57 protein-coding genes, 2 tRNA genes and 1 pseudogene (1 of these 60 running past the window's edge) are annotated in these 53,648 nt (G+C 59.7%); 33 read left to right on the top strand and 27 right to left on the bottom strand.

Going from position 1 to position 53,648, the window contains the following annotated elements; translation table 11 throughout:
- Positions 1 to 589, top strand: partial view of a class I SAM-dependent methyltransferase gene (locus KGB29_RS16935; protein ID WP_154946607.1) — the 3' portion only. Its footprint begins 626 nt before the window's first position; the window shows 589 of its 1,215 coding nt (coding positions 627-1,215); the start codon falls outside the window, past its left edge; the stop codon is at positions 587 to 589.
- Here KGB29_RS16935 and KGB29_RS16930 read toward each other — a convergent pair.
- Positions 580 to 1,557 (bottom strand): DMT family transporter, encoded by a 978-nt coding sequence (locus KGB29_RS16930; protein WP_102672086.1) that lies wholly within the window; start codon positions 1,555 to 1,557, stop codon positions 580 to 582. The genes KGB29_RS16935 and KGB29_RS16930 overlap by 10 nt on opposite strands.
- Positions 1,558 to 1,828: 271 nt before the next feature.
- Between KGB29_RS16930 and KGB29_RS16925 the strand changes: the two genes are divergently transcribed.
- The 3 genes from KGB29_RS16925 to KGB29_RS16915 all read left to right on the top strand — a co-directional run bounded on the left by KGB29_RS16925 (position 1,829) and on the right by KGB29_RS16915 (position 3,247).
- Complete coding sequence (locus KGB29_RS16925) at positions 1,829 to 2,410, top strand: DJ-1/PfpI family protein (RefSeq protein WP_008051822.1); 582 nt, start codon at positions 1,829 to 1,831, stop codon at positions 2,408 to 2,410.
- Positions 2,411 to 2,424: 14 nt separating this feature from the next.
- Positions 2,425 to 2,730, top strand: a complete 306-nt coding sequence (locus KGB29_RS16920; protein WP_150814253.1) for a ribbon-helix-helix domain-containing protein — start codon at positions 2,425 to 2,427, stop codon at positions 2,728 to 2,730.
- 172 nt (positions 2,731 to 2,902) lie between these two features.
- A complete protein-coding gene (locus tag KGB29_RS16915; RefSeq protein ID WP_150814255.1) occupies positions 2,903 to 3,247 on the top strand; it encodes a YegP family protein in 345 nt (114 codons plus the stop codon).
- Positions 3,248 to 3,379: 132 nt separating this feature from the next.
- Here KGB29_RS16915 and KGB29_RS16910 read toward each other — a convergent pair whose 3' ends face one another.
- Complete coding sequence (locus KGB29_RS16910) at positions 3,380 to 4,267, bottom strand: dihydrodipicolinate synthase family protein (protein WP_154946606.1); 888 nt, start codon at positions 4,265 to 4,267, stop codon at positions 3,380 to 3,382.
- A gap of 26 nt (positions 4,268 to 4,293) precedes the next feature.
- The gene (locus KGB29_RS16905) at positions 4,294 to 5,076 is read right to left on the bottom strand and encodes an aldolase (RefSeq protein WP_154861779.1); all 783 of its coding nucleotides are present in this window, start codon (positions 5,074 to 5,076) and stop codon (positions 4,294 to 4,296) included.
- Between the two features lie 159 nt (positions 5,077 to 5,235).
- Here KGB29_RS16905 and KGB29_RS16900 point away from each other — a divergent pair, with 159 nt between their 5' ends.
- Positions 5,236 to 5,778: a helix-turn-helix domain-containing protein gene (locus KGB29_RS16900; protein ID WP_057716658.1), complete on the top strand. Its 543-nt coding sequence runs from the start codon at positions 5,236 to 5,238 to the stop codon at positions 5,776 to 5,778.
- A 117-nt stretch (positions 5,779 to 5,895) separates the two neighbouring features.
- On the opposite strand, the gene KGB29_RS16895 is transcribed toward KGB29_RS16900, so the two are convergent.
- Positions 5,896 to 6,915, bottom strand: coding sequence for a DUF4917 family protein (locus KGB29_RS16895; RefSeq protein ID WP_223473771.1), 1,020 nt, complete (start codon positions 6,913 to 6,915; stop codon positions 5,896 to 5,898).
- Positions 6,916 to 7,046: 131 nt separating this feature from the next.
- On the opposite strand from KGB29_RS16895, the gene KGB29_RS16890 reads away from it, so the two are divergent.
- The 4 genes from KGB29_RS16890 (at position 7,047) to KGB29_RS16875 (ending at position 11,802) form a co-directional block, all read left to right on the top strand.
- Positions 7,047 to 7,955, top strand: a complete 909-nt coding sequence (locus tag KGB29_RS16890) for a LysR family transcriptional regulator (protein WP_154946604.1) — start codon at positions 7,047 to 7,049, stop codon at positions 7,953 to 7,955.
- A gap of 225 nt (positions 7,956 to 8,180) precedes the next feature.
- Positions 8,181 to 9,374 (top strand): CaiB/BaiF CoA transferase family protein, encoded by a 1,194-nt coding sequence (locus KGB29_RS16885; RefSeq protein WP_154861774.1) that lies wholly within the window; start codon positions 8,181 to 8,183, stop codon positions 9,372 to 9,374.
- A complete protein-coding gene (locus KGB29_RS16880) occupies positions 9,371 to 10,297 on the top strand; it encodes a hydroxymethylglutaryl-CoA lyase (RefSeq protein ID WP_154861772.1) in 927 nt (308 codons plus the stop codon). Before KGB29_RS16885 ends, KGB29_RS16880 begins: the two co-directional genes overlap by 4 nt.
- A gap of 173 nt (positions 10,298 to 10,470) precedes the next feature.
- The gene (locus KGB29_RS16875; RefSeq protein ID WP_154861768.1) at positions 10,471 to 11,802 is read left to right on the top strand and encodes an MFS transporter; all 1,332 of its coding nucleotides are present in this window, start codon (positions 10,471 to 10,473) and stop codon (positions 11,800 to 11,802) included.
- A gap of 118 nt (positions 11,803 to 11,920) precedes the next feature.
- On the opposite strand, the gene KGB29_RS16870 is transcribed toward KGB29_RS16875, so the two are convergent.
- A complete protein-coding gene (locus tag KGB29_RS16870; RefSeq protein ID WP_150814264.1) occupies positions 11,921 to 12,409 on the bottom strand; it encodes a DMT family transporter in 489 nt (162 codons plus the stop codon).
- Positions 12,410 to 12,486: 77 nt separating this feature from the next.
- Between KGB29_RS16870 and KGB29_RS16865 the strand changes: the two genes are divergently transcribed.
- A complete protein-coding gene (locus tag KGB29_RS16865; RefSeq protein ID WP_154861766.1) occupies positions 12,487 to 13,395 on the top strand; it encodes a LysR family transcriptional regulator in 909 nt (302 codons plus the stop codon).
- A 19-nt stretch (positions 13,396 to 13,414) separates the two neighbouring features.
- Here KGB29_RS16865 and KGB29_RS16860 read toward each other — a convergent pair whose 3' ends face one another.
- Together KGB29_RS16860 and KGB29_RS16855 are read right to left on the bottom strand one after the other, a co-directional pair.
- Positions 13,415 to 13,699 carry a type II toxin-antitoxin system RelE/ParE family toxin gene (locus tag KGB29_RS16860; RefSeq protein WP_090453616.1) on the bottom strand — a complete coding sequence of 95 codons (285 nt, stop codon included), beginning with the start codon at positions 13,697 to 13,699 and terminating at the stop codon, positions 13,415 to 13,417.
- Positions 13,689 to 13,928: a CopG family ribbon-helix-helix protein gene (locus KGB29_RS16855; protein WP_154947606.1), complete on the bottom strand. Its 240-nt coding sequence runs from the start codon at positions 13,926 to 13,928 to the stop codon at positions 13,689 to 13,691. Before KGB29_RS16855 ends, KGB29_RS16860 begins: the two co-directional genes overlap by 11 nt.
- A 153-nt stretch (positions 13,929 to 14,081) precedes the next feature.
- On the opposite strand from KGB29_RS16855, the gene KGB29_RS16850 reads away from it, so the two are divergent.
- The 5 genes from KGB29_RS16850 (at position 14,082) to tam (ending at position 17,983) form a co-directional block, all read left to right on the top strand.
- Positions 14,082 to 14,720 (top strand): LysE family translocator, encoded by a 639-nt coding sequence (locus KGB29_RS16850; protein WP_150814266.1) that lies wholly within the window; start codon positions 14,082 to 14,084, stop codon positions 14,718 to 14,720.
- A gap of 79 nt (positions 14,721 to 14,799) precedes the next feature.
- Entirely contained in the window at positions 14,800 to 16,146 is a 1,347-nt protein-coding gene (locus KGB29_RS16845) for a bifunctional diguanylate cyclase/phosphodiesterase (protein ID WP_154947605.1), read from the top strand.
- Positions 16,147 to 16,264: 118 nt separating this feature from the next.
- The gene (locus KGB29_RS16840) at positions 16,265 to 16,423 is read left to right on the top strand and encodes a KGG domain-containing protein (protein WP_007976786.1); all 159 of its coding nucleotides are present in this window, start codon (positions 16,265 to 16,267) and stop codon (positions 16,421 to 16,423) included.
- A gap of 72 nt (positions 16,424 to 16,495) precedes the next feature.
- Positions 16,496 to 16,999, top strand: a complete 504-nt coding sequence (locus KGB29_RS16835; protein WP_154861758.1) for a DUF4142 domain-containing protein — start codon at positions 16,496 to 16,498, stop codon at positions 16,997 to 16,999.
- A gap of 213 nt (positions 17,000 to 17,212) precedes the next feature.
- Complete coding sequence (gene tam, locus KGB29_RS16830; RefSeq protein ID WP_154947604.1) at positions 17,213 to 17,983, top strand: trans-aconitate 2-methyltransferase; 771 nt, start codon at positions 17,213 to 17,215, stop codon at positions 17,981 to 17,983.
- A 370-nt stretch (positions 17,984 to 18,353) separates the two neighbouring features.
- Here tam and KGB29_RS16825 read toward each other — a convergent pair.
- From KGB29_RS16825 to KGB29_RS16790, 8 genes and pseudogenes are all read right to left on the bottom strand, one after another.
- Positions 18,354 to 18,608 (bottom strand): annotated as a pseudogene (locus KGB29_RS16825) (type II toxin-antitoxin system HicB family antitoxin); the annotation flags it as partial.
- A gap of 77 nt (positions 18,609 to 18,685) precedes the next feature.
- Entirely contained in the window at positions 18,686 to 18,955 is a 270-nt protein-coding gene (locus KGB29_RS16820) for a short-chain dehydrogenase (protein WP_095966257.1), read from the bottom strand.
- A 557-nt stretch (positions 18,956 to 19,512) separates the two neighbouring features.
- Positions 19,513 to 21,033, bottom strand: coding sequence for a Fic family protein (locus tag KGB29_RS16815; protein ID WP_154947603.1), 1,521 nt, complete (start codon positions 21,031 to 21,033; stop codon positions 19,513 to 19,515).
- Positions 21,034 to 21,354: 321 nt separating this feature from the next.
- Positions 21,355 to 21,428, bottom strand: a tRNA-Gly gene (locus KGB29_RS16810).
- 181 nt (positions 21,429 to 21,609) lie between these two features.
- Positions 21,610 to 22,494 carry an alpha/beta fold hydrolase gene (locus tag KGB29_RS16805; RefSeq protein ID WP_057716040.1) on the bottom strand — a complete coding sequence of 295 codons (885 nt, stop codon included), beginning with the start codon at positions 22,492 to 22,494 and terminating at the stop codon, positions 21,610 to 21,612.
- 313 nt (positions 22,495 to 22,807) lie between these two features.
- Positions 22,808 to 23,500, bottom strand: a complete 693-nt coding sequence (locus KGB29_RS16800; protein WP_154947602.1) for a pseudouridine synthase — start codon at positions 23,498 to 23,500, stop codon at positions 22,808 to 22,810.
- Positions 23,501 to 23,534: 34 nt separating this feature from the next.
- A complete protein-coding gene (locus KGB29_RS16795; protein WP_154947601.1) occupies positions 23,535 to 23,753 on the bottom strand; it encodes a cysteine-rich CWC family protein in 219 nt (72 codons plus the stop codon).
- A complete protein-coding gene (locus KGB29_RS16790) occupies positions 23,740 to 25,233 on the bottom strand; it encodes a sensor domain-containing diguanylate cyclase (protein ID WP_154947600.1) in 1,494 nt (497 codons plus the stop codon). The genes KGB29_RS16795 and KGB29_RS16790 overlap by 14 nt, the downstream gene beginning before the upstream one ends.
- Before the next feature lie 287 nt (positions 25,234 to 25,520).
- On the opposite strand from KGB29_RS16790, the gene KGB29_RS16785 reads away from it, so the two are divergent.
- Together KGB29_RS16785 and KGB29_RS16780 are read left to right on the top strand one after the other, a co-directional pair.
- Positions 25,521 to 25,769 (top strand): hypothetical protein, encoded by a 249-nt coding sequence (locus tag KGB29_RS16785; RefSeq protein WP_150727543.1) that lies wholly within the window; start codon positions 25,521 to 25,523, stop codon positions 25,767 to 25,769.
- Between the two features lie 167 nt (positions 25,770 to 25,936).
- Complete coding sequence (locus tag KGB29_RS16780; RefSeq protein WP_079246795.1) at positions 25,937 to 26,389, top strand: hypothetical protein; 453 nt, start codon at positions 25,937 to 25,939, stop codon at positions 26,387 to 26,389.
- A gap of 159 nt (positions 26,390 to 26,548) precedes the next feature.
- Here the strand turns inward: KGB29_RS16780 and KGB29_RS16775 are convergent, their stop codons facing one another.
- Positions 26,549 to 27,661, bottom strand: coding sequence for an enoyl-CoA hydratase/isomerase family protein (locus KGB29_RS16775; protein ID WP_154947598.1), 1,113 nt, complete (start codon positions 27,659 to 27,661; stop codon positions 26,549 to 26,551).
- A gap of 132 nt (positions 27,662 to 27,793) precedes the next feature.
- On the opposite strand from KGB29_RS16775, the gene ung reads away from it, so the two are divergent.
- Positions 27,794 to 28,486 (top strand): uracil-DNA glycosylase, encoded by a 693-nt coding sequence (gene ung, locus KGB29_RS16770; RefSeq protein ID WP_154947597.1) that lies wholly within the window; start codon positions 27,794 to 27,796, stop codon positions 28,484 to 28,486.
- A gap of 88 nt (positions 28,487 to 28,574) precedes the next feature.
- On the opposite strand, the gene KGB29_RS16765 is transcribed toward ung, so the two are convergent.
- Genes KGB29_RS16765 through KGB29_RS16745 form a run of 5 tightly spaced genes read right to left on the bottom strand, consistent with a single transcriptional unit; the run spans position 28,575 to position 33,947 of the window.
- Positions 28,575 to 29,615 carry an AbrB family transcriptional regulator gene (locus KGB29_RS16765; protein WP_150814279.1) on the bottom strand — a complete coding sequence of 347 codons (1,041 nt, stop codon included), beginning with the start codon at positions 29,613 to 29,615 and terminating at the stop codon, positions 28,575 to 28,577.
- Positions 29,608 to 31,122, bottom strand: a complete 1,515-nt coding sequence (locus tag KGB29_RS16760; RefSeq protein ID WP_150814280.1) for a tripartite tricarboxylate transporter permease — start codon at positions 31,120 to 31,122, stop codon at positions 29,608 to 29,610. The genes KGB29_RS16765 and KGB29_RS16760 overlap by 8 nt, the downstream gene beginning before the upstream one ends.
- 1 nt (position 31,123) lies before the next feature.
- On the bottom strand, positions 31,124 to 31,582 hold the full coding sequence (locus KGB29_RS16755) for a tripartite tricarboxylate transporter TctB family protein (protein ID WP_057716032.1): 459 nt from the start codon (positions 31,580 to 31,582) through the stop codon (positions 31,124 to 31,126).
- 58 nt (positions 31,583 to 31,640) lie between these two features.
- Positions 31,641 to 32,618 (bottom strand): Bug family tripartite tricarboxylate transporter substrate binding protein, encoded by a 978-nt coding sequence (locus tag KGB29_RS16750; RefSeq protein WP_154947596.1) that lies wholly within the window; start codon positions 32,616 to 32,618, stop codon positions 31,641 to 31,643.
- A 39-nt stretch (positions 32,619 to 32,657) separates the two neighbouring features.
- Positions 32,658 to 33,947 (bottom strand): OprD family porin, encoded by a 1,290-nt coding sequence (locus KGB29_RS16745; RefSeq protein WP_154947595.1) that lies wholly within the window; start codon positions 33,945 to 33,947, stop codon positions 32,658 to 32,660.
- Between the two features lie 237 nt (positions 33,948 to 34,184).
- Between KGB29_RS16745 and KGB29_RS16740 the strand changes: the two genes are divergently transcribed.
- Together KGB29_RS16740 and KGB29_RS16735 are read left to right on the top strand one after the other, a co-directional pair.
- Positions 34,185 to 34,856, top strand: coding sequence for a response regulator (locus tag KGB29_RS16740; protein ID WP_007979804.1), 672 nt, complete (start codon positions 34,185 to 34,187; stop codon positions 34,854 to 34,856).
- On the top strand, positions 34,849 to 36,237 hold the full coding sequence (locus KGB29_RS16735) for a sensor histidine kinase (protein WP_150814282.1): 1,389 nt from the start codon (positions 34,849 to 34,851) through the stop codon (positions 36,235 to 36,237). Before KGB29_RS16740 ends, KGB29_RS16735 begins: the two co-directional genes overlap by 8 nt.
- 114 nt (positions 36,238 to 36,351) lie before the next feature.
- Here the strand turns inward: KGB29_RS16735 and KGB29_RS16730 are convergent, their stop codons facing one another.
- Both KGB29_RS16730 and KGB29_RS16725 read right to left on the bottom strand, forming a co-directional pair.
- Positions 36,352 to 37,173, bottom strand: a complete 822-nt coding sequence (locus tag KGB29_RS16730) for an HDOD domain-containing protein (protein WP_057716028.1) — start codon at positions 37,171 to 37,173, stop codon at positions 36,352 to 36,354.
- A 34-nt stretch (positions 37,174 to 37,207) separates the two neighbouring features.
- Positions 37,208 to 38,149 (bottom strand): YgfZ/GcvT domain-containing protein, encoded by a 942-nt coding sequence (locus KGB29_RS16725; RefSeq protein WP_150814283.1) that lies wholly within the window; start codon positions 38,147 to 38,149, stop codon positions 37,208 to 37,210.
- A gap of 149 nt (positions 38,150 to 38,298) precedes the next feature.
- Between KGB29_RS16725 and KGB29_RS16720 the strand changes: the two genes are divergently transcribed.
- Complete coding sequence (locus KGB29_RS16720; RefSeq protein ID WP_057716026.1) at positions 38,299 to 38,553, top strand: succinate dehydrogenase assembly factor 2; 255 nt, start codon at positions 38,299 to 38,301, stop codon at positions 38,551 to 38,553.
- Positions 38,537 to 38,989, top strand: coding sequence for a protein YgfX (locus KGB29_RS16715; protein WP_154947593.1), 453 nt, complete (start codon positions 38,537 to 38,539; stop codon positions 38,987 to 38,989). The genes KGB29_RS16720 and KGB29_RS16715 overlap by 17 nt, the downstream gene beginning before the upstream one ends.
- Here KGB29_RS16715 and nadB read toward each other — a convergent pair.
- Complete coding sequence (gene nadB, locus KGB29_RS16710; RefSeq protein ID WP_057716024.1) at positions 38,958 to 40,574, bottom strand: L-aspartate oxidase; 1,617 nt, start codon at positions 40,572 to 40,574, stop codon at positions 38,958 to 38,960. The two genes, KGB29_RS16715 and nadB, sit on opposite strands and share 32 nt — an antisense overlap.
- Positions 40,575 to 41,126: 552 nt before the next feature.
- Here nadB and rpoE point away from each other — a divergent pair.
- From rpoE to KGB29_RS16690, 4 genes are all read left to right on the top strand, one after another.
- The gene (gene rpoE, locus KGB29_RS16705; RefSeq protein ID WP_003172477.1) at positions 41,127 to 41,708 is read left to right on the top strand and encodes an RNA polymerase sigma factor RpoE; all 582 of its coding nucleotides are present in this window, start codon (positions 41,127 to 41,129) and stop codon (positions 41,706 to 41,708) included.
- A 31-nt stretch (positions 41,709 to 41,739) separates the two neighbouring features.
- Positions 41,740 to 42,327 carry a sigma-E factor negative regulatory protein gene (locus KGB29_RS16700; protein WP_057716023.1) on the top strand — a complete coding sequence of 196 codons (588 nt, stop codon included), beginning with the start codon at positions 41,740 to 41,742 and terminating at the stop codon, positions 42,325 to 42,327.
- A gap of 8 nt (positions 42,328 to 42,335) precedes the next feature.
- Positions 42,336 to 43,295, top strand: a complete 960-nt coding sequence (locus KGB29_RS16695; RefSeq protein WP_057716022.1) for a MucB/RseB C-terminal domain-containing protein — start codon at positions 42,336 to 42,338, stop codon at positions 43,293 to 43,295.
- Between the two features lie 178 nt (positions 43,296 to 43,473).
- Positions 43,474 to 44,898 carry a DegQ family serine endoprotease gene (locus tag KGB29_RS16690; RefSeq protein ID WP_090453675.1) on the top strand — a complete coding sequence of 475 codons (1,425 nt, stop codon included), beginning with the start codon at positions 43,474 to 43,476 and terminating at the stop codon, positions 44,896 to 44,898.
- Between the two features lie 76 nt (positions 44,899 to 44,974).
- Here KGB29_RS16690 and KGB29_RS16685 read toward each other — a convergent pair whose 3' ends face one another.
- Complete coding sequence (locus KGB29_RS16685; protein WP_150814285.1) at positions 44,975 to 46,408, bottom strand: M48 family metalloprotease; 1,434 nt, start codon at positions 46,406 to 46,408, stop codon at positions 44,975 to 44,977.
- Positions 46,409 to 46,506: 98 nt separating this feature from the next.
- On the opposite strand from KGB29_RS16685, the gene KGB29_RS16680 reads away from it, so the two are divergent.
- Both KGB29_RS16680 and KGB29_RS16675 read left to right on the top strand, forming a co-directional pair.
- On the top strand, positions 46,507 to 46,746 hold the full coding sequence (locus KGB29_RS16680) for a sulfurtransferase TusA family protein (RefSeq protein ID WP_007979782.1): 240 nt from the start codon (positions 46,507 to 46,509) through the stop codon (positions 46,744 to 46,746).
- A gap of 31 nt (positions 46,747 to 46,777) precedes the next feature.
- On the top strand, positions 46,778 to 47,848 hold the full coding sequence (locus KGB29_RS16675; protein WP_057716019.1) for an AI-2E family transporter: 1,071 nt from the start codon (positions 46,778 to 46,780) through the stop codon (positions 47,846 to 47,848).
- Between the two features lie 143 nt (positions 47,849 to 47,991).
- Here the strand turns inward: KGB29_RS16675 and KGB29_RS16670 are convergent, their stop codons facing one another.
- Entirely contained in the window at positions 47,992 to 48,465 is a 474-nt protein-coding gene (locus KGB29_RS16670; RefSeq protein ID WP_154861745.1) for a peroxiredoxin, read from the bottom strand.
- 10 nt (positions 48,466 to 48,475) lie between these two features.
- Complete coding sequence (locus tag KGB29_RS16665; RefSeq protein WP_007979776.1) at positions 48,476 to 49,036, bottom strand: glycine cleavage system protein R; 561 nt, start codon at positions 49,034 to 49,036, stop codon at positions 48,476 to 48,478.
- A gap of 327 nt (positions 49,037 to 49,363) precedes the next feature.
- On the opposite strand from KGB29_RS16665, the gene dapA reads away from it, so the two are divergent.
- The 5 genes from dapA to KGB29_RS16640 all read left to right on the top strand — a co-directional run bounded on the left by dapA (position 49,364) and on the right by KGB29_RS16640 (position 53,053).
- Positions 49,364 to 50,242: a 4-hydroxy-tetrahydrodipicolinate synthase gene (gene dapA, locus KGB29_RS16660; protein WP_057716017.1), complete on the top strand. Its 879-nt coding sequence runs from the start codon at positions 49,364 to 49,366 to the stop codon at positions 50,240 to 50,242.
- Between the two features lie 17 nt (positions 50,243 to 50,259).
- Positions 50,260 to 51,375: an outer membrane protein assembly factor BamC gene (bamC, locus tag KGB29_RS16655; protein ID WP_057716016.1), complete on the top strand. Its 1,116-nt coding sequence runs from the start codon at positions 50,260 to 50,262 to the stop codon at positions 51,373 to 51,375.
- Positions 51,376 to 51,379: 4 nt separating this feature from the next.
- On the top strand, positions 51,380 to 52,138 hold the full coding sequence (locus tag KGB29_RS16650) for an MBL fold metallo-hydrolase (RefSeq protein WP_057716015.1): 759 nt from the start codon (positions 51,380 to 51,382) through the stop codon (positions 52,136 to 52,138).
- A 28-nt stretch (positions 52,139 to 52,166) separates the two neighbouring features.
- The gene (gene purC, locus KGB29_RS16645; protein WP_154947592.1) at positions 52,167 to 52,880 is read left to right on the top strand and encodes a phosphoribosylaminoimidazolesuccinocarboxamide synthase; all 714 of its coding nucleotides are present in this window, start codon (positions 52,167 to 52,169) and stop codon (positions 52,878 to 52,880) included.
- Positions 52,881 to 52,963: 83 nt separating this feature from the next.
- A tRNA-Ser gene (locus KGB29_RS16640) sits at positions 52,964 to 53,053 on the top strand.
- Positions 53,054 to 53,648: the final 595 nt, after the last annotated feature.

Below are 53,648 nucleotides of genomic sequence, written 5' to 3'. Positions count from 1 at the left end.
CATCCACGATTACCTGCGCAACACCTTGAAGGCCGAAGGCGAGGTGACCGGCGTCGAGCTGCGTGAAGACATGGTCACCCTGTGCAACACCGCCGCCGCCAGGCTTGAACACCCCGGCCTGGTGTTCAAGTGCGGTGACGTGCGCAGCGTGGCGCCGAGCGAGCTGGACGTGATGATCGCCCTGCATGCCTGCGATATCGCCACCGACTATGCGATCCACACCGGCATCCGTTCCGGCGCGGCGATCATCATGTGCTCGCCGTGCTGCCACAAACAGATCCGCCTGCAAATCCAGAGCCCGGCGCTGCTCAAGCCGATGCTGCAATACGGCTTGCACCTGGGCCAGCAGGCCGAGATGGTCACCGACAGTTTGCGCGCGTTGTTCCTTGAGGCCTGCGGCTATGAGACCAAGGTGTTCGAGTTCATCTCTCTGGACCACACCAACAAGAACAAGATGATCCTGGCGGTCAAACGCGCAGAACCAGTGGACCCGGCTCAGTTGCTGGCGAAGATTCAGGAGCTGAAGGATTTCTATCACATCAGCGAGCATTGCCTGGAAACCCTGCTGCGCTCCGACGGTTACCTCTGATCCTGTGGGAGCGAGCTTGCTCGCGATGGCGGATTTACAGTCGATAGAGATGTTGAATGTGATGTCCCCATCGCGAGCAAGCTCGCTCCCACAGGATTGGGTTTGATCGCTGTCTTGCGCCCGAGCATCACCGTCACGATCACCCCGCCGGCAAACAGCCAGGTAATCGGCTCCACATGTTCACCGAAGAACAGCGCCGAGAAGGCGATGGTGAAGAAGATCTGCAGCAACTGGATCTGGCTGACCCGGGCAATGCCACCCATGGCCAGTCCGGCGTACCAGGCAAAGAAACCGATGAACTGCGAAAACAGCGAGACATATCCGAAGGCCCACCAGGTCTTGGCGGAAATCTCGCCCTGATGTTGCAGTGCCAGATACACCACCGGGCCGATCAGCAGCGGCGTCGACAGCACCAGCGCCCAGCAGATCACCTGCCAGCCGCCCATCTCCCTGGCCAGCCGGCCTCCCTCGGCGTAACCCAATCCGCCCACTGCAATGGCGCCGAGCATCAGCAAGTCACCGGCCTGAATGCTGCCGGCACCGCTGATCAGTGCATAACCGAGCACTAGCGCACTGCCCAATGCGGCGCAGGCCCAGAAGGCTTTCGAAGGCCGCTCATGGGACAACCACGCGGCGTACAGCGCCACGCACAGCGGCTGCAAACCGTTGACCAGCGCACCGTGGGACGCCGGCAAGGTTTGCATGGCCCAGGCCGACAATACCGGGAAACCGAGGATCACCCCGGCCATCACCAGCGTCAGGCCTTTGACCTGCTTCCAGGTCGGCCATTTTTCCCGGTGCCACAGCAACAGCAACGCCGCCGGAACCGCTGCAAACAGTGCCCGGCCCAGGCCATTGAGCAGCGGGTGGAGTTCCTGCACGACGATCCGCGTGAAGGGCAGGGTGAGGCTGAAGATCACAACGCCGAGCAGGCCCAGGGCCATGCCGGTGTTTTCGCGCGAAGACATGATGGCAACCAGAATATGGTGTGATGGGGTAAGGCTCCATATAGCCATAAACCTTGGGTTTTCCGCTGTTACAGCTAGGCACAGACTTATCCGTACAGTTTGCGGGCCTCTTCGCGAGCAAGCCCGCTCCCACAGGGGAAACGCATTCCAATGTGGGAGCGGGCTTGCTCGCGAAGAACGATAACGCCGTAGTAGCAGGTTATTACCCACCCCCACGGATAAGGACTACCTTGAATACTCCTGCACGCCCACTTCCAGAGGAGTCCTCCCCATGGCTGCGAAAAAAATTCTGATGCTGGTCGGTGATTACGTCGAAGACTATGAAGTGATGGTGCCGTTCCAGGCGTTGCTGATGGTCGGCCACACGGTGCACGCCGTTTGCCCGGACAAGGCTGCCGGCCAGACCGTGCGCACGGCGATCCATGACTTTGAAGGCGACCAGACCTACAGTGAAAAACCCGGTCACCTGTTTGCCCTGAACTTCGATTTCGCCAAGGTCAACGCCGCCGATTATGACGCGGTGCTGATTCCGGGCGGCCGTGCGCCGGAGTACCTGCGCCTGAACGAAAAAGTCCTGGAACTGGTGCGTGCGTTCGACAAGGCTGGCAAGCCGATCGCTGCCGTGTGCCATGGCGCGCAGTTGCTGGCGGCAGCAGGTGTTCTCGAAGGTCGTGAATGCAGCGCTTACCCGGCCTGCGCTCCGGAAGTGCGGCTGGCGGGCGGTACGTATATCGATATTCCGGTGACGGACGGCCATGTCCAGGGCAATCTGGCCACGGCTCCGGCCTGGCCTGCGCATCCGAACTGGCTGGCCGGTTTCCTGGGGTTGCTGGGTACTAAAATCACGCTGTAAAGAGGGGCATGCCCATGTGCGAGCTGTACGTCAAAGCCGACCCGATACTCTACGAATCGCGCTCCCGCTCGCTGCGCATCTGCGGGGTGGTCACCACCTTGCGGCTGGAGAATCAGTTCTGGGACATCCTCAGCGAAATCGCCGAGGTCGACGGCATGACCACCAACCAGTTGATCGCCAAGCTGTATGAAGAGGTGATGGACTATCGCGGCGAAGTGGTCAATTTCGCTTCGTTCCTGCGGGTGAGTTGTACGCGGTATCTGAGTCAGCGTCGGACTCAGGTGCCGGAGTTGTCGGTGGTGCGGGCTGCGGTGAAATAGCCGACATTGCGTCGACCGCTTCGCGAGCAAGCCCGCTCCCACAATGGTTGGGTGTACACAAATCTACTGTGGGAGCGGGCTTGCTCGCGAAGGGGCCAGAGCAGGCGACAGAAACCCGAGGCTGGTCTTTACTGTGAAGCGCGCAACCTTTCAATCGCCAAGGAGAAAGAGCATGTCCGGATGGTATGAAGTGAGCAAAAGCAGCAATGGTCAGTTCAGGTTTGTCCTCAAGGCGGCCAACGCCGAGACCATTCTGACCAGCGAGCTGTACACCACCCACGCCGCCGCCGACAAAGGCATTGCCTCGGTCCAGGCCAACAGCCCGCTGGATGAGCGTTACGAGAAGAAAATCACCAAGGATGGCCACCCGTATTTCAACCTGAAGGCGGGCAACCACGAGATCATCGGCAGCAGCGAGGCCTATTCCTCCGATGCCGCCATGGAGAAAGGCATCGCCAGCGTGAAGGCCAACGGTTCGTCCAAGGTGGTCAAGGACAAGACGTTGCCGGTGCTTTGAGATCAACACTCATCCCCTGTGGGAGCGGGCTTGCTCGCGAAGAGGCCGTCACATTCAACCTGTCTATTGAATGTTCCACCGTCTTCGCGAGCAAGCCCGCTCCCACATTGTGGTTTTGTGTATGGCAGGAAGTCAGCGCAAGGCGTTCAGCAGCCCTTGCAACTGACCACAACCTGCCTCACTCAACGCAAACACCGGCAGCCGCGGATCCCCCACCTCCAGGCCCGTCGCCCGCAAACCCGCCTTGATCGTTGCCGGCAAGCCACCCTTGAGGATGAAGTCCAGCAGCGGCAACTGGCGATAGAACAGTTCGCGTGCCTTGCGCAAATCGTTGGCCAGCACTGCTTCGTACAAATCCAGGTTGAGCTGCGGGATCAGGTTCGGCGCAGCGGTGCACCAGCCTTTTGCGCCGGCGGCGAAGGCCTCCAGGGCCAACGGATTGCAGCCGTTGTAGAACGGCACCTGGCCTTCGCCGAGACGTTGCAGTTGATGCATGCGCTGGATGTCGCCGGTGCTCTCCTTGACCATGGTCACGTTTTCCACGGCGTTGACGATGCGCAGGATCAGGTCCACCGACATGTCGGTGCCGCTGGTGGCCGGGTTGTTGTAGAGCATGATCGGCACGCCGATGCTGTCGCCGATGGCGCGGTAATGGGCGAGGATTTCCGCTTCGCTGAGTTTCCAGTAGGACGTGGGCAGCACCATCACCACATCGGCGCCTTGAGCTTCGGCGAAACGCGCGCGACGCACCGCTTTAGCGGTGGTCAGGTCGGACACGCTGACGACGGTCGGCACGCGCCTGGCCACGTGCCTGATGCTGAACTCGCTGACCTGATCCCACTCTGCATCGCTCAAGTAGGCACCTTCACCGGTGCTGCCCAGCGGTGCGATGGCGTGTACGCCACCCTCGATCAGTCGGTCGATGGAGCGCCCGAGGGCATCCAGGTCAACGCCCTCGCCGTGGGGGGTGAAAGGGGTGATGGTGTAGCCGATGATGCCGTGAATGTTTGCGGTGGACATGGTGTCTCTCCGTTCGATCGATGGGTTCAGTTCAGGCAATCGGCGTGTTGGCGCAGGATCTGCCGGGCGTAGTAGTTGAAAGCGGCGGCATGCCGCTTGGGCCGGGCAATCCAGTCGTGGGCTTCACGGCCCAGTTCGGGAATGATCGGCTTGATGGTCCCGGCGCTCATCGCCAGCAGTTGCAGTTTTGCGGCGCGTTCGATCAGTTGCGCGATGACACAGGCTTCCTCGATGGTATCGCCGGTGGACAATTGGCCATGGTGCGAAAGCAGGATCGCCCGTTTGTCGCCCAGTGCCCCGGCAATCAGCTCGCCTTCCTCGTTGCCCACCGGCACGCCCGGCCAGCCTTCGAGAAACGCGCAGTCGTCATAGAGCGGGCAGAGGTCCATGTGGGAAATCTGCAACGGCACTTCCAGCATCGACAAGGCTGCAACGTGGGTCGGATGGGTGTGAATGATGCAGTTCACATCCGCTCGGGCGCGGTACACCCAACTGTGAAAACGATTGGCCGGGTTGGGCATGCCGTGGCCTTCGAGCACCTCCAGGTCCTCGTTGACCAGCAGCAGGTTGCTCGCAGTGATTTCGTCGAAACCCAGGCCCAGTTGTTGAGTGTAGTAAGTGCCGGGTTGCGGACCACGGGCGGTGATTTGTCCGGCAAGGCCGGAATCGTGACCATGCTCGAACAGGATGCGGCAGGTCAGGGCCAGCTTTTGCCGGGCGGTCCACGTATTATCCGCCAGGGTATTTTGCATTTGGTTCAGCGCGTGCTTGACCAGTTGCTCTTTGGGCAGTGCTAATGTCTTGGCCATATCGGTGTCCTTTGGGTGATTCAATGGACGTCGGGTTTGCCGTTCACCGGTTCCTCGCAAAGTCGTCGGTGAGTGCAAATGACACTAAAGAGGCTATATGACACATTGTGTCATTGGCAAGGACAAATCGTTGCCTCCTTGATGGATAAATCGCTCTACATGTCTATCCGTTTGAAATTACTCAGAAAAAAACTTGGCGTGACGTTGGAAACCCTGGCCGAACAATCCGGCATGACCAAGAGTTACCTGTCGAAAGTCGAGCGTGGGTTGAACACGCCGTCGATTGCTGCGGCCCTGAAACTGGCCAGGGCGCTGAATGTGAAGGTCGAGGAACTGTTCTCTGAAGACAACGTCAGCCTCGACAGCTACAGCCTGGTGCGCAGCCACGAACGGCAACCCTTGGGCGTCAGTGACAACAATTCGGGTTACGCGGTGCTGGCCCATCAGGTCAGCGAACGCAGCCTGCTGCCGTTCATCATCTACCCGCCGGCCGAGTTCACCGACAAGACCTTCAAGGAGCATTTGGGCGAGGAGTTTTTATTCGTCCACGAAGGGCGGGTGGAGGTGGACTTCATGAACGAGCGCGTGCTGCTCGATCGTGGCGATGCGTTGCATTTCAATGCGCAAAAGCCGCACCGGATTCGTTCGGTGGGCGAGGTGCAGGCGCAGTTGCTGGTGGTGGTGCACAGCACTGAAGAATGAGTTGACTGCAAAAGCTTCGCGAGCAAGCCCGCTCCCACATTTGACTGCATTTCTCCTGTAGAAACCCTGTCACCTGTGGGAGCGGGCTTGCTCGCGAAAGCGCCAGGTCGGCCAGTACTAAACTTCGACTGGAACCGATAACTTCGTGCCACCCAACGCGTGGCTCTTCGAATCAAAAAACCTCAACTCCATACCCGTCCCCTCAAACACCTTCGCGTAATGCCGCTTCTGGTGCTGGATGAACGCCTTGCTGCGCGGGTAAATCGAGATCGCCACCACCTGCGGTTTCGCCAGGCGCAAGGCATTGATGATGTGGCTGTCCTGCTCCCCCAGCGCATGGCCGAAGATGCACAGCGCCTGGCCGTGACCGAGTAATTGCTCGTAGCAGAACGACAGGTAATCCGAACTGCGAATGGTCTTGAGCTTGTCCGCACTCGGGCCTTCATTGACGAACAGCGGCACGTCGTCGAGGGTCTTGATCGTGTTGTTGATGGCGAAATTGCCCAGCAACGTGCCCTCGGTCGACATCAGCTTGCGCGCCGTACCGTCCTGGTTGCGCACCAGATGCAGACCGCCGTGCAGGTACAGCAAACGGGTTTTATCGGTGGCCGTGTCGCTCAGGTCGAAACCGGGCTCGGCGCCCTGGAACAGATCGCTGATCGCCTCAGGTTGGTGTTGCACCGCCCAGTAGTTGAGCAGGTCGTAATTGGTGGTGAACACCGTGCGGTAGCTGGCCAGCTCCTGATTGATCGTCGCCAGCGTCGAAGGCACTACCAGCCGCCACGGGATATGCACTGCGTGCACGGTGTTGATCAGCGCTTCCTTGATCGCGTAGTAGCGATTGCGCGGGGCGGCGGAGCTGACAGCCAGGGCCTTGTTGACCCGGCTGGTGGTTTTCAAGGCGCTCAGTACCTGCTCGAAACTGCGGGTCTGCATCGCATCGAACACGCTCAACTCGGACGGGCTCAGGGGTTTTTCTTCAACGGTGCGGGCGTTTTCGAACAGCGACTCGTAGCCGAAATCGTCCCACACCGCGCGACTGGCACCGTTGCCCACCAGCAAGCCACTGAACGAAGTGGTGCTGCGCAAGGCGTTCCAGTCTTCAAGTTGAGCATCGACATCCTGGAAATCGGTCATTGCGGTCTTCGTCTCACGGCAAAAGGTCTGTGGGCCGCGACTTTATCACGACCGGTGCCTGGACCACGGCACGACGTGGGCGAAGAACGCTATGCTGCGACTTCGCCTGAGCCGACTTCGCCGAGTACCCGATGCTGCAAAAAAGCCTGATCCGCCGTCTCGACCTGATCACCCTGCAACTGTTCGTCGCCGTGCACGAAGAGGGCACGTTGACCCGTGCAGCGGCGCGCGAAGCGATTGCCGTCTCGGCGGCGAGCAAGCGTTTGATGGAGCTGGAGGAGGCGTTGGGCATCAGCCTGTTCGTGCGCCAGGCCAAGGGCATGTCCCTGACGCCGGCCGGTGAAACCCTGCTGCACCATGCCCGGCAGATGTTGTTCAACGTCGAGAAAATGGGACTTGAACTGGGCGAGCACAGCCACGGTGTGCGCGGCTACGTGCGGATGCTCGCCAACCTGTCGGCGATCATTCAGTTTTTGCCTGAGGACCTGCGGGATTTTTCCGAGCGTCACCCACAGGTCAAGACCGACCTCGAAGAACGCCCCAGCGCCGGGGTGATTCAGGGTGTGCTCGACGGCGTGGCCGACCTCGGGATCTGTTCCATCGACAGTGACATCAAGGGCCTGCACAGCGTGCTGTATCGCCAGGACAAACTGGTGGTGTTGATGCCGTCGCACCATCCATTGGCGAGTCGGTCCAGCGTGGCGTTCGCCGACACGCTGGACAGTGATTACGTTGGGTTGCATGCCGCCAGTTCGATCAACATGCGTACCCACACGGCGGCGCGCCAGGCCGGCAAGGTACTGCGGGTTCGTATTCATGTGCCGGGGTTTGATGCGATGTGTCGGATGATCCAGGCCAATATGGGCATCGGCATTTTGCCGCACAAGGCTTATGAATTGTTTGGCCGGGCACTGGGTTTGCACGCGGTGCCGCTGACGGACGAATGGTCGGACCGGGCGTTGATTCTGGTGGTGCGCGATGAAGCTTTGTTGTCGCCGGTGAGCCGGATGTTGTTTGAGCATCTGCGGGGGGCAGCCTGATAACTCTTCGCTGACTAGGCCGGCCTCTTCGCGAGCAAGCCCGCTCCCACATTGGAATGCGTTCCCCTGTGGGAGCGGGCTTGCTCGCGAAGGCGGACCTGAGGCCACGATAATTTTCCAGGGCGTTCGCATTTCGCGAACGCCCGTTGCCAACTGAAGGTTGGATTCCCGAGCTACCTGTCCTCTAGCCTTGGCACATATTCCAAGAACAAGAGGTACCCCGCGATGACTGCCCCTTTGAGTGCGATCAAAGTGATCGAGATCGGCACGCTGATCGCCGCGCCGTTTGCGGCGCGCATGCTGGCCGAGTTCGGCGCCGAGGTGATCAAGATCGAAGCCATGGGCCAGGGCGATCCCCTGCGCAAATGGCGCAAGCTGCACGAAGGCACCTCGTTGTGGTGGTACCTGCAATCACGCAACAAGAAGTCCTTGGCGCTGAACCTCAAATCCCCTGAAGGCATCGAACTGGTCAAGCAACTGGCGACCAGCGCCGATGTGCTGATCGAGAACCTGCGCCCCGGCGCCTTGGAAAAACTCGGCCTCGGTTGGGACGTGTTGCATGCGCTCAACCCCAATCTGACGCTGGTGCGGATTTCCGGATACGGCCAGACCGGCCCGTATCGCGATCGTCCGGGTTTCGGTGCCATAGGCGAAGCCATGGGCGGGATCCGCTACACCACCGGCACACCCGGTTCGCCGCCGGCGCGGGTCGGCGTGAGCCTTGGCGATTCCCTGGCTTCGCTGCATGCGGTGATCGGTGCGCTGATGTCGCTGCTAAGGGTCAAGACCGGGCAGGGCGGCGGGCAAATCGTTGATGTGTCCCTGGCCGAAAGCGTGTTTAACGTCATGGAAAGCCTGGTGCCGGAATACGACATGCTTGGTCATGTGCGCGAACGCAGCGGTGGTGCCTTGCCGGGCATCGCGCCGTCCAACACCTACCTGACGGCCGACGGCGCCTACGTGGTGATCGCCGGCAACAGCGATCCGATCTACAAGCGCCTGATGCAAACCATCGGCCGCGCCGATCTGGCCGAAGCGCCGGAGTTCGCCCACAACGACGGGCGTGCAGCCAAGAGCAACCTGCTCGACGCCGCCATCACCCACTGGACCAGCAGTTTGCCCATCGATGAGGTGCTGGCCGCGCTGGAGGCCGCCGAAGTCCCGGCCGGACGCATCTACTCGGTGGCCGACATCGTCGCCGATCCGCACTATCAGGCGCGGGACATGCTGCTCAATGCCGAGTTGCCCGGTGGCGCCACGGTGAAGATGCCAGGCATCGTGCCAAAACTCTCCGAGACGCCCGGCGGCGTGAACTGGTCCGGCCCCGGGCTGGGCCAGCACACCGACGGCATCCTCGCGCAGTTGGGCCTGACTGCAACAGACATCGAACGCCTGAAAGTCGAAGGAGTGGTGCAATGATCAGCGATTATTCCGACCACCTGATCGTGCAGGAAGTGTCCCCGCGCGACGGTTTGCAAATCGAGCCGACCTGGGTTGAAACCCACGACAAGATCGCTCTGATCGATCAACTGTCGCTGGCCGGGTTCAGCCGCATCGAAGCCGGTTCGTTCGTGTCGCCCAAGGCCATTCCTGCGCTGCGCGATGGTGAACTGGTGTTCAAGGGCATTAGCCGGCAACCGGGGGTGATCTATGTCGCGCTGATCCCCAACCTCAAAGGCGCGCAACGGGCATTGGCGTGCAGTGTCGATGAGCTGAACCTGGTGATGTCCGCGAGCCAGACCCACAACCTGGCGAACATGCGCATGCGTTGTGAGGATTCATTGGCGGCGTTCGGCGAGATTGTGCAGTTCGTCGGCGACAGCCCGGTGCGACTCAACGCCAGCATCGCCACCACCTTCGGCTGCCCGTTTGAAGGCAAGATCGATGAGGACCGGGTACTGCAAATCGTCGACGCCTATCAGGAACTCGGCATCCAGGGCATCACCCTGGCCGATACCACGGGCATGGCCAACCCGCGTCAGGTCGACCGGCTGGTGCGCCGGGTGCTGCAAAGGGTCTCCCCATCAGACCTGACCCTGCATTTTCACAACACTCGCGGTCTTGGCCTGTGCAATGTGCTGGCCGCTTACGAGGCTGGTGCCCGGCGCTTCGACGCAGCCCTCGGTGGCCTCGGCGGCTGCCCGTTCGCACCGGGGGCATCGGGAAACATCTGCACCGAGGATCTGGTGAACCTGTGCGATGAAGTCGGCATTCATACCGGCATCGATCTGCCGCTGCTGTTGAAACTGTCCCGGGGACTGCCGGCGCTGCTCGGCCATGAAGTGCCCGGTCAACTGGCCAAGGCCGGGCGCAATTGTGATTTGCACCCGATACCCTCCTGACCAAACACGAAACCCTGTGGGAGCGGGCTTGCTCGCGAAGACGGAGTGTCAGTCGACATCTTTGCTGAATGTCAGACCGCTTTCGCGAGCAAGCCCGCTCCCACAAAAAAAACACCTCAACCAGACAACAAAAACAATCGGACACCCACGGGAAGTCCGCCTGGAGAAACGCAATGAGCCTTAATGCACTGGAGGCCGGCGCGAGCCCGGCCGTTAGCCACGACGAAGAAAAAGCCCTGGTCAGCAAAGTCGCCTGGCGCCTGATGCCGCTGATCATGGTCTGCTACCTGTTCGCCTTTTTCGACCGAATCAACATCAGCTTCGCCAAGTTTCAGCTGCAGGCCGACCTGAGCCTGAGCGATACCGCTTACGGCCTGGGTGCCGGGTTGTTCGTGGTCGGTTATGTGATTTTCGAAGTGCCCAGCAACATGATGCTGTACAAGGTCGGCGCCCGGCGCTGGATCGCCCGGATCATGATGTCCTGGGGCCTGGCCACGGCGGCCATGGTGTTCGTCAACAGCGAATGGCAGTTCTACGTGCTGCGCTTCGTGATCGGCGCGATGGAGGCGGGTTTCGCTCCGGGCGTGCTGTATTACCTGACCCTGTGGTTCCCGCAGCACTATCGCGGGCGCATCACCTCGATGCTGTTCCTGGCGTCGGCGTTCGCCGGCCTGGTGGGTGCGCCGTTCTCCGGCCTTGTGCTGCAACACCTTGACGGTGTGCTGCAAATGCGTGGCTGGCACTGGCTGTTCCTGCTCGGTGGCGTGCCGTGTATCGGCCTCGGTTTGCTGGTGCTGACCCTGCTCAAGGACCGCATCGAAGACGCCCATTGGCTGACGCCTTCGGAGAAGACTTTGCTGGCCAGCCGTATCGCTCAGCATGAGCCGCACAAGAGCGGTGGTTCGCTGCTCGCCGCGCTGCGGATTCCGGGCTTCCTGACTTTGGGGCTGATCTATTTCCTGATTCAGGTGGCGTCCTACGGCTTGAATTTCTGGGCGCCGCAACTGATCCGCAGCGCAGGTACCGAGAGTCCGGTGATGATCGGCTTGCTGACGGCCATCCCGTACATCTGCGGCGCCATCAGCATGGTGGTGATCGGACGGCTGTCCGATGCTACTGGCGAGCGGCGCAAGTTTGTCGCCGGTCTGGTGGCGGTCGGTGCGGTCGGGTTCTTCTGTGCGGGGATCTTCGCCAGTCACACGACCTTCCTGATTGTCGCGTTGGGCCTGCTCGGTGCCGGGATCATCGCCTCCATCCCGAGCTTCTGGACCCTGCCGCCGAAACTGCTGGCCGGTGCCGGCGCGGGCGCGGCCGGCGGGATTGCGGTGATCAACACCCTGGGCCAGTTCGGCGGCATCGTCAGCCCGGTGATGGTCGGCCGAATCAAGGACCTGACCGGCAGCACCACGCCGGCGCTGTATGTCATTGGTGTATGTGCGCTGATCGCCGTGGCGCTGTTGTTGTGGGGGTTGCCGCAGAAGTTGCGCACACTCGACAAGGCCTGATGCCATAGACCGCTTTCGCGAGCAAGCCCGCTCCCACAGGAACCGCGTACCTCCCTGTGGGAGCGGGCTTGCTCGCGAAGGCGGCCAGGAGAACACCTTCGCATCGTCGGTTATCCCATCAACCCGCCGTCACCAACCCTTTGGCCGGCGCATCAAAAAACTGGATCAACACCACCCCGGCCATCAACAACATCACTCCCACCAGCTTGGGCAGGTTGATCTGCCGCTCCACCAACCCGAACCAGCCGAAGTGATCCAGCAACAACGACCCCACCACTTGCCCCGCCAGCGCCAATGCCATGAACCCCGCGGCCCCCAGCTTGGGCAGCAGCACCAATGCCAGGGAAATGAATATCACCCCAAAAGCACCACCGGCCCACATCCAGAGCGGCGCCTTGCTGATGAATGCCAGTGATGGCAACGGCAAGCGCATCGCAACGATGATCGGCAACAGCACCACGACGCTCACCAGCAACGAGGCGAGTGTCGCCCACAGCGGATGGCCCAACCCGCGCCCGAGATTGACGTTGATCGCGCTCTGAAACGGCACCACCGCCCCGGCGATCATCGCCAGTCCAATCAGACCGGCCCAATGCAACGTACTCATGATCGATCTCCAACAGGTTTTGCTGGACTCTAGGGTATTCGTCGCGCAGATTTAAATTCCGTTTTGTTATCCAGAACATGCAGCAGATGAATAATCTTCGCCGTATCGACCTCAACTTGCTGGTGATCCTCGACGCCTTGCTCAGCGAGCAACACGTGACCCGGGCGGCCGAGCGTCTGCACTTGAGCCAGCCAGCGGTCAGCCATGCGCTGGCGCGCTTGCGTGACCTGCTCGGCGATCCGCTGCTGGTGCGCGCCGGTGCCGGTCTTGTGCCGACTCCGCGAGCGCTGGAACTCGTGGTACCGCTGGCCGCAGCCCTGGCCCAGGTGCAAGCGCTGCTGGCGCCGAACGCCTTCGATCCCGCGACCACCCAGCGCACCTTCCGTCTGGCGATGTCCGACTACGGCGCCGCCATTGTCTTGCCGGGACTGATCCGAACGTTGCGCCGCGAAGCGCCGGGCATCGACCTGCAAATCAGCCATGGAAGCCGCGAAAGCATGCTCGAAGGGGTGCTCAACGGTGACATTGATGTCGCCGCCGGTGTATTCCCGGAAATGCCCCATGAGTTGCGCAGCACGCCCCTGTTCGAAGAGCACTATGCCTGCCTGGTGGACCGCAACAGCCTGCCCGCCGATGGTGGCCTCGACCTGCCCACTTACCTGGCTCGGCCTCACGTCCTGCTGGAAATGCGCGGCAGCGGCACCCCGGAAATCGAGCGTGCATTGACTGCATTGCGCGAACGTCGTCGTGTGGCTGTCAGCCTGCCGCACTGGAGCGTGGCCCCGGAGCTCATCAGCGGCACCGACCTGATCCTCACCGTCGCGTCGCGCGGCTTGCGCGATATCGATCAGTCTTCATTGGTTGTCGTGCCACCGCCGTTTCACATTCCGTCGTTCACCTTTGTGTTGGCGTGGCATAAACGGCGGGGTGGGGATCAGGCGTTGAACTGGTTGAATCGCAGGATTGGGGAGGGGATCGAACGCTAGAGGCTTTTCCAAATGGCCTTTACCAATTGGAAGGTGGCAGGCGACGCGTATGAAAAATCCGTAGTACCTGAAGCCGACCTTGGCGAACCCGGTAGGGAATCAAATAGGGGCGATCAGGCATGACCCATTCCCGGGTACCGGGTAGGCGTCCTTCACGGCCCGTCGCTGGAAATCGGGCAAGGTGATCGACACTGGCGAGAATTGCCTGGACAAAATCTGCTGCAGCTTTTGGATTCTCGATGGCAATGTACGCGGCTTCGTCATCCAGATTCTTTAACGCCGTACGCAACCACTCAACGCGCATTCGCCGTCCACTTGTCTGCAATTGCGTTCACTTCTTCTTGTGTCGCGAAGTCACCATCATCGGCTTCTTTCAAGGCTTTCTGAATTTCCTCGATTTGCCACGCTTCACGGGCCAGGTACTCACGCAGCGCATCCACGGCCAGAAATGATTTGCTGCGGCCCGTTGCTTTGGAAAGACTCGCGAGAGTATCGGCGATTTCGTCTGGTATGCGCAGGGACATAACTGACATGGTGGTCTCGATGTAGTGGTTTGTAATACAACATACTACACCGTCATCAGTGAAGCGGGGCCAGCCCGTTCGTCTGTCGAGATGTTTCAGTCGACAGGCAATGACCTGATATAGACTGGCCACCATTCACCAAGCCGTTCAAAAGGACTCCCCATGACCCCATCGTTGCTAATGGCCGTGCTTGCCTCGGGTTTTATCTACGGCATCACCCCGGGACCGGGTGTGCTGGCGGTATTCGGTATTGGCGCGGCCCATGGGCGACGGGCCGGGGCGGGGTTTCTGTGCGGGCATTTGCTCGGTGATGTGGTCTGGTGCAGCACGGCGCTGATCGCGATTGTCGGTGCGCGGGAGATCGGCAGTACGGCGTTTGACGTGCTCGGTGTGCTCAGCGGCCTGTACCTGTTCTGGCTCGGCTGGCGTGCGGTGCGCGCCCGGCGTAGCAGCGGTGATGCGCCGCAGGGCCCGGCGCGGCAGCCGTTCTGGCACGGCATCCTGTTTGGCCTGACCAATCCCAAGGCCTATCCGGTGGCGGTGGCGACGTTCACGGCATTGCTGTCGAGTCGCGCGGAACTGCTCAACTGGTCAATGCTGCCGATACTGATCGCCCTGAGTTTCGTCGGCGGGTTGCTCGCCTACGCTATTCTCATCGGCATCGTCGGTGCACGGCGAGTGCGCACCTTGTACCAGCGTCATGAACTGGCAATCACCCGGTTGTGCGGGGTAATGTTCATCGGTTTCGCCATCAATGCGCTGGTCCATGCGTTGCCGGGGCTGATGCCGGAAAAGGCTTGAATGTAATCACAGGGATGCAAGGCTGACGGGGCAGGGATGATTGAAGAGCGCTGCATTATCGGGGCACCCACGCTGAACCATGGAAAACCGGAATTCCGCGCCGCTGGCGAGTTATATCGATCTGTTGCTGGACGCCGTCTGTGCGGTGGATAAGCAGGGCCGCTTCGTCTTTGTCAGCGCGGCATGCGAACGCATTTTTGGCTACAGCGCCGATGAGATGATCGGCGAGGCGATGATCGACATGGTGCACCCGGGCGATCGCCAGCGCACCCTCGACGCGGCCCGGGAAATCATGGGCGGTGAGCCCAAGCTCAACTTCGAAAACCGCTACCTGCGCAAGGATGGCAGTGTGGTGCACATCCTCTGGTCGGCACGCTGGTCCGAGGACGATCAACTGCGCATCGCCGTTGCTCGTGACATCACCGAGCGTAAGCAGGCCGAGTCCCGGCAGGCAGCGTTGTATGCGATTTCCGAAGCGGCCCATGCGGCAGAGGATCTGCTGGCGTTGTTCAAGCGCATCCACATGATCATCGGCGAATGGCTGCCGGCATTGAGTTTTTCCGTGGCGCTGTACGACCAGCACTGCGCACAGCTGAACTTCCCCTATCACGTCGATGACCACGAGCCACAGCCCGAACAGCCCGGAACCATGACCGGGCGCCTGTGTGTCGAGGTGATCTGCACGGGGCAGCCGATCCTGTTGACTCCGGGCCAGTGCCCACCTCTTGCCGGCTTCGAAATGCTGCAGACCGAACAGAACGCACCCTGTTGGCTGGGTGTGCCGCTGAATTCGCAAAACGGCACCATCGGCGCGCTGATCGTCAAAAGCATTCCGGGCGGCGAACGCTACACCGAGCAAGACAAGGAGCTGCTGCAATACGTCTGCGCCCAGGTCGCCACCGCCATCGAGCGCAAGCAATTGCACGCCCGCCTGCAACACATGGCCCAGTACGACCAACTGACCCAGTTACCCAACCGCGAGCTGCTGCGCGAACGGCTCAAGGCGTCACTGCAAGTGGCCCGGGAGGGCGGCGGGCGCATGGCGCTGCTGTACGTCGACCTTGACCGCTTCAAGCAAGTCAACGACACCCATGGGCACGCGGTCGGCGACATGCTGTTGCAAGCGGTGGCCAACAGGCTCAAGGGCTGCGTGCGGGAAATCGACACCGTGGCCCGCATCGGCGGCGATGAATTCGTGGTGTTGCTGCACAGCATTCACGCGGCGGACGATACCGACCTTGTGGTCGAGAAAGTCCGTCAGGTCCTGGGTCAGCCCCTGCGCCTGGACGGGCACAGCCTGAATATCCAGCCCAGCATCGGCGTCGCCCGATACCCCGATCACGGCACCGAAGAGAAGCAATTGTTCCGGCATGCCGACGAGGCGATGTACTGCGCCAAACGCGAGCATCACCTGCGACTGGTCTGAAAAACCGCGCACCGTTCGTCGTGGCATCCACGTAATTTTCTAAACCTTTTTGGGCGCGCAAATTCAGATTCTATGCGGGCTACAGCCCGCCGCGACTACCACCAAGAGGAAGAGAATCATGCCTAATTCAAGAAACTCGAACTCGGGGAACTTCGCCAATGATCGAACGAAGGCCTCTGAAGCCGGTCGCAAGGGTGGGAAAACCACCACGACGACTGTCGACAAAGAGCCTGCGAAACCCGACATGGGCCGCAAGCCCGGACAGAAATCCAAGTAATGGATGATGGTGGTTTTGATTGAGAAGCGGGGGCGAAAGCTCCCGTTTGAATTTGAAGAGGAGGGCGCGACCATGAACCGGATGGCCACCCGATTATGTAATACCAGTCTTGCCACGTTACTGGGCCTGTTTGCCAGCGGCGTCTTTGCCCAGTCGACTGCCGAGTTCATCGACGAGGCCTCGGCAAAAGGTATTGCCGATATTGAAGCAAGTCGCCTGGCGCACCAGAAAGCCGAGTCCAAAGAGGTCAAGGACTACACCATTATCGTCATCAACGACCGCACCAAGGCGAACCAGCACCTGGCGAAAATCGCCAAACAACTGGATATACCGGTCGCCCCCCGGGAAGAGATTGTCGAAAAGGCCAAAACCCTGATGCCACAAGTCCTGGATGGGGCGACCTACGACGAGGCCTATACCGCCAGTCAGGTGAAGACCACGCAGGAAGCCATCGAACAGCTGCAACAAGAGGCGCAGACCACCGACGTGCCGCAAATCAAGGCGTTCGCCGAAGAAACCCTGCCTAAATTGCAAAATCACCTGGAAATGGCCAAGGCGTTGCAAGCCAGTCGTTGACCTGAAGGTTTGAACACAAACGGCGCGGGGCTTCAGTCACGCGCCGTTTTTCTGTTCAGTACTGGTCCGGATGCGGCTTGGGATTATGCGTTGGGTTCAGGCCATTGAGGTCAAACATTCGACGTGATCGAAAAGGTTGTTTTCTGAAACCTTTAGCGGTGCTCGCCGCGGTATCGTAGCGTCCCGAGGACAACGCACCGACAGGAGAACGCAATGAGTTGGTCCGCCAAACAGTACGTCGCTTTTGAAGATGAACGCACCCGTCCCGCCCGTGACCTGCTGGCGGCTGTCCCCGCCGGGGACGTGCGCTTGGTCATCGATATCGGTTGTGGGCCCGGCAACTCCACCGAGTTGCTGGTGGAGCGCTTTGCCGATGCCACGGTGCGCGGGCTGGACAGTTCCAGCGACATGATCGACGCCGCGCGCAAGCGCTTGCCGCAGGTGCAGTTCGACATCGCCGACATCGACACCTGGAATGACAGTGGCCCGTTCGATGTGATTTTCGCCAACGCGGTGTTGCAGTGGGTACCTGATCACGCCACGTTGCTACCGTCGCTGGTGAGCAAACTGGCGCCGGGTGGCAGACTGGCCGTCCAGATGCCTGACAACCTGAATGAACACTCGCACCGCTTGATGCGTGAAGTCGCCGCTGATGGCCCATGGGTCGGCAAGCTGGCAGGTGCCGCCGGGCAGAGGACCGAAATGGCCGATGCCAGTGGCTACTATTCGATTTTGAAAGCCTGTTGCACCCGCGTCGATGTATGGCGCACCACTTACCATCATCCGCTCGCGGGTGGTGCGTCTGGGGTGGTGGAGTGGTTCAAGGGCAGTGGCTTGCGACCGTTTCTCGATCCGTTAGACGAGGCGGAACGGGCGCAGTATCTGAAGCAATATCAGACTGCTATCGAGCGGGCGTACCCGGCCATGGCCGATGGTTCGGTGCTGTTGCCATTCCCGCGACTGTTTATCGTCGCGACCCGCTGAAGCAAAACAGGGACAGTTGATGAGTGTCATCTGCCCCTTTTTTCGATCTTGAAAAATCACTGTGGCTTGTTCTTTTTTGAGCGCCGGGCACTCAAGTACTCAAAGGCAAAGGAGGCAAAGCCGAACAACCCGATCAATGAAATGATCATGATTCCCAACTCTGAATTGTGCATGTTGATCTCCAGGCGAAGGATGAGCCGGGAGAATAAGGGAACTGTTGCTGGGCTCAACGCAGCGCTACGGCTTCTTTACTCGCTTGCGGTGATCTATACGCAAAAGATATGAGCGTCCAGGTGGCAGGGTCACATTCAGCGCTGAACACCAACCCACTGTTTTGAGTCATATCAGGGGCTCCAATCAGTTACTCGATCACGTCGATTTCCACCAGTGCCCACGTACAGCCAGCGTACTTTGGATTAGATGTGTGCAGGGTAACGCTGCTGGCTGAGGGGAAGGGTGCACCGTTCTCGGCGAGCATCTCGAAATACCCCTCAATGGCTTGTTGAACCATGGCTATTGCATCTTCCAGATCTTCACCGGCGCTAAAACAACCTGGCACATCCGGGACTTCAACACCCCACGCATGTTCGTCGTCGTCCATGAAAATCGCAATCGGGTAAAACATGTTCATGGTCCTCCGTGAACACAGCGGGTGAGGTTATGAACCCCAAAGGGCGCCCCCGAAAGGCGCCGGGTGGACTGTCAGGAGGGTTCTGCATCCATGCGTCGAGCGATTACATCAAGCACATCGCATCCATCGCGCAATGGCACGCAGCAGAGCAATGCGAAGTCGCTGAGGACCACGGTGTCGGAGGTCAGGTCGCCACGCATCGCGAGGTTTTCAAGGAGCTGAGTGACGGCTCGAATTCTGTAACTGGCGGTGCTGAGCAGGGAATGCAGGGGTTGGGTGGTGTTGACGAAGAGGGAGGGGAGGTCGTCGGCGTTACTGGTTAAAGCCATATATTCATTCATGAGTGATTCCTTGAATTGAAGTGAACTACCACTCAGTGTCGCCAAACAAAAGGTGGTAGCTGTACGCAGGTTGGCGAACCGGGACAAGGCAAACCGGTAGACCCAAAGGTCTCCCACGCACAGCCACCATAAACAGGTAGCCAAGTGCGTTCAGAAACGCTCCGAGATTGCTCGGAGGTTCCTATGCTTTGTCATCGAGTCGCCAAACCCGATACGCCATTTGGACGCGGTCGGACTATAGGTCTCATGACAAAGGCACAGCAATGCGCAAGTCTACGGACATTTCCCAGTGTCGTGTAGGACGTTGCTTTTTCTAACGTTGATCTCCGTTTGGCCTTTAAAAACGGGGCCTTAACATTAGCGTTGGCAGGCGCATCACCAAATCCCGCGCAAAAAAAAACCGGCCACTTGGGCCGGTTTTTTCTGTCTCTACATCCCCGGGAAAAGGTGACGGATTTGTTTATCAACGTAGAGCTGGATCGGTCATGATTCGACCAAATTCCGGGTACAAAAAACGGCTAAAAGTGCCTTTTTTTACTTAATCCACCTCCCATCTCTCAATCCTCAAACGCAGAACGCACAGCCTCCACAACGCGCTCTGCCACGCGCTCATCTTCAAGTTGCGGATACCCTTTCTTCAGCTTGCCCGACACCGTCCAGCCATTCTCCTTGATAGAGCGAATGATGCGATTCGCGTCCTGGTCTGGCATTTCCAATACCTCTTTCAACTGTTCCTGCGCTCGCTGAAAGATCACCAGTACTCTGGCTTCATCCGCCATTTCCTTTTTAATCGTGTGCTCGACAACGCGTGCGGTGTACAGGACGTGTTCGGTCAGATCGGGATAGCGCCAGGCAAAACGCGCGTCCTCATATTCATCGAAGATGAAGTTGCTGCGAGTACCGTCTTCGTAGGTCACGAGTTCGCCGAACCGATGGGCCGTCGCGTAACGTCGCATGAACGGTCGCGAGAATACTTCGAGCGTACGATCGTAGCCGGCCCTGAAGTCGATCGAGCTTGTGATTGTGGCAGAGACCGGCAATATCACGCCGTCGGGCACAGCCTTGTCCCGAACCAGGGTGTCGTTGATCAGGAAACGGTGAATCCGGCCATTTCCGTCGCGCATGGGATGGATGTACACGAAGCCAAATGCCAACACTGCGGCACGTGCCACTGACTCAGCGCCACGGGTTGCGACCTCAAACTCGTTGAGGCCTGCCAAGAGCTGAGCGAGGTCTGCGAAATGGGGGGCAATGTAATGCACGATGTCCTCGCGCATCGTGGCTTGCCCCACAAATACGGGAGAGCGCCGCAAGCCCAGTCCGATGGCGTCATGTCCAAGAATGCCAGCTTGCAGGGAATGCAGGCTGTCGTTGCTCAACGGGTCTTTGATATGACCGCAGTGCTGGGCAATGACATGGGCAAACCGCTGGATGCGATCCGCCTGGCCGGCTTCCTTTTCGATGAGAAAACTCGCGCGCGATTCCTTGAACGTCAGCCAACTGGCCGTACGCATCAGGATGTCGGCACCAAAGGCCTGATCCAATTCACCCAATGCTTCGCGCAGATTGAATTGCAGAGCTTCCTGCACTGGCACCGTACGACGAACCAAGGGGCAGAACTCAGCCGTCCCCGGCAGGTTGTTGTTGATGCGCCAACGACGAGTTCGCAGAGCTTCGCGACGAGTCAGATAATCTTGGGGCGAAAGTACATCAACATAGCCGCCATTGGTCACGTCAGGCACATCCAGGCGTTCGCCTGTCAGCCATTCGTAGAGGAACCCCGTGCGGCGGGCGTATTGACCGAAAGGCTCCCGTCGACACCACTCTTCGACAGGCAGCGGGCCTATGGCTGCAAACAGGCGGGCGAAGAACTCGAGGTGGATCTCTTCGTACTTGAGGCCGAATTCGAAATGTCCTGCGAAATCGTCTGCGGGCCGATAGCTTGTCGGGTATCGGTTCTCCACATTGCCGTCAGTTTCGCGATTGACACGTACAGTGCCGATCATGGATTCGACGCGCAGAGGCTGTGCCAGTGCGATGTCGTAACGGGTCGCGAGGGTCTTGAAACCGACTTGCATTGACGAAATCCTTTACTGGGACAAGAAAAACGCTAACAGAACCTTGATCTTATGCGAAAACGCTAATTTCGAAACGGTAAAAACACTAATGTCGGATTGAATTTGATAACAAATCCGTGCTTTTCGAAAAAAACGCTAACAGGTCTCAGGATAGACGCTATCGCCCAAGGGCACTTGCTAATCGATCAGGGAAAATGGCGGAATGACTGAAGAAGCAAAATCCACCAAATCCCGGACACAAAAAAACCGGCCATCAAGGCCGGTTTTTTCTGTCTCTGCATCCCCCGTCAAAACAACCCTGACGTGAGATCAAAATTCGATTGGAGCGGGTGAAGGGAATCGAACCCTCGTTATCAGCTTGGGAAGCTGGAGTAATGCCATTATACGACACCCGCTCAGAGCGCTGACTTTGTACCAGATACGGCTGCGGATTTGAAGTTTTTCTTTACGTGGAGCGGGTTTAACGCAGATGTGACAAAAAAGCCCGGACCGCATGACGGTCGATCGCGGGCAAGCCTCGCGCCTGCAGAATACGTTTAACGCAGCAGGGCGGGGCTCGCTCGCGATGACGCTACTTCAGCCTGCCAATGCATGGTGTTCCTGGGCGTTGTGGTAACGCGGTCGGCTTTCGAGTTGCGCTGGTTTCAGGAAGCCCATCAGTGCGTTGCGGCTGTCTCGGCAGGCGGCCTTGTGCTCCATGTCGAGAAAGTGGCCGGTGGCCTGAATGGTGCTGAACGTGCTGTGTTGCACGTGGCCGGCGAACAACCGGGCGTCGTCGGCGGCGGTGTATTCGTCCCATTCGCCGTTGAGGAACAGCACCGGCACGTCGATTTTCTTCGCCGCGTGCAGGTAGCACTGGCGATCGCTGTGCAGCACGTCGCTGATGTGGAAGTGCATCTGCCCGTACTCATGTTCGGCCAGGGAGCTGACGTGGCGATAGTTAAAGCGCTTGAACAACGACGGCAGGTGTTTGCCGATGGTGTCGTTCACCAGGTGCCCGACCCGGTCGCGATCCAGGTTGCCGAGGTGTTCGACGCCGCGCTCGAGGTAGTCGAGCATGTGCGCGTTGATCACCGGGGAGAACGAGCTGATCACGGCTTTTTCGATGCGCCGTGGCCGTTGCGACAATGCCATCATGGTCGCGGCACCGCCCCAGGAAAACGACAGCACGTGCTCGGCGGCGAAGTGGTCGATCAGCTCAAGCAGGATCTGTCCTTCGATTTCCTTGGTGAGCATTTTTTCATGCAGGTTGTGGGCTTTTGACCGGCCCGCGTAGGGCTGGTCGTAGCAGACGACGTTGAACTGCGGATGGAGGTTTTTCACGGTTTGTGCAAACGACGCAGTCGTGGCCATCGAGCCGTTGACCAAGATAATGGTCTTCTCTGCGGCGTCCGCGCGATAGAACTCCGTGTAAACCCGATACTGACCCTGTATATCCAGCACAGCGATTTCTGGCCTCATGTCATAAGACTCCTGGCAAGCGGGTATGCGCGCAAATGAGATTGCACGAGCTTTGTGACAGGTAGGCATACGCCTGGAATTTGAGAGGCCCATGTCGATCCATTGCAGTCCGGTCGACGGGTATTGTTATTGGCGGGCAGTCTGCCGGATGAGGCCGGAACCCTTGGGTTCCTACCGGCAAAAAGTTTCTTAGAAGTATGGGGTGACTCGTCGGTCACATTTCGGCCGACGTCCTGATTCAAGCAGGGGTCACATCATTGCGCAAGTGCCGTTGGTAAATTGTTCGACAACTTTCTGCTGAGCGGTCGCGCGCTTAGATCGATCCGATCTCTTTGTCGGTCAGCGGGCGGTATTCGCCCGGTTTCAAGGTGTCGTCGAGTACCAGCGACCCCATGCGTTCGCGATGCAGGCGCATCACCTTGTTGTCGAAGTGGCCGAACATGCGCTTGACCTGGTGATAGCGGCCCTCGACGATGCTCAGGCGTGCGCATTTTGGCCCGAGCAGCTCTAGCCCGGCGGGTTGCGTGGTGAGGTCTTCGAAGGCGAAGTACAGCCCTTCGTTGAATTTGATCGCGTATTCGGGGCCGATGTCCTGCTCGGTTTCGACGTAATAGACCTTGGGCAGTTTGGTCTGCGGTTGGGTCAGGCGCCGCGACCAGCTGCCGTCGTTGGTGATCAGCATCAGGCCGGTGGTGTTGAAGTCCAGGCGTCCGGCGATGTGCAGTTCGTCCTTGTCCGGTTCATGGATCAAATCGAGCACGGTCGGGTGCTGCGGATCCCGGGTGGCGCTGACGCATCCGGCGGGCTTGTGCAACATGAAATGGCGCAGGGGTTTACCGGCTTGCAGCAGCTCGTTGTCGACTTCGACGCGGCTGAATTCGCGGACTTCGCTGTGCGGGTCGCTGACGACTTTTCCGTCAACCCTGACGCGTTTTTCCACCAGCAACAGGCGTACCTGCTTACGGTTGAAGCACGGCAGGTTGCTGAGGAAACGGTCGACACGCATGACTTAAGGATCGGTAAGGACAGGGGCGCGCATCTTACTTGATCGACCCGGACGCTGCTTGCAACTGCGCCTCGACCTCAGCGCAGCGCGGGCACAGGCACGAGGCGTCGCGCAGTTCCACCGGCAGCGCCTGGAGCACAGCCGGGTCGATGCTGACGCCGTAGCACCAGCAGGCGCGGTCGGCGGTTCGCGGGTCGGCCAGGGTGCAGTCGTTGGGTGCACCGCAGGCCGGGCAGAAGTCAGGCTGGTTCATAGCTGAAGTGAGGTTTTTCCACGCAGGTTCGGTTACGGCCAGTTTGCTTGGCCCGATACATCGCATGATCCGCCCGTGACAGCAGGCTGTGCAAGGTGTCATCGGGCTGCTGGGTGGTGAGGCCGATGCTGACGGTCACATGCAAGGCCTTACTGTTGTAGGCATAGCGCTGTTGTTCCACGTGCTGGCGAATTTTCTCGGCAATCATCAGGCCGGTCTTACCGTCGGTGTCCTTGAGCAGCACGATGAACTCTTCACCACCCCAGCGGCAGACGATGTCGGAGTGCCGCAGGCAACTTTCCAGATCCCGGGCGAAACCGATCAGTACCTGGTCGCCGGCCAGGTGGCCGTAGGTGTCGTTCAGCGCCTTGAAGTGGTCCAGGTCCAGCAGCAAAGCGGTCAGCGGCTTGGGCTCGCGCCGGGCTTCGTGCATGGCCTGCGCGGCCAGCAGGTCGAAGCCACGACGGTTGGGCAGTTCGGTCAGGCTGTCGAGGATGGCCTGGGCCTGGATCTTGTCCTGATAGCGTTTGATCACCCGGTTGAGCAGGGCCAGCACGATCAAGGTGACCAGCAGGCAGATCAGCAGGTTGAGGTACAGCGACTGGCGGATTTCACCGAGGGCGCTGTCTTCGCGTTTGTCGACGAACAGGTACCAGTTCAGCTCCGGGATAAACCGCACGTTGAGGAAATGCCCCTGGCCCTGCACGGAGTATTCATAGCTGCCGCTGTGGGGTTTGGGCAGCCGGCTGACCAGGTCTTTCATGCTGTCGAGTTCACTGAGTTTCTGCCCGATGTGCGCGCCCTGCGGCCCCCCTTCGGCGCCGGTGAGCACCAGGCGCCCGAAGTTGTCGACGAAATACACACTGCGTTGATAACGCTGCTGGTACTTGTCGATCAGCTTGATCACGGCGTCGACGGTCAGGCCAACCCCGGCCGCGCCGATGAATCGGCTGTCGTAGTCGTAGACCTTGTAGTTGATGAAGAAGGTCAGGTTGTCCTTGTTGGCGAGGTCCGGGTCGACGTTGATCTCGTACGGATCCTTCATGTCCCGCACACGGAAGTACCAGGCATCGCGGGGCTCGGTGGCCTTGACCTGCTTGAGCACACCCTTGGCGTGGTAGTAGGTCAGGCTGGTGTTGGAGACGAAAAACGCGGTGTAGGCGCCGTAGTGGGTCATGACCTCGTTGAGGTAACGGGTCATCTGGTCGGAATCCTTTTCACCATTGACCACCCAGTCGCGCATGAAGGTGTCGCGAGCCATCATCGAGGAAATCAGGATCGGCCTGACAAGGTCTTTCTGGATTTCCGAGTAGACCGTATCCGACGTCAGCGGCAGTTCGGTGTTGACGATGTTGTCGCGGATCGAGGCCCGGGAGGCGTAGTAACTGAGGAAGGAGGTGGCGAGGAAACCTGCGCCCAGCAATGCGACCAGCGTGAGCACCAACGAACGTTGAGAGTACAGCGGCGAGCGAAGCGGCATGGCAGTTCCATTGGCAGTCATCCGATGGTTGCATTCTAATGGCACTGCGGGGAAATAACTGCTCCATGTGTGCCGCGAATGGTCGTTCCCACATTCCACGAAGGGTTACGCCCGCCGCCAGCGTGAATGAGGCGGCACTTTGATGGTGCTCGTGTGCACCGCATTGGAACCTGTCCGCCGCTGATCAGACGGTGGGTGCAACGTCGCACTTGGCAGGGGATTGCCAGTCAAAACAGGTGTAAGTCGGAGCGTGCCGACTGCTGTTACAGGTCTTTACGGAGGCCGCCATGTTGCGTCGATTATTGTTAGGTGCAGTACTGGGTCTTGGATTGTCTGGCTGCTACTACTACGCCGGTCCTGCCGACGTCTACGGGGGACCTTATTACTACCCCGGCTACTACTCGCCCTATTACTACGGTTACTACGGTCCGCGTTATTACGGTGGTTATCGCTCCTATTACTACGGTGGGCATGGTTACTACCGTGGCCACGGCGGCGGACATCATGGCGGTGGACATCGAGGTGGCCACCGTTAATCAGGGCGCGAATGGATGAAAAACCTTTCATCGGCCAGATGTTTCCACTTGTTTCAAGGACGCACCAGATTCCGAATTCGGTGTCTGATCTTTCGACAGTCACCGAACATTTGTCTGTCGCCTGCCAGCGTCGCTGGTGTGGCTTACCCGCGGTCCAGGAGGCCGCCATGCTCTGTCGAATTCTTCTGCTAGCTGTGTTGGGATTGTCCCTTGGTGGGTGCGTGCCTTATTACGATGAAGGAGGCAGTTACTACAGTTCCGAGGTCTATACCTCGCCATCGCCAACCTATTACGCCGGGGGGAGTTCCTACTACTCCAATGGTGGCGGTTACTACACACCGCCGCCCCGGTACTACGTGCCGCCAGCGCGGTATTACCAGCCGACACCGCGCTATTACTCACAGCCACGGATCTATCAACCGTCGCGCTATTACTCGCAGCCGCGGATGTATCAACCATCGCGCCATTACCAGTCGGCCCCTCGTTACTATCAGCCGTCGCGTGGCGACTACCGCACGCATCAGAACCATGGCTGGGACGGCCGTAACCGCGGGAACTGGAACAACGACTATCGCGGTAACGGTCGAGGCTATCGCAGCGGGCGGGGCGGCCACCGATAGCTTTGTACAAAACACAACTCTGAATGTGGGAGCGGCGGTGCGACGATTCGACTTGCTCGCGAAGGCGGAGTGTCAGTCAACATCAATGTTGCTGAGATGACGCTTTCGCGAGCAAGTCGAATCGTCGCACCGCCGCTCCCACAGTGTTGTGTGCAGTTTTCAGTATTCGGACAAATCCGCCAGCGGATGCCGACCTTCCCACGCCTTGTGAAAATGCGCCTCTACCACCGCGTCCGGCACGTTGTTGATGTCCGGCCAGTGCCAATGCGGTTTCTGATCCTTGTCGATCAACCGGGCACGTACGCCTTCGCTGAATTCCGGATGCCGACAGCAGTTGAGGCTCAGGGTGTATTCCATCTGGAAGACTTCGGCCAATGACAGGTGTCGGGCACGAATGATCTGCTCCCACACCAGACGAGCGGTCAGCGGAGCGCCTTCGCTCAGGGTCCTGGCTGCGCGACTCAGCAACAGGTCGGTGTGATCGCGCAAGGCGCTGATGGCCTTCCATGCGCAACGCACGTCGCTGACATCCAGCAGTTCGTCGATCTGCTGGCGGCGCGGCAGCCACTGGGCTTCGGGCATCTGCGCCACGGCTTCCTGCTGCAAGGCCTTGAGCAGGCTGTTGAGCTGCATGGGTGTCTGTTCCTGCCAGTTCAATTGCAACAGGCCTTCGATCAATTGCGGCTGCTGCTCATCGAGCAGGAAACGATCGGCCAGGTCCAGGTCAATGGCATCGCGGCCGTTCATGTGCGCACCGGTCAGGCCCAGGAACAACCCGAGCTTGCCGGGCAGGCGCGACAGAAACCAACTGGCGCCAACGTCCGGGTACAGGCCGATGCTGATCTCCGGCATGGCCAAGCGGCTGCTCGGTGTGACGATGCGGATGCCTGCCCCTTGCAACAGTCCCATGCCACCGCCGAGCACATAGCCGTGGCCCCAGCAGATCAGCGGTTTCGGGTAGGTATGAAGTTTGAAATCCAGGCGATATTCCGCCGCAAAGAACTGCGCGGCCAGTGGCGGTACTTCGCCCGGATGGACGCGACAGGCTTCCACCAGGCTGCGCACTTCGCCGCCGGCGCAAAAGGCCTTGGCACCGTTGCCGCGCAATAGAACGCAGACGATCTGCGGATCCTTGGCCCAGGCCCCCATTCGGTCGCGCAGGGCGTTGATCATCGGCAGGGACAGGGCGTTCAGGGACTTTTCGGCATCCAGGCTGGCGATGCCGATGCGCGCGCCGTCGGTGCCGGTGAGTTCTTCGAAGTGCAGATTCATCGTGACCTCGATCGGGAATTTGAGGGTTAAGTATGATCGCTGTGTGGGAAAGTGCCGGATCTGCGTCAGATCAATTGACAAGCGTGATGCGCTTTCCTAGGGTTCGCCCCATTGTTTTTTCCGGATGTAACCATGACTGCTGACGACCGTATCAAACTCGAACCGGGCTGGAAGGAGGCACTGCGTGCCGAATTCGACCAGCCCTACATGACAGAGTTGCGAAACTTCCTGCAACAGGAGCGGGCGGCCGGTAAGGAGATCTATCCGCCGGGGCCGATGATTTTCAACGCGCTCAATTCCACGCCGCTGGACAAGGTCAAGGTAGTGATCCTCGGGCAGGACCCTTATCACGGCCCGGGCCAGGCCCATGGCTTGTGCTTCTCGGTGCAACCGGGCGTGCCGGCGCCGCCGTCGCTGGTGAACATTTACAAAGAGCTCAAACGCGACCTGAACATCGACATTCCCAACCATGGCTACTTGCAAAGCTGGGCCGATCAGGGCGTGCTGATGCTCAACACCACCATGACCGTCGAGCGTGCCAACGCCAATGCGCACAAGGACAAGGGCTGGCAGTTTTTCACCGATCGGGTCATTGAAGTGGTCAGCCAGCAGCAACCGCACCTGGTGTTCATGCTGTGGGGCGCCCATGCCCAGAGCAAGCAGAAGCTGATCGATGCGACCAAGCATCTGGTGTTGACCTCGGTGCATCCGTCACCGCTGTCGGCCTATCGCGGCTTTCTCGGTTGCGGGCACTTCAGCCGGACCAACAAGTTTCTGGAGCAGAATGGCGAGACGCCGATCGAGTGGCGGTTGCCGCCGGTTTGATGGGCTGAGCAAGAGGGCCCCATCGCGAGCAAGGATCACGCGAACCCTGTGGGAGCGAGCTTGCTCGCGATGAAGGCAACTCGGTCTATCAGACTGAATCCGGACCCCGGTTCCAGTACTTGAACAACGGCTCCGCCAGAAACAACACAAACAACAGCCGCATCACCTGCATCGCCGTCACCAGCGGCACCGACAGTTGCAGGGTTTCCGCTGTCAGGCTCATCTCGGCAATCCCGCCGGGCATCATGCCCAAGGTCAGTGAGCGCAGATCCAGATGGGTCAGCGCACTCAAACCCAATGCCGCCGCCGTGGCGATCAGCATGGTCAACACCGTGCCGATCAGGGTGCGCCCCATGAACGACGGCGCACGCCGGAAAAACTGCCGGTTGAAGTGACAGCCCAGACCGCTGCCGATCAACCATTGGCCAATCTGGCTACCGCCGTCGGGCAAGCCGATGTGCAGGTCCCAGCCGATGCTGACGGCCGCACTGACCAGCAACGGCCCGAACAGCCAGGGGTTGGGTTGACGCAGGCGCTCCCAGATCCAGGCCGCCAACGCGCCAGCGGGAAACAATACCGCCAGCCAGCGCCAATCGATGCTGCCAGCGTGGGAAATCGGCGCACCGTCGCCCAACAAATACTTGAAGGCTGCCGGCACGCACAGCACCACGACCAACACCCGCAAACTCTGCCCCGCCGCCACACGGCTGAGTACCGCACCATTGCGGGCGCCGAGGTTGACCATCTCCCCGGAACCGCCGGGCATGCTGGAAAAGAACGCCGTGGCGCGATCTTCTCCGGTACGGCGCATCAGCCACACGCCGACCACGGCGGACAGGCTGGTGACCAACGCACCAAAGAAAATCAAACCGAAATGACTCAGCACCTGCTCCATCACCACCGGGGTGAAGTGCAGGCCGATGCCGATACCGACGATCCACTGGCCGCACTTGCGTCCGCCAGGGATTTCGGCCAATTGCCAGGGTGTCAGGCAGCGCACGAGGATGATCGCCAGCAACGAGCCGACCATCCACGGCAAAGGCCAGCCGACCTGGCTGGCGAGATAACCGCCCAGCAGGCCGACCAGCGGGGTTCCCCACCAGAGTTTGAAGGGGGACCGATCAGACATCGGCGACAACGCGTTGCGCCACTGAGCGTTTACGCCAGATCCGCACAATCGGCACCAGCAACATGACCACGATCAACCCCCAGACACCGACGGTGATACCGCTCGACCAGAGGATGTCCAGCGAACCGTTGGAGATCGACAACGCTCGACGCAGGTTCTGCTCCATCAAGCCGCCAAGGATGAAACCCAGCAGCACCGGCGACAGCGGGAAGTCGAGCTTGCGCAGGATGTAGCCGAAGATGCCGATACCGATCATCAGGAACAGGTCGAAGGTGGTGGCATGCACCGCGTACACGCCGATAGCGGTGATGATCGCAATCATCGGCACCAGCGCCCAGTTCGGCACGGCGAGGATTTTGGTGAAGATGCGGATCATCGGGATATTGAGGATCACCAGCATGATGTTGGCGATAAACAATGACGCTATCAGGCCCCAGACGATGTCCGGTTGCTGTTGGAACAGCAGGGGGCCGGGCGTGATGTTGTACAGCGACAGCGCACCGATCATCACCGCCGTGGTGCCCGAGCCGGGAACACCGAGGGTCAGCATCGGCACCAACGCACCGCAGGCTTCGGCACCGATGGCGGTTTCCGGGGCAGCGAGGCCGCGTTTGTCGCCCTGGCCGAATTTGCCGCTTGGGCCGGCAATGCGTTTCTCGGTCATGTAGGCCACCGCACTGGCCAGCGTTGCACCTGCGCCGGGCAGTACGCCCATGATGAAACCGAGCACGCCACAACGCATGTTCACCCAGAACACCGAAGCGGCTTCCTTGAAGTTGAACAGCATGCGCCCGGTCGCCTGGAAGGCTTCCTGGCCACGGTGGGTTTTTTCCAGCAGCAACAGGATTTCACTGATGGAGAACAGGCCCAGCACCAGCACTACGAATTGAATGCCGTCGGTGAGGTGGATGTTATCGCCGGTGAAGCGGTACACACCGCTGTTGGCGTCAATGCCGACCGTCGACAGAAACAGCCCGATCAGCGCGGCGATGAAGGTCTTGAGCGGGCGGTCGCCGGCCATGCCGCCGAGACAGACAATCGCAAACACCATCAGCACGAAGTATTCCGCCGGGCCGAAGGCAATCGCCCATTTCGCCAGCATCGGCGCGAACACCACCATCCCGCAGGTGGCAATGAAAGCGCCGATGAACGAACTCCAGGCCGACAGCGACAGGGCAACACCGGCCAGGCCTTGACGGGCCATCGGGTAGCCGTCGAGGGTCGTCATCACGGTGGAGGCTTCGCCGGGAATGTTCAGCAGGATCGAACTGATCCGGCCGCCGTATTCGCAACCCAGATACACCGCCGCCAGCAGGATCAATGCCGACTCCGGCGGCAGGCCCAGTGCGAACGCAATCGGGATCAGCAATGCCACGCCGTTGATCGGCCCCAGCCCCGGCAGCAGGCCGACGACGGTGCCGATCAGCGTGCCGCTGAGGGCGGTCACCAGGTTGTAAGGGGTTAGTGCGACGCCGAAGCCGTGACTCAAATAACCAAGCGTATCCATATCAGTTCTCCAGAACGTCGAGCAGGCCCAGAGGCAGTGGCACGTCCATGACTTTGTCGAACAGCAGGTACAGACCGACGCTCATCAGACTGATGATTATCGCGCCCGGCAGCCAGCGTCCGCCGTACAGGCGAGCCATCGGTATGCCAACCAGCATGCTGCTGAGAATGAAGCCCAGCGGTTCGAACAGCCCGGCGAAGACCAGCAGCAACAGTACGCAAACACCAATTTTGGTCAGGGTTTCGCGATCCAGCGGTGGCTCTTCATCGGTGTGCTTGATCGGCGAAGGGCGATACACCATGTACACCAGCGCCAGGCCCATCAGTCCCAGCATCAGCAGGGGGAAGGCTCGCGGGCCGATCGGTTCGTAGGAAAAAGGTGCCTGGTAGGGCCAGGCCATCGCCACCAGGCTGAGGCAGGCCAGCAACAGCACCGAAGCAAAAATGCGTTGTAAGAGCATGGGGAACTCCTGTGCCGCGACTCCGCCAAACGGAGCCGCGGCCGCTAGACAGAGGCGATCACTGGATCAGGCCGAACTCTTTGGCCAGCACTTTGTAGTCCGCAACCTGCTTCTTCACGTAGGTGTCCAGTTCCGGGCCGGTCATGGCGAACGGGAACAGTTCACGCTGGTCGCGCAGCTTGGCGAACTCGGGGGAGGCCAGCAGCTTGTCGAAGGAGTCCTTCCACCAGGCATAGTCTTCATCGCTGACTTTTGGCCCGAGGTAGAAGCCGCGAACCACCGGCCAGACGATGTCGTAGCCTTGCTCGCGGGCTGTCGGAATGTCCTTCATTTCCGGCTCGTCCAGGCGCTTGTCGGAGAACACCGCCAGCAGGCGCATGTCGCCGCTCTGGATGTGCGGCATGGAGTCGGAGATGTCGGTGCTGCCGACCTGGATGTGGCCGCCAAGCAGGGCGGTAGCAATCTCGCCGCCACCTTCGAGGGCAACGTAACGCAGGTCACGGGGGTTGATCCCGGCGGCCTTGGCGATGAGGGCGGTCTGCATCCAGTCCTGGCTGCCGACGGTGCCGCCGGAACCGATCACCACTTTGCTCGGATCTTTCTTCAGCGCCTGTACCAGATCGTCCAGGGTCTTGTAGGGCGAATCGCTTTTCACCGCGATGGCGCCGTAGCTGGTGCCGACAGCGGCGAGCCAGCGCACGTTGTTTTCATCGAAACGGCCGAACTTGCCCTGGGCCAGGTTCAGCAGCGAACCACTGGACCAGGCCACCAGGGTGCCGGCATCGGCCGGACGTTGGGCGACCACTGCGTTGTAGGCCACTGCGCCAACGCCGCCGGGCATGTAGGTCACGCGCATCGGTTTGGTCAGCAGTTTTTCGTTGATCAGCGCGCTTTGCGCCAGTTTGCAGGTCAGGTCGAAACCACCGCCGGGCGAGGCCGGGGCGATGCATTCCGGGCGTTTGGGTTCGGCAAGCGCATGGCCGGTAAACAGCAGTACGCTGGCCGCGAGGGCAATTTTACGCATTGACAGGTTCATTCAAGTCTCCTTGGGAGTTGTTGTTATGGACGCACTGAATTACCAAAGGGCAACGCTATAGCTCACCAGCAGACGCACTTCATCGGCATCGCGAGCAGAGTAGTTGGAGCGGTAGGTGGCATTGCGCAGGCGCACGGCGACATCCTTGAGCGCGCCGCTTTGTACAACATATTTAATCTCGGAGTTGCGTTCCCACTCTTTGCCTTCGTCACCGTTCTTGAGCTTGATGTTGTCACCGCTCACGTAACGGCTCATGAAGGTCAGACCGGGGACGCCGAGGGTGACGAAGTCGAAGTCATAACGGGCTTGCCAGGAGCGTTCTTCGGCGCCGGCAAAGTCGTTGATCTGCACGAAGTTCACCAGGTACGGGTCGGCGCCATCCACATACGGGAATGCACTGTCGCCGGACATGTGCTGGTAGCCCGCGCTGAACTTGTGGCCACTCAAGGCGTAACTCACCAGGCCGTTGAGGGACTTGTTGTCGATCTTGCCGCCACGGGCCTCGCCCTGGTCATCACTGATGGCAAACCGCAGGTCGGTGGCAAAGGTGCCGGGGCCGAATGGCTGCGAAGCGATCAAGCCGAGGAAATGCTGGTTGTAGACTTCATCGAGTTGCGCGAAGTGGTAGCTGCCGGTGATCTTGTCGGTGAGCTTGTAGTCCAGGCCGCCAAAATCAAAGTGCTTGCCGGCCACGGTGCCAGCGAAACGGCCGTTCTTGTTGTTGAGGGCAATGTCCTCGAAGTCGGTGCTGTCACGGTCCTTGGCTTTATCCAGACGCCCGCCGGTGAAGGTCAGGTTCTTGAGCTCTTTGGAGGTCAGCATGCCGCCCTCGAAGGTCTGCGGCAGGATGCGCCCGTCATTGGGCTTGAGGATCGGCAGTTCCGGGATCAGGGTGCCGACTTTCAGCTCGCTGGCGGAGATTTTCATTTTGCCGGTCAGGCCGAGCTTGGAGTATTCGTCGACGGCGCGCCCATCGTCGGTCGGCAGCAGGCCGGTACCGGTACGGTCCGGGCTCGAATCGAGCTTGACCCCCATCATGCCCAGCGCATCGACACCGAACCCCACGGTGCCGTCGGTGTAGCCTGATTTCAGATTGAGCATGAACCCCTGGGCCCACTCGTCACGCTTGGACTGTTGGGCGCTGGTGCCGTCGCGAAAGTCGCGATTGAAGTACATGTTGCGGGTTTCGAAAGTGGCCGAGCTGTCTTCGAAGAATGCGGCCTGGCTCAACGGTGAAAAGCCGGCAAGGGCGGCAGCGCTGGCAAGCGCAGTGTGGCTGAAACGGGAGAGGCGGGCAGGCGCGATAGCCTGGGTCTGCAGGGACTGCATGGATGACTTACTCCGTTTATTGTTCTTATTTGTCGAAAACGCTTCGAGGCGTTTTTCGTATCGCTGTGTGGCTGCAGCGACGGCAGTCGAAACTGTCCGTGGCTGGACTGTAACGGGCTAACCTTTCGCTAACCTTTCAGCTGACTTTCACGGTTTTCGGGCTTCACAGCGGCGGTTGCGGCTGTAAACTTCGCGCCAGAGAATGGCGTCGACCATCCCGGAATGAGGTAAAGATCCATGCGTGTTCTGCTCGTCGAAGACCATTTGCAGCTCGCCGAAAGTGTCGCCCAGGCGCTCAAGAGCACCGGGCTGACCGTGGACGTTTTGCACGATGGCGTGGCAGCCGACCTGGCGCTGGGCAGCGAGGAATACGCCATGGCGATCCTCGACGTCGGCTTGCCGCGCATGGATGGTTTCGAAGTGCTGGCGCGTTTGCGGGCGCGGGGCAAGAACCTGCCGGTGTTGATGCTGACCGCCCGCAGCGACGTCAAGGACCGGGTCCACGGCCTCAACCTCGGCGCCGACGACTACCTGGCCAAGCCGTTCGAACTGACCGAACTCGAAGCCCGGGTCAAAGCCTTGTTGCGCCGCAGCGTGCTGGGCGGTGAGCGCATTCAGCGTTGCGGTGTGCTGGCCTACGACCTGGAAACCCGGCGTTTCACCCTCGGGGAAGAATTGCTGACCCTGACCTCCCGCGAACAGGCCGTGCTCGAAGCCCTGATCGCGCGCCCCGGTCGGGTGATGAGCAAGGAGCAGCTGGCGTCGCAAGTGTTCGGCCTCGACGAAGAAGCCAGCCCCGATGCCATCGAAATCTACGTGCACCGCCTGCGCAAGAAACTCGACGGTCAGCCGGTCGCCATCGTGACCTTCCGCGGCCTCGGTTACTTGCTGGAAAGCCGCGATGCATAAGCCCAGCAGCCTGCGCTGGAGGTTGCTGTGGAACCTGGCGCTGCTGCTGGTGGTGTTGATGCTGGCCAGTGGTTTGAGCGCCTACTGGAACGGACGCGAAGCTGCCGATACGGCCTATGACCGGACCCTGCTGGCGTCGGCGCGAACCATCGCTGCGGGCGTCTCCCAGCGCGACGGCACCCTGAGTGCCGACGTGCCCTACGTGGCCCTCGATACCTTTGCCTACGACAGTGCCGGGCGAATTTTCTACCTGGTCAACGACATCAATCAGAAGCTGATTTCCGGTTACGAAAACCTGCCCGCGCCACCGCCGGGAACGCCGCGCACCGATGACTATCCGGCGCTCGCACGTTTCTACAACGCCCAGTACCGTGGGCAGAACGTGCGCGTGGTGAGCCTGCTCAAGCCCGTGAGCGAGCCGAACATGAACGGCATGGCGGAAATTCGCGTGGCGGAAACCGATGAGGCGCGCGTCAGCATGGCCCGCAGTCTGGCGGCGGATACTTTGCTGCGCCTGGGCATGCTGGCAATCGGTGCGTTGATGCTGGTGTGGTTCGCGGTGAGTGCTGCGTTGCGCCCGCTGGAGCGCTTGCGCACGGCGGTGGAAGAGCGCCAGCCGGACGATCTGCGCCCCTTGCCTTTGGTGGAAGTGCAGCGCGAATTGTGGCCGCTGGTGCGCGCACTCAATCACTTTACCGAGCGCTTGCGTGGCCAGTTCGAGAAGCAGGCGCAATTCATCGCCGATGCCGCCCACGAACTGCGCACTCCGCTGGCGGCACTCAAGGCGCGCCTGGAGCTGGGCCAGCGCTCGGCTGAGCCCGATGTCTGGCGCAGCACCCTGGAGAATGCCGCCCAGAGCACTGATCGATTGACTCATCTGGCCAATCAGTTGCTTTCCCTGGCGCGGGTCGAAAATGGCGCACGGGCGATTGCCGAGGGCGGCGCGCAGTTACTCGACCTGAGTCAGTTGGCACGGGAGCTGGGCATGGCCATGGCGCCGTTGGCCCACAAGCGTGGTATCGCGCTGGCGCTGGAGGCGGATGAGCCGGTCTGGCTGCGGGGCGAGCCGACGTTATTGAACGAGCTGCTGAGCAATCTGGTGGATAACGCACTGGCCCACACGCCGCCGGGTGGCAACGTGATTCTGCGGGTCTCGGCGCCCGCCGTGCTGGAAGTCGAAGATGATGGCCCCGGCATACCTCTTGAAGAACGCGATCGGGTATTCGAGCGCTTTTATCGCCGCAATCAGCAAGTGGCCGGTTCCGGATTGGGGTTGGCGATTGTCGGTGAGATCTGCCGCGCGCATCTGGCCCAGATCAGCCTGCACGATGGCGAGCGGGCGGGGTTGAAGGTGCGGGTGAGTTTTGTTGCGGGGGATTGATGCCGCGTCTGTTCAGGCCCCTTCGCGAGCAAGCCCGCTCCCACATTTGATCAGCGGCGACTCGGTTCAATGTGGGAGCGGGCTTGCTCGCGAAGGGGGCAACGCGGTCTTTGATCAGTAAAACATCGTGCGCGTTTCTTCCAGGTCGGCGCACATCGCCTTGTCGTCAAAATCGATTCCAAGTGCCTTGTAGGCCGGTACGTTCAACGCATCGGTACTGGCGAGCGGGTGATCGGTGTCCTGCAGGCAATACAGGCTGGCCACCTGTACCAGATCCACATAGTCGACCTGCGCAGACTGGCGCTTGAAGTTCAGGTATAGCCGCGGCACTTGCACCAGCATGTCGGGAAATTCCCAGACCCTGAGCAGTTTTTCGCCGATTAGCGGATGAATCCGGTCGATCACATGGTTGAGGCTGACCGGGTCGGACAGCAGCTCGTAGTGATCTTCGGCGTAGGTCAGGATCGGCAGCACGCCGATCTGGTGCACCAGGCCGCCAAGGGCCGCCTGATCGGGCTTTAGTCGGGTGCAACTGCGGCACAAGGCGTAGCTGACGCCGGCGATTTCCAGGCTTTTACGCCAGACATCGCGCATTTTCTGTTCCACCACATCGGAGCGGGCATGGAAAATCTGCTCCATGACCAGGCCGATCGCCAGGTTACAGCTGTAGTTGATGCCCAGGCGGGTGATCGCGGTATGCAGATCGGTCACTTCCTGGGTCGCGCGCAACAGTGGGCTGTTGACCACTTTGATCAGGCGTGCCGACAGCGCGGTATCACGGCCGATCACTTTGCTCAGGGTACTGACGCTGACTTCCGGGTTTTCCGCGGCCTTGCGAATCTGCAGGGCCACTTCCGGTAACGTTGGCAGAACCAGGTCATCGTTATTGATGGCCTCAACCAAATCCTGTTGGACCTTTTCCGCCAGCTTGCTCATTTAGTCTCTCTAGGTGTCGCGCCAAGTACTGCCGTTATTGCTGGATTTCGCGGTCGCGGTCCAGTTCATAAGGCAGGTCGAGCAGCTGCAAGGACGGCCCTTCGAGCGCGCCCAAGTGGATGTCTCCACTTTCTGCTGCTTCGGCTTGCAACACAGCCAGGAGTTCAATGTTCTGTCCGGCGCGGGCCGCCAGCACCACTTCGCCGATGGCGCTGCCGTGGGTCGGGGAAAACAGCGGGGTACCCGGCTCAGGCAGTTCGCCGGCAGCCAGTTGCAGGCGATACAGGCGGCGCTTGAGTTTGCCCAGGTACTGCATCCGCGCGACGATTTCCTGCCCGGTGTAGCAACCTTTCTTGAAACTCACGCCACCGACCGCTTGCAGGTTGAGCATCTGGGGGATGAACAACTCGCGGGTGCCGGGCATGACCTGGCCGATTCCGGCGCGGACCTGGCCCAGCAGCCATTGATTCAGATCGCCTTCGCTCAGCACAGCCGAAAGCTTGCCTTTGACCGCATCGGCTTGACCGGCGGCAACCCACAGTTCGGCACGATCAGGCGAGACGCGGATGGCGATCAGTCCATCGTTGCGCACGACGCTGTCGGCTTCTGCCGGCAGGTCCAGACCGAGGCTGACCAGTGCGGCGTCGCCATGGTCGACGCCGAAGCGGACCCAGGCGGCACTTTCGTCGGTCAGTTTCGACTTGGAAAATACCGCGTATTTTTTCAGGTCCGCCAGTTGCGGTTCGAGCAATTCGGTGGCCATGGCCAGGACCACGCCGTCACCCTCGAGCAGGATGCGGAAACTCGATTGCATCCGGCCTTTTTGCGTGCAGCGGGCACCGAGGCTGGCCCGGGAATCGCTCAGGTAGTTGAGGTTGCAGGTCAGTTGGCCTTGCAGGAATTTGCTGGCGTCCGCGCCGCGGACCGCGAGAACACCTTCATGAGAAAGGGTGCAGAAAAAAGCAGAATCGGCCATGGGTCATCGCAGGGTAAAAAGTCTGATGGACATCATAAGGGGCCGCCTTCGAAATGGGTAGTTAACAAAGGCTCGACGGTGGCCGACCAAAGCCGACTGTTCGACGGGGCGCGGGCCTGTATACTTGCGGCCTATTTGAGGAGCGCTCCATGGTCGAAGATGTTGAACTGAACCGCCTCTATTGGCACAGCCGCCGCGGCATGCTTGAGCTTGATGTGTTGCTGGTGCCGTTTGTGAAAGAGGTTTATCGGCACCTCAACGAGGTTGATCGCGCCTGCTATGTCAGGTTGCTCGAATGTGAAGATCAGGACATGTTCGGCTGGTTCATGGAACGCAGCGAATCGGAAGATCCTGAGCTGCAACGCATGGTTCGCATGATCCTGGATCGTGTCCAGCCCAAGTAATGGGTTCGAATGCCGCTGGCATGCCTCACGGCAGTTGCTGGCGGCCTATCTTCTGGCCCAGCTGTTCGCGTTGGGTTCGTTGTTTTTACTGTCGATTCCGGTCTGGGCCAGCTTGCTCGGCGTCGTGCTGTGCGTGGTTCACGGAGCCTGGCTGTTGCCCCGGCAAATCCTGCTGACGCACCCGCAGGCCTTTTGCGGCTTGCGGCGCGATGCCGATGGCTGGCAGTTGTGGAGTCGGGCAAGGGGTTGGCAGGCCGTACAACTGAGGCCGGACAGCCTGGCGCTGCCGTTGGTGGTGGTACTGCGTTTCCGTCTGCGTGGCGAGCGCCGGGTCAGGGCCATTTGCGTACCCCGGGATGCGCAGGCGGCGGATGTGCACCGACGCCTGCGGGTGCGGCTCAAGTTCAGCCGACGTAGGTGGGCGGCACCAGAATAGTGTCCAGCGCGACCGGCAACATGTCCGGGTAGTCGAGGGTGTAATGCAGGCCACGGCTTTCCTTGCGCTCCATGGCTGACAGAATCATCAGCTCGGCAACCTGGGCCAGGTTGCGCAGCTCGATCAAGTCCCGGCTGACCTTGTAGTTGCTGTAGAACTCGTCGATTTCATCCAGCAACAGCTGCACGCGATGTTGCGCCCGTTGCAGGCGCTTGTTGGTGCGCACGATGCCAACGTAGTCCCACATGAACCGCCGCAGCTCATCCCAGTTGTGCGCAATGATCACGTCTTCATCGGAATCGGTGACCTGGCTCGCATCCCAGGCGGGAAGGGGCGTTGGCATCGGAACCCGGGGCAACTGTTCGAGAATGTCCGCGGCCGCCGAGCGGGCATAGACGAAACATTCCAGCAGCGAGTTGCTGGCCATGCGGTTGGCGCCGTGCAGGCCGGTGAAACTGGTTTCGCCGATGGCGTACAGCCCGGGCACATCGGTGCGACCCTGTTGATCGACCATCACGCCGCCGCAGGTGTAGTGCGCCGCCGGGACCACCGGGATCGGTTGTTTGGTGATGTCGATGGAAAATTCCAGGCAGCGTTCGTACACCGTCGGGAAGTGCGTCTTGATGAAGGCTTCGGGTTTGTGGCTGATGTCCAGATAGACGCAGTCGATGCCCAGGCGCTTCATTTCATGGTCGATGGCCCGGGCGACGATGTCTCGTGGGGCCAATTCGGCCCGTGGATCGAAGCGCTGCATGAAGCGCTCGCCGTTGGGTAGCTTCAGGTGGGCACCTTCGCCTCGCAGGGCTTCGGTGACCAGGAAGCTCTTGGCTTGCGGGTGATACAGGCAAGTAGGGTGGAACTGGTTGAATTCCAGGTTCGCCACCCGGCAGCCCGAGCGCCAGGCCATGGCGATGCCATCGCCGCAGGCGCCGTCAGGGTTACTGGTGTAGAGGTAAACCTTGGCCGCACCACCGGAGGCGAGGATCACAAAGCGGGCGCCGTAGGTATCGACTTCGCCGGTGCCGCGATTGAGCACATAGGCGCCGAGGCAGCGATCACCTTCGAGTCCCAGGCGTTTCTCGGTAATCAGGTCAACCGCAACCCGCTGCTCCAGCAGTTCGATGTTCGGTCGTTTCCGGGCCTGGTCGAGCAGGGTGGTGAAAATGGCAGCGCCGGTGGCATCGGCTGCGTGGATGATGCGCCGATGGCTGTGACCGCCCTCGCGGGTGAGGTGGAACTCGAACCCGCCATCTTCGTTACTCGACTGTTCATCGCGGGTAAAGGGCACGCCCTGGTCGATCAGCCATTGAATCGCTTCCCTGCTGTGCTCGACGGTAAAGCGCACGGCGTCCTCATGACACAGGCCGCCGCCGGCATTGAGGGTGTCATCCACATGGGACTCAACGGTATCGGTGTCATCGAGAACGGCCGCAACGCCGCCCTGGGCCCAGAAAGTCGAGCCATTGGCGAGGTTGCCCTTGCTCAGAACGGCAATGCGCAAATGACCGGGCAAGGTCAGCGCAAGGCTCAAGCCGGCAGCACCGCTGCCAATTACCAGAACATCGTGTTGAAACTGTTGGCTCATTTCAGGATTCCGCTCAAAGCGACCCGGGTCGGGGGTGGCGCAGCTGGACTTTCGAGTCAATGCAGCCGCACTGCCCACTAGTATATAGAGGGGGGGAGCGGCACAATACCCGAGCTAGCATGGCATTGTGAAACTACCGTGACGCAAAACATCGGTCGCTTCGTCGGATGTTTTTCTGCCCGTTGGGCGCGAGAATGACTGTATCGCCGATTTAACAGTCTTTTTCCCTTCACGGTTGCACAATGTCGGGTTGGTACGGCTATAAATAATTGGAACTTTTGCCAAAGGGCCAAGATCAATAGACGGTTGCCTGAAACAAGGGACAGTGTCGGCTTCAGTGCCGGATTGCAGTTCGATCCTTGCTGAAGAATCCGATGACAAGATTATCCGCGCAGCCGGGTCAACTCGTGCTGCGCTTTTCGTGCGTGCCAAATCAGAGCCCGCAGGAAACTTGCCTGGAGGGGGAGAACTTTTGCGAAAAGCCCGAGTCTATGTTTGCAAGTCTGGTGGTTTACTTCTGCAAGCCTCCTCCGAGCTCATCGAGGAGTGTTCATGCTAACCCAGGAAGAGGATCAGCAACTGGTCGAACGCGTTCAGCGCGGCGACAAGCGTGCTTTCGATCTGCTAGTGCTGAAATACCAGCACAAAATTCTCGGGTTGATCGTGCGTTTCGTGCACGACACCCATGAAGCCCAGGATGTGGCACAAGAAGCCTTTATCAAGGCATACCGTGCACTAGGAAATTTTCGCGGAGACAGCGCGTTTTATACGTGGCTTTACCGCATCGCCATCAACACGGCGAAAAACTATCTGGTTTCACGCGGCCGTCGGCCGCCGGATAGCGATGTCAGTTCCGAGGATGCAGAGTTCTACGATGGCGATCATGGCCTCAAGGATCTCGAGTCGCCAGAGCGGGCTTTGCTGCGGGATGAGATCGAAGGCACCGTCCATCGAACCATTCAGCAACTGCCGGAAGATTTGCGTACGGCTTTAACTTTACGTGAGTTTGATGGTCTGAGTTACGAGGACATTGCGAGTGTCATGCAATGTCCGGTAGGCACCGTGCGCTCCCGGATTTTCCGCGCCCGGGAGGCCATCGACAAAGCCCTGCAGCCGTTGTTGCAGGAAAACTAAAGACAGCGGCGACAGCCAAGAGAGGAACGCCATGAGTCGTGAAGCCCTGCAGGAATCGCTGTCCGCAGTGATGGATAACGAAGCGGACGAATTGGAATTGCGTCGGGTATTGAATGCCTGTGACGATGTAGAAACCCGTGAAACCTGGGCTCGTTATCAGATCGCTCGGGCAGTGATGCACAAGGATCTGCTGCTTCCACGCCTGGACATCGCCGCGGCTGTTTCTGCTGCCCTGGCTGACGAAGCCGTACCGGCAAAAGCTTCCCGTGGTCCATGGCGCAGCCTGGGTCGTCTGGCGGTCGCTGCCTCGGTGACCCTGGCGGTGCTGGCCGGTGTGCGTCTGTACAACCAGGATGAGATCGCCGGTGTCGAACTGGCCCAGCAATCCGCTCAACCCGGACTGGCTGCTCCACAAGTAAAAGGCCCAGCCGTTTTGGCAGGCTACAATGAGAGTTCGGATGCTACTGGCCCAATGGCCAACGGCGTACTGCAAGGTCAGCCAGGCTGGCACGATCAGCGTCTGCCAGGTTACTTGCGCCAACACGCACAACAGGCTGCATTGAAAGGCACTGAGAGCGCTCTGCCTTACGCTCGTGCCGCAAGTCTGGAAAACCGTTAAGGAGGATCATGCGCGCCATACCTCTACTTTCGCTTCTGCTCAGCGGCTGGTTCATCGTTCCAGCCCAAGCCGGTGAAGCCCAGGACTGGTTGACCCGCCTGGGCCAGGCAGAGCAACAGCAAAGCTTTCAGGGTACTTTCGTCTACGAGCGTAACGGTAGTTTTTCTACCCATAACATCTGGCACCGCGTCCAGGATGGAAAGGTCCGCGAGCGTTTGATCCAGCTCGACGGTTCCGCTCAGGAAGTCGTTCGCATTGATGGGCAAACCCAATGCGTCAGCGGCACACTGATAGCAGGGCTTGGGGACTCCCCGAACTCCGCCGCCCGTGCACTCGATCCTCAAAAGCTCAAGAATTGGTATGACCTGGCCGTCATCGGCAAGTCGCGTGTCGCCGGGCGTTCGGCGGTGATCGTATCGCTGACACCCCGTGATCAGCACCGCTATGGTTTTGAACTGCATCTGGACAAGGAAACCGGCCTGCCTCTGAAGTCCTTGCTACTGGACGACAAGGGGCGGTTGTTGGAGCGCTTCCAGTTCACGCAAATGGATACCGCTGACGTCCCTTCCGAACAAGACCTGCAGGCCAGTAATGATTGCAAGCCAGTCAATCTCGAAAGTGACAAGGCCTCTGCCGTCAAGGCTGCCCAGGTCTGGCGTTCCGACTGGTTGCCGCCCGGCTTCGAGCTGACCAGCAGCACCGCTCGCAAGGATCCGCAGACCAAGACCCAGGTCAATAGCCTGATGTATGACGATGGCCTGACGCGCTTTTCGGTATTCCTCGAGCCGTTGAATGGCGCAACAGTCACCGACACCCGTACTCAGTTGGGACCGACCGTTGCGGTTTCCCGGCGCTTGGCCACGGCACAGGGCGACATGATGGTGACTGTTGTTGGCGAGATACCGGTCGGTACTGCTGAACGGATAGCGCTTTCGATGCGCACCGACGCCGCTGCAACCAAGCAGTGAGCTGAATTTGAAATGTTTCGTGAGCATTTCAGTTTGCAAAAATCCCGTAAATTTTTTATAGGTCAGAGCCCCTCGGCTCTGGCCTTGTTTGTTGTTCCCGGAACAAAAATACCGGCGTATTGTTCCCGGTGTTCCTTGCTCCATATCGCTTAACCATGCTCGTCGTAACGGGAGCCGTATGTCGATACCACGCTTGAAGTCCTACCTTTCCATTATTGCCACCGTGCTGGTGCTCGGTCAGGCGGTCACCGCCCAAGCGGTCGAATTGCCTGATTTTACGCAACTGGTCGAACAGGCTTCGCCTGCGGTCGTGAACATCAGTACCACGCAAAAGCTGCCGGATCGCAAAGTCAACCAGCAAATGCCCGACCTCGAAGGCTTGCCACCGATGCTGCGCGAATTCTTCGAACGGGGCATGCCGCCACAATCGCGCTCACCTCGTGACCGTCAGCGCGAGGCAACCTCCCTGGGTTCGGGTTTCATCATCTCTTCCGATGGCTATATCCTGACCAATAATCACGTGATCGCCGATGCTGACGAAATCCTCGTCCGCCTGGCCGATCGCAGCGAAATGAAAGCCAAGCTGATCGGTACCGATCCACGTTCCGACGTGGCGCTGCTGAAAATCGAAGGCAAGGATCTGCCAGTGCTCAAGCTCGGTAAATCCCAGGACCTGAAGGCTGGCCAATGGGTTGTCGCGATCGGTTCGCCATTCGGCTTTGACCACACGGTGACACAAGGCATCGTCAGCGCCGTCGGTCGCAGCTTGCCGAACGAAAACTATGTGCCGTTCATCCAGACCGACGTGCCGATCAACCCGGGTAACTCCGGCGGTCCGCTGTTCAACCTCAACGGTGAGGTGGTCGGGATCAACTCGCAGATCTATACCCGCTCCGGTGGCTTCATGGGCGTGTCGTTTGCAATCCCGATCGACGTGGCCATGGATGTTTCCAATCAGCTGAAATCCGGTGGCAAGGTCAGCCGTGGCTGGCTGGGCGTCGTGATTCAGGAAGTGAGCAAGGATCTGGCCGAGTCGTTCGGCCTGGAGAAGCCGGCCGGTGCGCTGGTCGCCCAGATCCAGGACGATGGTCCGGCTGCCAAGGGCGGCCTGCAAGTTGGCGACGTGATCCTGAGCATGAACGGTCAGCCAATCGTCATGTCGGCCGACCTGCCGCATCTGGTTGGCGCGTTGAAGGCTGGCAACAAGGCCGATCTGGAAGTGATTCGTGACGGCAAGCGCAAGAATGTCGAATTGACGGTCGGCGCGATTCCGGAAGAAGGCAAGGAGCTGGATGCGCTGCCAAAATCCAGCATTGAGCGCAGCAGTAATCGCCTGGGTGTTTCCGTGGTCGAGCTGACTGACGAGCAGAAGAAAACCTACGACCTCAAGGGTGGTGTGCTGATCAAGGAAGTACAGGACGGCCCTGCTGCCATGATCGGCTTGCAGCCGGGTGATGTGATCACCCATCTGAACAACCAGGCCATCGGTTCCACCAAGGAGTTCGCGGACATCGCCAAGGCGCTGCCAAAGAACCGTTCGGTGTCGATGCGGGTACTGCGTCAGGGGCGTGCGAGCTTCATCACCTTCAAGCTGGCCGAATAACCCGGTTGTTGGTTGCATAAAAAACCGCCTCGAAAGAGGCGGTTTTTTTGTGTCCGGACCTTTTGTCGCCGGGGCGTCAGCCCATCATGTCCTTGATCATGCGCTCTTGTTCCATCAGCTCGCGTTGTCGCGCGTCGATCCGCGAAGACAGCGGGAAGTTGCTGCCAGCCCTGCGTTTGGCGAAGTCCAGTTGCTGAATGGCCTGTTTGTAGTCACCGACCAGCGCAAAGTATTCGGCGCGAGCCTGATGCAGGCCGATGATATTGCCCGACAGGCCGCGCGTCTCGGCAACCTGATACCACACGTCCGGATCATCCGGGCGGGACTTGAGCAGGCTTTCGAGGGCTTTCTCCGCATCCGCAGTACGGTTTTGCTTGAGCAGCAGGTCGACGCGGATCTGGTTCAGCGGGTAGTTGCCAGAGTATTGGCCCATCAACCGGTCAACCCGGGACTGGGCATCCGCCAGGCGATTATTGGTGATATCCAGATCGACCTGAGCCAGGTTGTAGATGATTTCGTTGGGTGACTTGGCCAGCAACTGCTTGAGGTTTTCCCGTGCTTCGTTCAGATGGCCGCCCTTGATCTGGGCGATCGCCAGGCCGTAGCGTGCCACGTCGTTTTTCGGGTTCTCGTCGAGCTGGGCGCGGAAGCGCTTGGCACCAAGCCCCGGGGTTTCTTCATAGATCAGCTGTACGCGTGCGCGGATCAGTTGGTAGCGCATGCTGTCTTCGATACCGCCCTTTGGAAACTGTTCGGCGCGGTTGCGGGTGTCGGCGATACGCGATTCAGTGACCGGGTGGGTCAGCAGAAATTCCGGTGGCTTGGCATCGTAGCGGTACTGACGCCCCAGCCGTTCGAACATGGTTGGCATCGAGCGGGGATCGTAACCGGCCTTTTCCAGATTGAGGATGCCGATACGGTCGGCTTCCTGCTCGTTCTGGCGGGAGAATCGCCGCTGTTCCTGGATGGCTGCGGCCTGTGTGCCGGCAATGGCCGCGATCCCGGCGTCACCGCCACCGGCGGCTGCCAGCACGATACCCGCCAGCAATGCAGCCATCATCGGTACTTGCATGCGTTGCTGCGCTTCGACGCCCCGGGCAAAGTGGCGCTGCGACAAGTGAGCCAATTCGTGCGCCAGTACCGAAGCGTATTCGCCCTCGGTCTGGGCGTTGAGGAACAAACCTCCGTTCACCCCGACGATCCCGCCCGGCGCTGCAAAGGCGTTGAGCTGCGGGCTGTTGATCAGGATGAATTCCAGGCGTCGGTCAGTGACCTGGCTGGTCTCGACCAGTCGGTAAACGCTGGATTCCACGTAATTCTTGAGCTGCGGATCGTTGAGCTGTGAAACCTGACTGCGCAACATTGCCAGCCAGGCGCGACCGAGCTGGTATTCCTGTTGCGGTGAGACAATGGCAGAACTGGCGTCGCCGAGTGACGGCAGGTCGTCGGCAAAGCCCGGTGAGGCGAGCAGGCAAGCGAGCGTCAGCAGGGTGGGGCGCAAAAAAGTCATGCACAAAGCCTTAGTCGACAAAGACCTTACTGTAGCCGGACACCGGCGTTGCGACCAGATATTCTAGGCAACACAACCACCTGACCCGGAGTGATGCAATGACCGACGCTGTAGAGCATGACGTTGAACTGGATGCCAGCGGCCTGAATTGCCCGTTGCCGTTGCTCAAGGCCAAGATGGAGCTCAACCGGCTGGCCAGTGGCGCGGTGCTCAAGGTCATCGCCACCGATGCGGGTTCGCAACGCGACTTTCGCACCTTTGCCCGATTGGCCGGTCATACCCTGCTTCGTGAAGAAGATGAGGCGGGTGTTTACCGCTATTGGTTGAAAAAAGCCTGAAATCGGCTGCGTTTACTCCTAAGGATTATTGATGTTCAAAGTGTTGCGCGACTGGATTCAGCGCTATTTCTCCGATGAAGAAGCGGTGGTGCTGGCTGTCCTGCTGTTTCTGGCGTTCACCGCCGTGCTGACCCTGGGCGGTATGCTGGCGCCGGTGCTCGCCGGGATGGTGCTGGCGTACCTGATGCAGGGGCTGGTGGTGACCCTCGAGCGCCTGCGGGTGCCGGGCGGGGTCGCGGTGGGGCTGGTCTTTGCGTTGTTCATGGGGCTGTTGCTGGTGTTTATCGTGGTTGTCGTGCCATTGCTCTGGCATCAACTGATCACCCTGTTCAACGAGTTGCCCGGCATGCTCGCCAAGTGGCAGTCGCTGTTGCTGCTGCTGCCCGAACGCTATCCGCATCTGGTGTCCGATGAGCAGGTACTGCAGGCCATCGAAGCGGCACGGGGCGAAATCGGCAAGTTTGGTCAGTGGGCACTGACGTTCTCGCTGTCGAGCCTGCCATTGCTGGTGAACATCATGATCTACCTGGTGCTGGTGCCGATCCTGGTGTTCTTCTTCCTCAAGGATCGGGCCATGATCGGCCAGTGGGTGCGCGGTTACCTGCCCCGTGAGCGGGCATTGATCACCCGGGTCGCCCATGAAATGAACCGGCAGATCGCCAATTACATTCGCGGCAAGGTCATCGAAATCTTCATTTGCGGTGGCGTGACCTACATCGCCTTTGTTGTCCTGGAACTCAATTACGCGGCGCTGCTGGCACTGCTGGTTGGGATTTCGGTGGTGGTGCCTTATGTCGGCGCCGTGGTGGTGACCGTGCCCGTGTTTCTGATTGCGCTGTTCCAGTGGGGCTGGAGCGATCAGTTCATATACTTGATGGCGGTCTACGGGATCATTCAGACGCTGGATGGCAACGTGCTGGTGCCATTGTTGTTCTCGGAGGCGGTCAACCTGCACCCGGTGGCAATCATCTGCGCAGTGCTGTTGTTTGGCGGGTTGTGGGGGTTCTGGGGGGTGTTCTTCGCGATTCCCCTGGCGACGCTGTTCAAGGCCGTGCTGGATGCCTGGCCGCGCAAGGAGCCGGAGGTGGCGCCGCTGCTTTAAGGGGCAGGTTTGATCGTTCAGTGGGGCTGATGGCCCCTTCGCGAGCAAGCTCGCTCCCACAGTTGACCGAGTTGTTCAGAAAAACACCGTCTAATGTGGGAGCGGGCTTGCTCGCGAAAGCGCCTTCACAGGCGTCGATAGAATCAGGCCTTGTTCAGTGCCTGAGCAGCCGCCAGAACCGCATCAACATGCCCCGGCACCTTCACGCCGCGCCATTCCTGACGCAGTACGCCATCCTTGTCGATCAGGAACGTGCTGCGATCCACGCCCATGTATTCCTTGCCGTAGAGCTTTTTCAGCTTGATCACGTCGAACAGTTGGCAGATGGCTTCGTCCTTGTCGCTGATCAGCTCAAAGGGGAATTCCTGTTTGCACTTGAAGTTCTCGTGGGATTTGAGGCTGTCGCGAGACACGCCGAACACTTCGGTATTGGCGGCCTTGAACGCAGCGTATTGATCACGAAAGCCCTGCCCCTCGGTCGTGCAGCCCGGTGTGCTGTCCTTGGGGTAGAAGTAGATCACTACCTGCTTGCCTTTCAGGCCGGCGAGGCTGACGGTTTGCCCGCTGGTGGCGGGGGCTTGGAAATCGGCAACCGGTTGGTCGATGGCAACGGCCATGAAAGCTTCCTTACATTGGGTTCTGTGGGCGCCAGGGTTCGATCAGGGCATCGAGGTTCAGCGCGTCGGCAAAATCCAGGAACTGATCGCGCAGCCAGCTGATTTGCACGCCGGCCGGCAAGGTCACGGTAAACGTGGCGTTGAGCATGGTGCCGCCGGTCTGCGGAGCCTGATAAGTGTCGCAGGTCAGGTTTTCCAGCTCGACATTGTGGTCCATGAAGAACTGGCACAGCTCGTTGATGATGTCCGAGCGGTAGGCCGAGCTGACATAAGCGACGTACGGCAGGGCCTGAGGGCGGTTTTCCAGGGCCGCGCTGCGCACCACGTTGACCGTGAACGCATGCCGCTTGGCCAATACCGGCAGGCTGCCTTCCAGGCGTGCCAGGGCATCCCAGCTACCGGAGATTTCCAGCACCAGGGCACTGCATTCGCCATGGCGGGTCAGGCGAGAGGTGACAACGGCGCAGCGGTTTTCATGGCTGGCGCGGCACAGGACGTTGGTCAGCTCCATGGGGTTGGCGCCGAGGGCACTGATAACAAGGAATTGTTCGCGAACTGTGGGGGTGGACATGCAGCATTCCTAAAGCGATGAGCGGTCGGTACGTCCAGAGGGCGTTTTGCCGGGGCGAGCCTGCGGATGCGAATTCAGAAACCCCCAAGCGGCAGGTCGCGACGTGCTCCGGCAGGGCGGGAGCGAGAGGCGGCAACGCTGGATCAGGGCTTGTGATGCCGTAAATGGAGGCTGAAACCCGGCGCGCGAGCTTGTCTGTACCGATCAAAGTCTGAAGGGTAGCGAAAACCGGCGCCAAGGGGAATGGCGGCAGCACAGTACTTCGCTTGTGCAAGCATCTTGGCGCCAGTACCATTACGGCTCTCTTTTTCCGGCAGGAGCGGTTTCATGATTGCGGGCAGTATGGTGGCACTGGTCACACCCATGGATGCACAGGGGCGTCTTGACTGGGACAGCCTCAGCAAACTCGTGGACTTCCACCTTGAAAACGGCACCCATGCCATTGTCGCCGTCGGCACCACCGGCGAGTCGGCAACCCTCGACGTCAACGAGCACATCGAAGTCATCCGTGCCGTGGTCAAGCAGGTCAACGGTCGTATTCCGGTGATTGCCGGTACCGGCGCCAATTCGACCCGCGAAGCCGTCGAATTGACCCGTAATGCCAAGGAAGCCGGCGCCGATGCCTGCCTGCTGGTAGTGCCGTACTACAACAAGCCGACCCAGGAAGGCCTGTACCTGCACTTCAAGCACATCGCCGAATCGGTCGACATCCCGCAGATTCTCTATAACGTTCCCGGCCGCACCTCCTGCGACATGCAGGCCGAAACCGTGATCCGCCTGTCCACCGTGCCGAACATCATCGGTATCAAGGAAGCGACCGGCGACCTCAAGCGCGCCAAGGCCATCCTCGACGGCGTAAGCAAGGACTTCATCGTCCTTTCCGGCGATGATCCGACCGCGGTCGAGCTGATCCTGATGGGCGGCAAGGGCAACATCTCCGTTACCGCCAACGTCGCACCGCGTGAAATGGCCGATCTGTGCGAGGCCGCCCTCAAGGGGGATGCCGAGACTGCACGGGCAATCAACGAAAAACTGATGCCGCTGCACAAGGACCTGTTCATCGAAGCCAACCCGATTCCGGTGAAGTGGGCTTTGGTTGAAATGGGCCTGATGCACGAAGGCATCCGCCTGCCGTTGACCTGGCTGAGCGCACCTTGTCACGAAACGCTGCGCACGGCCCTGCGCCAGTGCGGCGTCCTGGTTTAATTGAGGAAGTACAACGCATGAAGCGAATGGCCGGACTTTCCGCACTTGCCTTGATTATCTCCAGCACCAGTGGCTGTGGATGGATCTGGGGCCCGGAAGGTTATTTCCGTGACCGTGGTAGCGATTACCTGGAAGCGCAACAGACTGCACCGATGCAAATGCCACCGGATGTCCGTACCGCCAAGCGTCTGGATCCGCTGTTGCCGATCCCGCGCAACGTGGCCGATGACACCGCCAAGGGCGAATACATCGTTCCTCGGCCGCAGCCGCTGACCGCGGGTGCTGACGCCGGTGCCTACTCCCTGCAGAAGAGCGGCGGCTCCAGCTCCATCCTGGCGCAGAATCCGCCGGCTGAAGTCTGGCCCGTCGCCGTTCAGTTCTTCCAGGACAACGGTTTCCGTCTGGATGAACAGCGTCCGCAAACCGGTGAATTCACCACGACCTGGCAGCATTCCGATGAACTGTCTGCGGCCATGGCCAAGCGCCTGAGCGCGGCCGGCGTCAGCACGGACAGCGAAACCCGCGTGCGGGTGCGCATCGAACCGGGCGTGCAGCGCAACACCAGTGAAGTCTATGTGGTCAGCGCCGAGCGTCCCGCCGGCAGCACCGCCGACGTGGCCTTCACCAACCGTTCGGTCAACACTGGCCTGGACGCGGCACTGGTCGACGACATGCTCGCGAGCATGAGCCGTATCTCCGAGAAGGGCGGTTCGGTCTCCATGCTGGCTTCGCGTGATTTCGACGCGCCAAGTCGTGTCAGCCTGAGTGAAGACGGCAGCGGCAACCCTGTGCTGAACGTCGGTACCGATCTGGATCGTGCCTGGTCGAGCGTCGGTCGTGCGCTGGAACAAGGCGAATGGCGTGTTGAAGACATCAACCGCAGCCTGGGCCTGTACTACATCAACCTGGCCGAAAAAGCCGAGAGCAAAGACGACAAGCCAGGCTTCTTCAGCAGCCTGTTCGGCAGCGCGCCGAGCAAGGAAGAGCTTGAGGCCCGCGCCGAGCGTTATCAGGTTCGCCTGAGCAAGGTTGGCGAGAACGTCCAGGTCACCGTAGAGAAAAACATCAACACCGTGGCGCCGGCCGATGTGGCGCGTAAAGTGTTGAGCAAGATTCAGGACAACCTGGGCTGATCCTATGCGTTTTGCCGTTCTCGGCAGCGGTAGTCAAGGGAACGGCACGCTGATAGCCAGCGCTGATACGTACGTATTGGTGGATTGTGGTTTTTCCCTGCGGGAAACCGAAAAACGCCTGCTGCGCCTGGGTGTGAACCCTGCGCAGCTGAGCGCGATACTCGTGACCCACGAACATGCCGACCACGTGCATGGCGTGGGTTTGCTGTCTCGGCGCTACAATCTGCCTGTCTACCTCAGTCGCGGGACCTTGCGCGGGATGCGCAAACCTATTGAGCCGGCAGGCTTTCTGGCCGGCGGCGATCAACTGCAAATCGGCGACTTGAGCATCGGTGTCATTGCCGTGGCCCACGATGCACAAGAACCGACGCAATATGTTTTCAGTGACGGTTTACGGCGCTTCGGCCTGTTGACCGACCTGGGCTCGTATTGTGACAAGGTGCTGGACGGCTATCGGGACCTCGATGCGTTGATGATCGAGTCCAATCACTGTCGTGACATGCTGGCTCGCGGTCATTACCCGTACTTTCTCAAGCAGCGGGTAGGCGGTGAACTGGGGCATTTGAATAACCACCAGGCGGCATTCCTGGTGGCCGAGCTGGGCTGGAAAGACCTGCAACACCTGGTCCTGGCCCATCTGAGCAGCAAGAACAACCTGCCGCGGCTGGCCCGGCAATGTTTTGTCGACACCCTTGGGTGCGACCCGGACTGGCTGCAACTGGCCGATCAAGATTCAGGGCTCGACTGGCGACATATCGCCTAGCCCATCTACTTAGCAAGCGGAGCCCATCATGGAAAAACGTGAAGAACTCTACCGCGGCAAAGCCAAGTCGGTTTACAAGACCGACGACGCTAACCGCTTGATCCTGCTGTTTCGTAACGACACCTCGGCGTTCGACGGCAAGCGCATCGAGCAGCTCGACCGCAAAGGCATGGTGAACAACAAGTTCAACGCCTTCATCATGCAGAAGCTCGAAGCGGCCGGCGTGCCGACCCAATTCGACAAATTGCTGGGCGACAACGAATGCCTGGTGAAGAAACTCGACATGATCCCGGTCGAATGCGTCGTGCGTAACTACGCCGCCGGCAGCCTGGTCAAGCGTCTGGGTGTCGAAGAGGGCATGAAGCTCAACCCTTACACCTTCGAACTGTTCCTGAAGGACGACGCCAAGGGCGACCCGTTCATCAACGAATCCCATGTCGTGGCCTTTGGTTGGGGCACGGCCGAGCAACTGGTGCGCATGAAAGAGCTGTCGCTCAAGGTCAACGAAGTCCTGAGCAAACTGTTCGATGGCGCCGGCCTGCTGCTGGTCGACTTCAAACTGGAGTTCGGCGTGTTCCACGATGGCTCCATCGTGCTGGGCGACGAATTCAGTCCGGACGGCTGCCGTCTGTGGGACAAGGCCACCGGCAAGAAAATGGACAAGGACCGCTTCCGTCAGGGCCTCGGTGACGTCATCGAAGCCTATGAAGAAGTCGCCAATCGCCTGGGCGTACCGCTTTAACCGACGCAAGCATCTGATAGCACAGAAATATTTCGCTTAGGGGGTTCGCTTCCTGCGAAAGTGTTGTTATGATGCGCGCCGTTGGAGAGATGCCAGAGTGGCCGAATGGGACGGATTCGAAATCCGTTGTACCTTCACCGGTACCTAGGGTTCGAATCCCTATCTCTCCGCCATTATTGAACAAGACGAAGCCCCTGAAGTGGTTAAACATTTCAGGGGCTTTTTCGTTTCTGTCGTATTGGTCGGGGAGGGCATTTCGTGTCCCGGCATTTTTGACGTGATGCCCGTCATGCTCTTGGGATCCCCTGGGTATCCATTTGCCGTAGGGCTTTCTCACCATTGTTGTATCTATATGTCCAAGTGATGTGGTTTGGGTTCGTTGCTGTCCCAGTGCTTTATATAGATGCTGGAGGTTCTCATGGTGGCGGCCCGGACGCTTTGGCAAGGAAGAAGAATTTTCAGGTGGGGGGTTGACCACGTATTTTAATACTGTACTATTCGCCTCCCGCTAACGAGCAGTTTGATGTGGCTCTTGGTTTAAGTAGTTGATTTTGTTGAAAAATCAGAAACTTTTAAGGTTGCAAATTGAAAAGATGCGCTGTAAGATGCGCACCTCGGTTGAGACGAAAGATCTTAACCAGCCGCTCTTTAACAACTGAATCAAGCAATTCGTGTGGGTGCTTGTGGAGTCAGACTGCTAGTCAACAGATTATCAGCATCACAAGTTACTCCGCGAGAAATCAAAGATGTAACCAACGATTGCTGAGC

The organism is Pseudomonas sp. BF-B-30, from assembly GCF_019956305.1.
Taxonomy (GTDB): Bacteria; Pseudomonadota; Gammaproteobacteria; order Pseudomonadales; family Pseudomonadaceae; genus Aquipseudomonas; species Aquipseudomonas jessenii.
This window is presented reverse-complemented; position numbering and strand designations above follow the sequence as displayed.

What these genes read in the sequence shown, in the direction of transcription:
- KGB29_RS16930 (WP_102672086.1), bottom strand. Translation starts at nt 1,557, where the DNA reads ATGTCTTCGCGCGAAAACACCGGCATGGCCCTGGGCCTGCTCGGCGTT.
- KGB29_RS16925 (WP_008051822.1), top strand. Translation starts at nt 1,829, where the DNA reads ATGGCTGCGAAAAAAATTCTGATGCTGGTCGGTGATTACGTCGAAGAC.
- KGB29_RS16920 (WP_150814253.1), top strand. Translation starts at nt 2,425, where the DNA reads ATGTGCGAGCTGTACGTCAAAGCCGACCCGATACTCTACGAATCGCGC.
- KGB29_RS16915 (WP_150814255.1), top strand. Translation starts at nt 2,903, where the DNA reads ATGTCCGGATGGTATGAAGTGAGCAAAAGCAGCAATGGTCAGTTCAGG.
- KGB29_RS16910 (WP_154946606.1), bottom strand. Translation starts at nt 4,267, where the DNA reads ATGTCCACCGCAAACATTCACGGCATCATCGGCTACACCATCACCCCT.
- KGB29_RS16905 (WP_154861779.1), bottom strand. Translation starts at nt 5,076, where the DNA reads ATGGCCAAGACATTAGCACTGCCCAAAGAGCAACTGGTCAAGCACGCG.
- KGB29_RS16900 (WP_057716658.1), top strand. Translation starts at nt 5,236, where the DNA reads ATGTCTATCCGTTTGAAATTACTCAGAAAAAAACTTGGCGTGACGTTG.
- KGB29_RS16895 (WP_223473771.1), bottom strand. Translation starts at nt 6,915, where the DNA reads ATGACCGATTTCCAGGATGTCGATGCTCAACTTGAAGACTGGAACGCC.
- KGB29_RS16890 (WP_154946604.1), top strand. Translation starts at nt 7,047, where the DNA reads ATGCTGCAAAAAAGCCTGATCCGCCGTCTCGACCTGATCACCCTGCAA.
- KGB29_RS16885 (WP_154861774.1), top strand. Translation starts at nt 8,181, where the DNA reads ATGACTGCCCCTTTGAGTGCGATCAAAGTGATCGAGATCGGCACGCTG.
- KGB29_RS16880 (WP_154861772.1), top strand. Translation starts at nt 9,371, where the DNA reads ATGATCAGCGATTATTCCGACCACCTGATCGTGCAGGAAGTGTCCCCG.
- KGB29_RS16875 (WP_154861768.1), top strand. Translation starts at nt 10,471, where the DNA reads ATGAGCCTTAATGCACTGGAGGCCGGCGCGAGCCCGGCCGTTAGCCAC.
- KGB29_RS16870 (WP_150814264.1), bottom strand. Translation starts at nt 12,409, where the DNA reads ATGAGTACGTTGCATTGGGCCGGTCTGATTGGACTGGCGATGATCGCC.
- KGB29_RS16865 (WP_154861766.1), top strand. Translation starts at nt 12,487, where the DNA reads ATGCAGCAGATGAATAATCTTCGCCGTATCGACCTCAACTTGCTGGTG.
- KGB29_RS16860 (WP_090453616.1), bottom strand. Translation starts at nt 13,699, where the DNA reads ATGCGCGTTGAGTGGTTGCGTACGGCGTTAAAGAATCTGGATGACGAA.
- KGB29_RS16855 (WP_154947606.1), bottom strand. Translation starts at nt 13,928, where the DNA reads ATGTCAGTTATGTCCCTGCGCATACCAGACGAAATCGCCGATACTCTC.
- KGB29_RS16850 (WP_150814266.1), top strand. Translation starts at nt 14,082, where the DNA reads ATGACCCCATCGTTGCTAATGGCCGTGCTTGCCTCGGGTTTTATCTAC.
- KGB29_RS16845 (WP_154947605.1), top strand. Translation starts at nt 14,800, where the DNA reads ATGGAAAACCGGAATTCCGCGCCGCTGGCGAGTTATATCGATCTGTTG.
- KGB29_RS16840 (WP_007976786.1), top strand. Translation starts at nt 16,265, where the DNA reads ATGCCTAATTCAAGAAACTCGAACTCGGGGAACTTCGCCAATGATCGA.
- KGB29_RS16835 (WP_154861758.1), top strand. Translation starts at nt 16,496, where the DNA reads ATGAACCGGATGGCCACCCGATTATGTAATACCAGTCTTGCCACGTTA.
- tam (WP_154947604.1), top strand. Translation starts at nt 17,213, where the DNA reads ATGAGTTGGTCCGCCAAACAGTACGTCGCTTTTGAAGATGAACGCACC.
- KGB29_RS16820 (WP_095966257.1), bottom strand. Translation starts at nt 18,955, where the DNA reads ATGAATGAATATATGGCTTTAACCAGTAACGCCGACGACCTCCCCTCC.
- KGB29_RS16815 (WP_154947603.1), bottom strand. Translation starts at nt 21,033, where the DNA reads ATGCAAGTCGGTTTCAAGACCCTCGCGACCCGTTACGACATCGCACTG.
- KGB29_RS16805 (WP_057716040.1), bottom strand. Translation starts at nt 22,494, where the DNA reads ATGAGGCCAGAAATCGCTGTGCTGGATATACAGGGTCAGTATCGGGTT.
- KGB29_RS16800 (WP_154947602.1), bottom strand. Translation starts at nt 23,500, where the DNA reads ATGCGTGTCGACCGTTTCCTCAGCAACCTGCCGTGCTTCAACCGTAAG.
- KGB29_RS16795 (WP_154947601.1), bottom strand. Translation starts at nt 23,753, where the DNA reads ATGAACCAGCCTGACTTCTGCCCGGCCTGCGGTGCACCCAACGACTGC.
- KGB29_RS16790 (WP_154947600.1), bottom strand. Translation starts at nt 25,233, where the DNA reads ATGCCGCTTCGCTCGCCGCTGTACTCTCAACGTTCGTTGGTGCTCACG.
- KGB29_RS16785 (WP_150727543.1), top strand. Translation starts at nt 25,521, where the DNA reads ATGTTGCGTCGATTATTGTTAGGTGCAGTACTGGGTCTTGGATTGTCT.
- KGB29_RS16780 (WP_079246795.1), top strand. Translation starts at nt 25,937, where the DNA reads ATGCTCTGTCGAATTCTTCTGCTAGCTGTGTTGGGATTGTCCCTTGGT.
- KGB29_RS16775 (WP_154947598.1), bottom strand. Translation starts at nt 27,661, where the DNA reads ATGAATCTGCACTTCGAAGAACTCACCGGCACCGACGGCGCGCGCATC.
- ung (WP_154947597.1), top strand. Translation starts at nt 27,794, where the DNA reads ATGACTGCTGACGACCGTATCAAACTCGAACCGGGCTGGAAGGAGGCA.
- KGB29_RS16765 (WP_150814279.1), bottom strand. Translation starts at nt 29,615, where the DNA reads ATGTCTGATCGGTCCCCCTTCAAACTCTGGTGGGGAACCCCGCTGGTC.
- KGB29_RS16760 (WP_150814280.1), bottom strand. Translation starts at nt 31,122, where the DNA reads ATGGATACGCTTGGTTATTTGAGTCACGGCTTCGGCGTCGCACTAACC.
- KGB29_RS16755 (WP_057716032.1), bottom strand. Translation starts at nt 31,582, where the DNA reads ATGCTCTTACAACGCATTTTTGCTTCGGTGCTGTTGCTGGCCTGCCTC.
- KGB29_RS16750 (WP_154947596.1), bottom strand. Translation starts at nt 32,618, where the DNA reads ATGAACCTGTCAATGCGTAAAATTGCCCTCGCGGCCAGCGTACTGCTG.
- KGB29_RS16745 (WP_154947595.1), bottom strand. Translation starts at nt 33,947, where the DNA reads ATGCAGTCCCTGCAGACCCAGGCTATCGCGCCTGCCCGCCTCTCCCGT.
- KGB29_RS16740 (WP_007979804.1), top strand. Translation starts at nt 34,185, where the DNA reads ATGCGTGTTCTGCTCGTCGAAGACCATTTGCAGCTCGCCGAAAGTGTC.
- KGB29_RS16735 (WP_150814282.1), top strand. Translation starts at nt 34,849, where the DNA reads ATGCATAAGCCCAGCAGCCTGCGCTGGAGGTTGCTGTGGAACCTGGCG.
- KGB29_RS16730 (WP_057716028.1), bottom strand. Translation starts at nt 37,173, where the DNA reads ATGAGCAAGCTGGCGGAAAAGGTCCAACAGGATTTGGTTGAGGCCATC.
- KGB29_RS16725 (WP_150814283.1), bottom strand. Translation starts at nt 38,149, where the DNA reads ATGGCCGATTCTGCTTTTTTCTGCACCCTTTCTCATGAAGGTGTTCTC.
- KGB29_RS16720 (WP_057716026.1), top strand. Translation starts at nt 38,299, where the DNA reads ATGGTCGAAGATGTTGAACTGAACCGCCTCTATTGGCACAGCCGCCGC.
- nadB (WP_057716024.1), bottom strand. Translation starts at nt 40,574, where the DNA reads ATGAGCCAACAGTTTCAACACGATGTTCTGGTAATTGGCAGCGGTGCT.
- rpoE (WP_003172477.1), top strand. Translation starts at nt 41,127, where the DNA reads ATGCTAACCCAGGAAGAGGATCAGCAACTGGTCGAACGCGTTCAGCGC.
- KGB29_RS16700 (WP_057716023.1), top strand. Translation starts at nt 41,740, where the DNA reads ATGAGTCGTGAAGCCCTGCAGGAATCGCTGTCCGCAGTGATGGATAAC.
- KGB29_RS16695 (WP_057716022.1), top strand. Translation starts at nt 42,336, where the DNA reads ATGCGCGCCATACCTCTACTTTCGCTTCTGCTCAGCGGCTGGTTCATC.
- KGB29_RS16690 (WP_090453675.1), top strand. Translation starts at nt 43,474, where the DNA reads ATGTCGATACCACGCTTGAAGTCCTACCTTTCCATTATTGCCACCGTG.
- KGB29_RS16685 (WP_150814285.1), bottom strand. Translation starts at nt 46,408, where the DNA reads ATGACTTTTTTGCGCCCCACCCTGCTGACGCTCGCTTGCCTGCTCGCC.
- KGB29_RS16680 (WP_007979782.1), top strand. Translation starts at nt 46,507, where the DNA reads ATGACCGACGCTGTAGAGCATGACGTTGAACTGGATGCCAGCGGCCTG.
- KGB29_RS16675 (WP_057716019.1), top strand. Translation starts at nt 46,778, where the DNA reads ATGTTCAAAGTGTTGCGCGACTGGATTCAGCGCTATTTCTCCGATGAA.
- KGB29_RS16670 (WP_154861745.1), bottom strand. Translation starts at nt 48,465, where the DNA reads ATGGCCGTTGCCATCGACCAACCGGTTGCCGATTTCCAAGCCCCCGCC.
- KGB29_RS16665 (WP_007979776.1), bottom strand. Translation starts at nt 49,036, where the DNA reads ATGTCCACCCCCACAGTTCGCGAACAATTCCTTGTTATCAGTGCCCTC.
- dapA (WP_057716017.1), top strand. Translation starts at nt 49,364, where the DNA reads ATGATTGCGGGCAGTATGGTGGCACTGGTCACACCCATGGATGCACAG.
- bamC (WP_057716016.1), top strand. Translation starts at nt 50,260, where the DNA reads ATGAAGCGAATGGCCGGACTTTCCGCACTTGCCTTGATTATCTCCAGC.
- KGB29_RS16650 (WP_057716015.1), top strand. Translation starts at nt 51,380, where the DNA reads ATGCGTTTTGCCGTTCTCGGCAGCGGTAGTCAAGGGAACGGCACGCTG.
- purC (WP_154947592.1), top strand. Translation starts at nt 52,167, where the DNA reads ATGGAAAAACGTGAAGAACTCTACCGCGGCAAAGCCAAGTCGGTTTAC.